This window comes from Paenibacillus thiaminolyticus (assembly GCF_007066085.1).
GTDB classification, from domain to species: domain Bacteria; phylum Bacillota; class Bacilli; order Paenibacillales; family Paenibacillaceae; genus Paenibacillus_B; species Paenibacillus_B thiaminolyticus.
Window position 1 is genome coordinate 3,825,904 of record NZ_CP041405.1, and the last position, 57,671, is coordinate 3,883,574.

At 55.6% G+C, this 57,671-nt stretch carries 59 protein-coding genes and 2 riboswitches (1 of these 61 running past the window's edge); of the genes, 56 read left to right on the forward strand and 3 right to left on the reverse strand.

The window, feature by feature from the left end:
• Positions 1-96: 96 nt before the first annotated feature.
• Positions 97-618 (reverse strand): hypothetical protein, encoded by a 522-nt coding sequence (locus FLT43_RS16985; protein ID WP_087443247.1) that lies wholly within the window; start codon positions 616-618, stop codon positions 97-99.
• Between the two features lie 252 nt (positions 619-870).
• On the opposite strand from FLT43_RS16985, the gene FLT43_RS16990 reads away from it, so the two are divergent.
• The 10 genes from FLT43_RS16990 to rsmI all read left to right on the forward strand — a co-directional run bounded on the left by FLT43_RS16990 (position 871) and on the right by rsmI (position 8,391).
• Positions 871-1,053 (forward strand): sigma factor G inhibitor Gin, encoded by a 183-nt coding sequence (locus tag FLT43_RS16990; protein WP_087443248.1) that lies wholly within the window; start codon positions 871-873, stop codon positions 1,051-1,053.
• A gap of 109 nt (positions 1,054-1,162) precedes the next feature.
• Entirely contained in the window at positions 1,163-2,794 is a 1,632-nt protein-coding gene (locus FLT43_RS16995) for an aminotransferase class I/II-fold pyridoxal phosphate-dependent enzyme (RefSeq protein ID WP_373994931.1), read from the forward strand.
• A complete protein-coding gene (gene tmk, locus FLT43_RS17000; RefSeq protein ID WP_087443250.1) occupies positions 2,787-3,452 on the forward strand; it encodes a dTMP kinase in 666 nt (221 codons plus the stop codon). Before FLT43_RS16995 ends, tmk begins: the two co-directional genes overlap by 8 nt.
• Before the next feature lie 61 nt (positions 3,453-3,513).
• Positions 3,514-3,843 carry a cyclic-di-AMP receptor gene (locus FLT43_RS17005; protein ID WP_087443251.1) on the forward strand — a complete coding sequence of 110 codons (330 nt, stop codon included), beginning with the start codon at positions 3,514-3,516 and terminating at the stop codon, positions 3,841-3,843.
• 68 nt (positions 3,844-3,911) lie between these two features.
• Entirely contained in the window at positions 3,912-4,355 is a 444-nt protein-coding gene (locus FLT43_RS17010) for a YaaR family protein (protein WP_087443252.1), read from the forward strand.
• A 32-nt stretch (positions 4,356-4,387) separates the two neighbouring features.
• Positions 4,388-5,368, forward strand: coding sequence for a DNA polymerase III subunit delta' (gene holB, locus FLT43_RS17015; RefSeq protein WP_087443253.1), 981 nt, complete (start codon positions 4,388-4,390; stop codon positions 5,366-5,368).
• Complete coding sequence (locus FLT43_RS17020) at positions 5,369-6,169, forward strand: PSP1 domain-containing protein (RefSeq protein WP_087443254.1); 801 nt, start codon at positions 5,369-5,371, stop codon at positions 6,167-6,169.
• A gap of 33 nt (positions 6,170-6,202) precedes the next feature.
• Positions 6,203-6,592 (forward strand): DNA replication initiation control protein YabA, encoded by a 390-nt coding sequence (gene yabA, locus FLT43_RS17025; RefSeq protein ID WP_087443255.1) that lies wholly within the window; start codon positions 6,203-6,205, stop codon positions 6,590-6,592.
• Between the two features lie 112 nt (positions 6,593-6,704).
• A complete protein-coding gene (locus FLT43_RS17030) occupies positions 6,705-7,496 on the forward strand; it encodes a tRNA1(Val) (adenine(37)-N6)-methyltransferase (protein WP_087443256.1) in 792 nt (263 codons plus the stop codon).
• Positions 7,483-8,391 (forward strand): 16S rRNA (cytidine(1402)-2'-O)-methyltransferase, encoded by a 909-nt coding sequence (gene rsmI / locus FLT43_RS17035; RefSeq protein ID WP_087443257.1) that lies wholly within the window; start codon positions 7,483-7,485, stop codon positions 8,389-8,391. Before FLT43_RS17030 ends, rsmI begins: the two co-directional genes overlap by 14 nt.
• Positions 8,392-8,632: 241 nt before the next feature.
• On the opposite strand, the gene FLT43_RS17040 is transcribed toward rsmI, so the two are convergent.
• Positions 8,633-8,887 (reverse strand): AbrB/MazE/SpoVT family DNA-binding domain-containing protein, encoded by a 255-nt coding sequence (locus FLT43_RS17040; protein ID WP_005545514.1) that lies wholly within the window; start codon positions 8,885-8,887, stop codon positions 8,633-8,635.
• A 373-nt stretch (positions 8,888-9,260) separates the two neighbouring features.
• On the opposite strand from FLT43_RS17040, the gene FLT43_RS17045 reads away from it, so the two are divergent.
• The 32 genes from FLT43_RS17045 to FLT43_RS17200 all read left to right on the forward strand — a co-directional run bounded on the left by FLT43_RS17045 (position 9,261) and on the right by FLT43_RS17200 (position 38,164).
• Positions 9,261-10,547: an HD domain-containing protein gene (locus FLT43_RS17045; protein ID WP_087443302.1), complete on the forward strand. Its 1,287-nt coding sequence runs from the start codon at positions 9,261-9,263 to the stop codon at positions 10,545-10,547.
• Positions 10,548-10,660: 113 nt separating this feature from the next.
• Positions 10,661-11,428: a TatD family hydrolase gene (locus FLT43_RS17050; protein ID WP_087443259.1), complete on the forward strand. Its 768-nt coding sequence runs from the start codon at positions 10,661-10,663 to the stop codon at positions 11,426-11,428.
• Positions 11,429-11,624: 196 nt separating this feature from the next.
• Positions 11,625-11,830, forward strand: a riboswitch (cyclic di-AMP (ydaO/yuaA leader).
• 281 nt (positions 11,831-12,111) lie between these two features.
• Positions 12,112-13,224, forward strand: a complete 1,113-nt coding sequence (locus FLT43_RS17055; RefSeq protein WP_087443260.1) for a resuscitation-promoting factor — start codon at positions 12,112-12,114, stop codon at positions 13,222-13,224.
• Between the two features lie 120 nt (positions 13,225-13,344).
• The gene (rnmV, locus tag FLT43_RS17060) at positions 13,345-13,947 is read left to right on the forward strand and encodes a ribonuclease M5 (RefSeq protein ID WP_087443261.1); all 603 of its coding nucleotides are present in this window, start codon (positions 13,345-13,347) and stop codon (positions 13,945-13,947) included.
• Positions 13,928-14,842 (forward strand): 16S rRNA (adenine(1518)-N(6)/adenine(1519)-N(6))-dimethyltransferase RsmA, encoded by a 915-nt coding sequence (rsmA, locus tag FLT43_RS17065; RefSeq protein ID WP_087443262.1) that lies wholly within the window; start codon positions 13,928-13,930, stop codon positions 14,840-14,842. Before rnmV ends, rsmA begins: the two co-directional genes overlap by 20 nt.
• 53 nt (positions 14,843-14,895) lie before the next feature.
• Positions 14,896-15,777, forward strand: a complete 882-nt coding sequence (gene yabG / locus FLT43_RS17070; RefSeq protein WP_087443263.1) for a sporulation peptidase YabG — start codon at positions 14,896-14,898, stop codon at positions 15,775-15,777.
• A 147-nt stretch (positions 15,778-15,924) separates the two neighbouring features.
• Positions 15,925-16,200: a biofilm formation stimulator Veg gene (gene veg, locus FLT43_RS17075; protein WP_006678203.1), complete on the forward strand. Its 276-nt coding sequence runs from the start codon at positions 15,925-15,927 to the stop codon at positions 16,198-16,200.
• Between the two features lie 178 nt (positions 16,201-16,378).
• Positions 16,379-16,561, forward strand: a complete 183-nt coding sequence (locus FLT43_RS17080) for an alpha/beta-type small acid-soluble spore protein (protein WP_006285897.1) — start codon at positions 16,379-16,381, stop codon at positions 16,559-16,561.
• Between the two features lie 148 nt (positions 16,562-16,709).
• Positions 16,710-17,579 (forward strand): 4-(cytidine 5'-diphospho)-2-C-methyl-D-erythritol kinase, encoded by an 870-nt coding sequence (gene ispE, locus FLT43_RS17085; RefSeq protein ID WP_087443264.1) that lies wholly within the window; start codon positions 16,710-16,712, stop codon positions 17,577-17,579.
• Between the two features lie 151 nt (positions 17,580-17,730).
• Positions 17,731-18,564 carry a pur operon repressor gene (purR, locus tag FLT43_RS17090; protein WP_087443265.1) on the forward strand — a complete coding sequence of 278 codons (834 nt, stop codon included), beginning with the start codon at positions 17,731-17,733 and terminating at the stop codon, positions 18,562-18,564.
• A gap of 37 nt (positions 18,565-18,601) precedes the next feature.
• On the forward strand, positions 18,602-18,985 hold the full coding sequence (locus FLT43_RS17095; RefSeq protein ID WP_087443266.1) for a RidA family protein: 384 nt from the start codon (positions 18,602-18,604) through the stop codon (positions 18,983-18,985).
• A 150-nt stretch (positions 18,986-19,135) separates the two neighbouring features.
• A complete protein-coding gene (gene spoVG / locus FLT43_RS17100) occupies positions 19,136-19,420 on the forward strand; it encodes a septation regulator SpoVG (protein ID WP_006678208.1) in 285 nt (94 codons plus the stop codon).
• A gap of 123 nt (positions 19,421-19,543) precedes the next feature.
• Positions 19,544-20,938 carry a bifunctional UDP-N-acetylglucosamine diphosphorylase/glucosamine-1-phosphate N-acetyltransferase GlmU gene (gene glmU, locus FLT43_RS17105; RefSeq protein ID WP_087443303.1) on the forward strand — a complete coding sequence of 465 codons (1,395 nt, stop codon included), beginning with the start codon at positions 19,544-19,546 and terminating at the stop codon, positions 20,936-20,938.
• Between the two features lie 126 nt (positions 20,939-21,064).
• Positions 21,065-22,018 (forward strand): ribose-phosphate diphosphokinase, encoded by a 954-nt coding sequence (locus FLT43_RS17110; RefSeq protein WP_087443304.1) that lies wholly within the window; start codon positions 21,065-21,067, stop codon positions 22,016-22,018.
• 130 nt (positions 22,019-22,148) lie between these two features.
• Positions 22,149-22,709, forward strand: a complete 561-nt coding sequence (gene pth, locus FLT43_RS17115; protein WP_087443267.1) for an aminoacyl-tRNA hydrolase — start codon at positions 22,149-22,151, stop codon at positions 22,707-22,709.
• A 74-nt stretch (positions 22,710-22,783) separates the two neighbouring features.
• Positions 22,784-23,014, forward strand: a complete 231-nt coding sequence (locus FLT43_RS17120) for an anti-sigma-F factor Fin (RefSeq protein ID WP_006678212.1) — start codon at positions 22,784-22,786, stop codon at positions 23,012-23,014.
• Between the two features lie 119 nt (positions 23,015-23,133).
• Positions 23,134-26,664, forward strand: coding sequence for a transcription-repair coupling factor (mfd, locus tag FLT43_RS17125; RefSeq protein ID WP_087443268.1), 3,531 nt, complete (start codon positions 23,134-23,136; stop codon positions 26,662-26,664).
• Positions 26,651-27,775: a peptidylprolyl isomerase gene (locus FLT43_RS17130; RefSeq protein ID WP_087443269.1), complete on the forward strand. Its 1,125-nt coding sequence runs from the start codon at positions 26,651-26,653 to the stop codon at positions 27,773-27,775. The genes mfd and FLT43_RS17130 overlap by 14 nt, the downstream gene beginning before the upstream one ends.
• Positions 27,776-28,138: 363 nt before the next feature.
• A complete protein-coding gene (gene spoVT, locus FLT43_RS17135; protein WP_087443270.1) occupies positions 28,139-28,681 on the forward strand; it encodes a stage V sporulation protein T in 543 nt (180 codons plus the stop codon).
• A 211-nt stretch (positions 28,682-28,892) separates the two neighbouring features.
• On the forward strand, positions 28,893-30,569 hold the full coding sequence (locus tag FLT43_RS17140) for a polysaccharide biosynthesis protein (RefSeq protein WP_167386824.1): 1,677 nt from the start codon (positions 28,893-28,895) through the stop codon (positions 30,567-30,569).
• Between the two features lie 46 nt (positions 30,570-30,615).
• Entirely contained in the window at positions 30,616-32,121 is a 1,506-nt protein-coding gene (gene yabN, locus FLT43_RS17145) for a bifunctional methyltransferase/pyrophosphohydrolase YabN (RefSeq protein WP_087443271.1), read from the forward strand.
• Between the two features lie 197 nt (positions 32,122-32,318).
• Positions 32,319-32,591 carry an HU family DNA-binding protein gene (locus FLT43_RS17150; protein ID WP_006679526.1) on the forward strand — a complete coding sequence of 91 codons (273 nt, stop codon included), beginning with the start codon at positions 32,319-32,321 and terminating at the stop codon, positions 32,589-32,591.
• Positions 32,591-32,869: an RNA-binding S4 domain-containing protein gene (locus FLT43_RS17155; RefSeq protein WP_087443272.1), complete on the forward strand. Its 279-nt coding sequence runs from the start codon at positions 32,591-32,593 to the stop codon at positions 32,867-32,869. Before FLT43_RS17150 ends, FLT43_RS17155 begins: the two co-directional genes overlap by 1 nt.
• 265 nt (positions 32,870-33,134) lie before the next feature.
• Positions 33,135-33,178: riboswitch (PreQ1 riboswitch) on the forward strand.
• Positions 33,179-33,349: 171 nt separating this feature from the next.
• The gene (queC, locus tag FLT43_RS17160) at positions 33,350-34,075 is read left to right on the forward strand and encodes a 7-cyano-7-deazaguanine synthase QueC (protein WP_087443306.1); all 726 of its coding nucleotides are present in this window, start codon (positions 33,350-33,352) and stop codon (positions 34,073-34,075) included.
• Positions 34,072-34,563, forward strand: a complete 492-nt coding sequence (gene queD / locus FLT43_RS17165) for a 6-carboxytetrahydropterin synthase QueD (RefSeq protein WP_087443273.1) — start codon at positions 34,072-34,074, stop codon at positions 34,561-34,563. The genes queC and queD overlap by 4 nt, the downstream gene beginning before the upstream one ends.
• Positions 34,560-35,285, forward strand: coding sequence for a 7-carboxy-7-deazaguanine synthase QueE (queE, locus tag FLT43_RS17170; RefSeq protein ID WP_087443274.1), 726 nt, complete (start codon positions 34,560-34,562; stop codon positions 35,283-35,285). Before queD ends, queE begins: the two co-directional genes overlap by 4 nt.
• Before the next feature lie 199 nt (positions 35,286-35,484).
• Positions 35,485-35,976: a preQ(1) synthase gene (queF, locus tag FLT43_RS17175; protein WP_087443275.1), complete on the forward strand. Its 492-nt coding sequence runs from the start codon at positions 35,485-35,487 to the stop codon at positions 35,974-35,976.
• 116 nt (positions 35,977-36,092) lie between these two features.
• Positions 36,093-36,380, forward strand: a complete 288-nt coding sequence (gene yabP / locus FLT43_RS17180) for a sporulation protein YabP (protein ID WP_006679532.1) — start codon at positions 36,093-36,095, stop codon at positions 36,378-36,380.
• The gene (gene yabQ / locus FLT43_RS17185) at positions 36,377-37,021 is read left to right on the forward strand and encodes a spore cortex biosynthesis protein YabQ (RefSeq protein WP_087443276.1); all 645 of its coding nucleotides are present in this window, start codon (positions 36,377-36,379) and stop codon (positions 37,019-37,021) included. The genes yabP and yabQ overlap by 4 nt, the downstream gene beginning before the upstream one ends.
• A gap of 45 nt (positions 37,022-37,066) precedes the next feature.
• A complete protein-coding gene (locus tag FLT43_RS17190; RefSeq protein ID WP_240927613.1) occupies positions 37,067-37,387 on the forward strand; it encodes an FtsB family cell division protein in 321 nt (106 codons plus the stop codon).
• Between the two features lie 126 nt (positions 37,388-37,513).
• The gene (locus FLT43_RS17195) at positions 37,514-37,978 is read left to right on the forward strand and encodes a S1 domain-containing RNA-binding protein (RefSeq protein WP_006285932.1); all 465 of its coding nucleotides are present in this window, start codon (positions 37,514-37,516) and stop codon (positions 37,976-37,978) included.
• Positions 37,979-37,981: 3 nt separating this feature from the next.
• On the forward strand, positions 37,982-38,164 hold the full coding sequence (locus tag FLT43_RS17200; protein WP_087443278.1) for a hypothetical protein: 183 nt from the start codon (positions 37,982-37,984) through the stop codon (positions 38,162-38,164).
• Positions 38,165-38,931: 767 nt separating this feature from the next.
• On the opposite strand, the gene FLT43_RS30540 is transcribed toward FLT43_RS17200, so the two are convergent.
• Positions 38,932-39,063 carry a hypothetical protein gene (locus FLT43_RS30540; RefSeq protein ID WP_255321613.1) on the reverse strand — a complete coding sequence of 44 codons (132 nt, stop codon included), beginning with the start codon at positions 39,061-39,063 and terminating at the stop codon, positions 38,932-38,934.
• A gap of 310 nt (positions 39,064-39,373) precedes the next feature.
• Between FLT43_RS30540 and spoIIE the strand changes: the two genes are divergently transcribed.
• The 14 genes from spoIIE to FLT43_RS17270 all read left to right on the forward strand — a co-directional run.
• Positions 39,374-41,878 carry a stage II sporulation protein E gene (gene spoIIE, locus FLT43_RS17205; protein WP_087443280.1) on the forward strand — a complete coding sequence of 835 codons (2,505 nt, stop codon included), beginning with the start codon at positions 39,374-39,376 and terminating at the stop codon, positions 41,876-41,878.
• 293 nt (positions 41,879-42,171) lie between these two features.
• Entirely contained in the window at positions 42,172-42,936 is a 765-nt protein-coding gene (locus FLT43_RS17210) for a vWA domain-containing protein (RefSeq protein ID WP_087443281.1), read from the forward strand.
• Position 42,937: 1 nt separating this feature from the next.
• Positions 42,938-43,939 (forward strand): protein kinase domain-containing protein, encoded by a 1,002-nt coding sequence (locus tag FLT43_RS17215; protein ID WP_087443282.1) that lies wholly within the window; start codon positions 42,938-42,940, stop codon positions 43,937-43,939.
• 148 nt (positions 43,940-44,087) lie between these two features.
• Positions 44,088-45,704, forward strand: coding sequence for a tRNA lysidine(34) synthetase TilS (gene tilS, locus FLT43_RS17220; RefSeq protein ID WP_087443283.1), 1,617 nt, complete (start codon positions 44,088-44,090; stop codon positions 45,702-45,704).
• 47 nt (positions 45,705-45,751) lie between these two features.
• Positions 45,752-46,300, forward strand: a complete 549-nt coding sequence (gene hpt, locus FLT43_RS17225) for a hypoxanthine phosphoribosyltransferase (RefSeq protein WP_087443284.1) — start codon at positions 45,752-45,754, stop codon at positions 46,298-46,300.
• An 89-nt stretch (positions 46,301-46,389) separates the two neighbouring features.
• Positions 46,390-48,513, forward strand: a complete 2,124-nt coding sequence (gene ftsH, locus FLT43_RS17230; RefSeq protein WP_087443285.1) for an ATP-dependent zinc metalloprotease FtsH — start codon at positions 46,390-46,392, stop codon at positions 48,511-48,513.
• A 159-nt stretch (positions 48,514-48,672) separates the two neighbouring features.
• Entirely contained in the window at positions 48,673-49,611 is a 939-nt protein-coding gene (nadA, locus tag FLT43_RS17235; RefSeq protein WP_087443307.1) for a quinolinate synthase NadA, read from the forward strand.
• A gap of 69 nt (positions 49,612-49,680) precedes the next feature.
• A complete protein-coding gene (gene nadB, locus FLT43_RS17240) occupies positions 49,681-51,294 on the forward strand; it encodes an L-aspartate oxidase (protein ID WP_087443286.1) in 1,614 nt (537 codons plus the stop codon).
• 3 nt (positions 51,295-51,297) lie between these two features.
• A complete protein-coding gene (nadC, locus tag FLT43_RS17245; RefSeq protein WP_087443287.1) occupies positions 51,298-52,161 on the forward strand; it encodes a carboxylating nicotinate-nucleotide diphosphorylase in 864 nt (287 codons plus the stop codon).
• Between the two features lie 3 nt (positions 52,162-52,164).
• Positions 52,165-52,938 (forward strand): type III pantothenate kinase, encoded by a 774-nt coding sequence (locus tag FLT43_RS17250; RefSeq protein ID WP_087443288.1) that lies wholly within the window; start codon positions 52,165-52,167, stop codon positions 52,936-52,938.
• A gap of 51 nt (positions 52,939-52,989) precedes the next feature.
• Entirely contained in the window at positions 52,990-53,910 is a 921-nt protein-coding gene (hslO, locus tag FLT43_RS17255) for an Hsp33 family molecular chaperone HslO (protein WP_087443289.1), read from the forward strand.
• A 160-nt stretch (positions 53,911-54,070) separates the two neighbouring features.
• The gene (locus FLT43_RS17260; RefSeq protein ID WP_087443290.1) at positions 54,071-55,015 is read left to right on the forward strand and encodes a SurA N-terminal domain-containing protein; all 945 of its coding nucleotides are present in this window, start codon (positions 54,071-54,073) and stop codon (positions 55,013-55,015) included.
• Positions 55,016-55,271: 256 nt separating this feature from the next.
• Positions 55,272-56,210 carry a cysteine synthase A gene (gene cysK / locus FLT43_RS17265; RefSeq protein ID WP_087443291.1) on the forward strand — a complete coding sequence of 313 codons (939 nt, stop codon included), beginning with the start codon at positions 55,272-55,274 and terminating at the stop codon, positions 56,208-56,210.
• Between the two features lie 202 nt (positions 56,211-56,412).
• Positions 56,413-57,671, forward strand: partial view of an anthranilate synthase component I family protein gene (locus tag FLT43_RS17270; protein WP_087443292.1) — the 5' portion only. The gene runs 385 nt beyond the window's last position; the window shows 1,259 of its 1,644 coding nt (coding positions 1-1,259); its start codon is at positions 56,413-56,415; its stop codon lies beyond the right edge, outside the window.

Below are 57,671 nucleotides of genomic sequence, written 5' to 3' on the forward strand. Positions count from 1 at the left end.
ACCCTTATCAAGGTAGCGGAAGCGGAAGCTGTTTTCATCTTTTCCCGACACCTGACGCAAAGAAAAAACACCCTAAAAACGGGTGTTTTTCGTCTATTATGCTTTATATACGGACATCTCTCCGGCCGGCAGCTTGATGAGTCCATCCTTGCTTGCCGATTGGGCGACGAAGGTGGCGTATAGGCGCGGCGCTATCATCCACAGGTGCCAGAAGAACAGCTGCAGAGTTAAGCCGAGCGGCAGCCAGAGCATTATCATCAGCAGGACAAGCAAAGAGACGAGCGTTGTGTGCCATAGTATTTTTCTCCAGTAACGGAGACTGATGAACTGTTGATCCTGTGGCAGGAAGCCGATCCAGGGGAGATTGAATCTCCATATCCACCTCTTTTTGAATGTATACCGATCCATCACGAAGATAGAACGCGCGATTACATAATGAATCCAGACGATAACGATCCACGAAGCGCCAATATAGGCGACTCCCCATAGACCGCTCATTCCTATCGAGGCCGCCAGCGCGGCCGCGCCGAACAGCAAGTACATGTACATAAACACCCGATGGAACCGAATCCGCTTTAGGAGCTGATAATTGTAAAAGGTGCGCTCAACACTGCTCAAGGAAGCTCCTCCTTTTGATTGCGTCACGAATTGAGGAATACGATATATATCGGAATTTGATCTATGAAAATGTAGAAGGGAGTGGAGATCGGGGGCAGAATTGAATCGGCAAAAGAGGTACAGACCGTACATACACCAAATGCGGCCCTTCCTCATACGTATATATAAATATGTGAAATGAACTATGAAACTGGTATATCTTTATAGAGTTCAGGGCATAATAACGATAAAATTATAGAAGGTGGGATGGCCATGGAACATCAGGAGACCCACTGCATTATTTGCGGTGAAGCAACAGAGGACGGCATCGTGGTTGTCAATCAATTCATTTGCACCTCCTGCGAACAGGAGATGGTGAGGACCGACGTGCAGGACCGGAAATATCCTTTTTTCATTCATCGGTTAAAACGGTTGTGGGTGCATATGAATGTATAAGGTAGCAGACAAAGGAGCCTGACCTTTTTGGGCTCTTTTTTGTCGTTTCCTTGCAGGAATGATGAAGCGCTGCCCGATTTGCGATACAATGAAGGAATAAGAATAAGGAATGAGTGTTCAAAAAGGGCTGGTTTTCAGCACCGAACAACCTCTAGAAGGGGCAGACTTCATGGTGTATTACGGAGAAAGTACCTTTTCACGTCACATTCATCAGCATGCGCCATTGCTTGGGGCGATGCTTGACTATATGGAGCGCCGTTCGGCCTCCTTCCATGTTCCGGGGCATAAGGATGGCGAGCTGTACCGCCGGATGGCGGACGAATGGCCGTACCCGGGCAAGGAACTGTTGCGCAGCATGGCCTCGCTGCTCGCCATGGATACGACCGAAGTCGAGGGAACGGACGATCTGCATCACCCGGCCGGTCCGATCGCGGAAGCCCAACGTCTGGCGGCACACTGCTTCGGGGCCGAGGAGACGCATTTTCTGGTAGGCGGAAGCACGGTGGGCAATATAGCGCTTCTCTTGAGCAGCTGTACCCGTCCAGGCGATCTCATCATTGTGCAGCGCAATGTCCATAAATCGATTGTGCATGGCCTGATGCTGGCGGGCGCGACCGCGGTGTTCTTAACGCCGCAGACCGACCCGGGGAGCGGACTGGCGATTGTGCCGGATGCGGAGATGGTAAGCGAGGCGCTGGACCGCTATCCGCAGGCCAAGGCGGTCATGATCACGAACCCTAATTATTATGGAATGGGTGCCGATATAAGGGAGATGGCCCGCCTTACCCATGACCACGGCATTCCTTTGCTCGTGGATGAGGCGCATGGGGCACATTTCGGATTTCATCCGGCCGTCCCTCCTTCCTCCCTCTCGATGGGGGCGGATGGGGTCGTCCAGTCGACGCATAAGATGCTGGGCGGGATGACGATGAGCGCCATGCTGCATGTTCAGGGGCCTCGTCTCGATCGGGACAGGCTGAAGCAGGTGTTAACGATGGTGCAGAGCTCGAGCCCTTCGTATCCGTTGATGGCTTCGCTCGATTTGAGCCGTTACTGGCTGGACCGGCATGGAGCAGCCGCCTTGGAGCCCGGGCTGGAGGCTGCGCGCTGGCTGCGCGAACGAATCCAGGCGATGCCGGCGTTCGAGATGGTACCGGGACCGGCCGCCTCGACGGTTTATCATTATCAAGATCCTTTTAAAATTGTCCTTCGGGATCGGTATGACCGTCTCAGCGGCTACGAGCTGCTGGATGAGCTGTCCGCCCACGGCTGCATAGCCGAGATGGCTGACCCCCGGTACATGGTGGCGGCGCTCAGCTTGAGCACGTCGATGGCCGATGCGGAACGGCTGGTCCAAGCTCTGGAAGCGGTGGCGGTGACCATTGGCGATGCGCCTACATATAATACGATGCGGGCGAATGACATGGTCGGGAATGCTGCCGGAGCGAGCTGCTCCGAACCAGTGCCGTTCACGCTCTACGATGCGCCTGAGGCGACGACGATGCGGGTACCGATAAGGGACGCGGTCGGTGGGGTTGCGGCCGAGACGGTAACCCCCTATCCGCCTGGGATACCGCTGCTATACCGCGGCGAGCGCGTGACTGAGGCGGTTGTCCGGCAGCTTGAGCGGCTGGCAGAAGCCGGGGCGAAATGTCACGGGGCCGGGGATGCGACGCTCCGGACGCTACAAATATTTGCGAACGAGATTAACGGCACGGAAGAGGAGACGCAGTATGAATAGAAGCAAATGGCCAGGCTGGTTCATCACGATGGAAGGAGGGGAAGGAGCCGGGAAGACGACGGCAATGCGCAAGCTTGCGCAACGTCTGGAGGAACGCGGGCTTGACGTGGTCATGACGCGGGAACCGGGCGGCATCGCGATCTCCGAACAGATTCGCAGCCTGATCCTCGATCCAGCGCATGTCGAGATGGATCCGCGAACGGAGGCGCTGCTCTATGCGGCGGCCCGCCGTCAGCATCTGGTGGAGCGAGTGGAGCCTGCGCTCCAGCGGGGAGCCATCGTGCTGTGCGACCGGTTCGTCGACAGCAGTCTTGCTTACCAGGGCTATGCACGGGGTATAGGAATGGAAGAGGTATGGGATATCAACCGCTTCGCCGTGCATCACACGATGCCGGATATTACGCTCTGGTTCGACATTGATCCGGAAGAAGGACTGGAGCGCATCCGAGCGAACCGCTCTCGCGAAGTGAACCGGCTGGACACGGAGCAGCTGGCATTTCATCAAGCGGTCCGGCAGGGCTATGAACGGCTCGCCGCGCAATATCCCGATCGAATCGTGCGCGTGGACGCCTCGCAGCCGGAAATGGTGATTCAGGAGCAAATAATCGACATTTTATCCGAGCGAACGCAGGATTTCGGGCCCCGCATGTGTAAATAAATAACCATATTCTCATTCTAGGGTAAAATGAGTTCAACCAATCACAAGGAGGATGATAGGCATGAAGATGATTGTGGCCATTGTTCAGGACAAAGACAGCAACCGGTTGTCCAGCGCGTTAGTGAAAGCGAATTTCCGTGCCACCAAGCTGGCGAGCACGGGAGGATTTCTGCGGGCAGGCAATACGACCTTTATGATCGGTGTCAATGATGATCAAGTCAGCGCGGTTCTGAACGTCATCCGTAACAATTGCAAGGTGCGTGACCAATTGGTGACGCCGGTTACCCCGCTTAGCGGAACGACGGATTCCTATATGCCGCTTCCGGTGGAAGTGCAAGTTGGCGGTGCGACAGTTTTTGTAATGCCTGTTGATCGGTTTGAACAATTTTAAAGAGATCGTGTACCAAGTCCGCTTTGAATACGCAATTTAGAGCATGATAGAATGCAGGTGGATAACAAGTGAAGATTAATCCAGGGTTCCGGCCCCTTGGCCAAGACGTGCGCATAGGGGATACGGTAGCGAAGCCCATTCAGCAGAAATCATTTGCGGATATAATGCAGCAGCAGGACGGCCAAGCGAGCAGAGATGAATTGCAGCAGCGCCTGCAGGATATTTATCGTCAAGGAGAACGACTGGCGAAGTCGATGACCGTCAGGGAACTCCGGCAATACCGGAATCTGGTGAAGCGGTTCCTGGAGGATACGGTCCGCCGGGGCATCACGCTGCGCGACTCGCGTGGATGGGATCGCCGAGGGCGCAATAAGCGCTACAAGCTGGTCGAGGAGATCGATGCGGCGTTGATTGCTCTGGCGGAGGAACTGCTGGAGACGGAACAAGGCAAAATCGAATTGCTGCAAAAGGTCGGAGAGATTCGCGGCATGCTGATCAATTTGAGCTTTTGACAGCCGTTCAGGAATGGAAGGACTTACAAACGATGTCGTTTCAACAAATAATCGGACAGGAACGGGCGAAGACCTTATTGCAGAACGGTCTGCGTTCGGGTAAAGTCTCGCATGCGTATTTGTTCAGCGGGCCGAAGGGAACCGGGCGGCTGCAGACGGCAATCACCTTCACGAAGGCGCTGTTCTGCGAGAACGCAACGGATGATGCCTGCGGAGAATGCTTGTCATGCCGCAAGATCGAGCATGGCAACCACCCGGATGTGCATGTGATTTCACCCGAAGGACAGAGCATCAAAATCGATCAGGTGCGGGAGCTCCAGCGGGAGTTTGCGTACCGCACGCAGGCGGAAGGCCGCAAAGTGTATATCATGGAGCAGGCGGAGACGATGACCGTGCAGGCGGCCAACAGCCTGCTCAAATTTTTGGAAGAGCCGATGAGCCCGATCGTCGCGATCCTGATTACGGACAATGGACAAGCGATGCTGCCCACAATTCAATCGCGTTCGCAATGGGTGCCTTTTACCCCGCCGGATCCCCAGATCATCTACAATGCATTGATTGAGGAGGGCTGCTCTGCCTTGCTGGCCCGGGCGGCGGTTCATCTCGTCAACGGAATAGGGGAAGGCAGGGAACTGTGCCAACAGAATTGGTTTGCAGAACTGAGAAACGTAATGTTACAATTAGGAAAGGAGTGTGGGGCACGATTGTCATCCGCACTTCTTATGGCACAACAGAAGGTGTTCAAGACCGAGCTTGGAGAGCATACGGACATGTTGTTCCGTCTGTTCCACCTCTGGTTTCGTGATATGCTGAATTATCAATTCAACCGACAGGAGAACCTCGTCTTTTGCGATCAGCTGGATGCAATAGGCAGAATAGCCTGGTCGAAATCGGCGCAGGGATGGATCCGATGCATGGCCGCGGCAGCAGAAGCGCAGAAGCGGGTACGCGCCAATGTCAGTCCGCAGCTTGCATTTGAACAGTTTCTGGTTGGAGTGCAAGGAGGTACATGATTGTATAACGTGGTCGGCGTCCGCTTCAAGAGAGCGGGCAAAATATATTACTTCGATCCGGTGGAATGGCCGGTTCAGCGGGATGAGCACGTTATCGTCGAGACGGCGCGGGGAATCGAATATGGCAAAGTCGTCATCGGCCCGAAGACGGTCGGCGAGAATGATGTCGTACTTCCCTTGAAGAAGGTTATCCGCATTGCCAACGAGGCCGACGCTACGCTGGTGGATTCGAACCGGCAGGCGGCGAAGGATGCCTTCACGACTTGCATGGACAAGATACGGGCTCATCAGTTAAAGATGAAGCTGGTTGATGTCGAGTATACATTTGATCGGAACAAAATTATTTTCTATTTTACGGCCGAAGGACGCGTCGATTTCCGCGAGCTGGTCAAAGACCTGGCAAGCGTATTCCGGACCCGGATCGAGCTGCGCCAGATTGGGGTGCGGGATGAAGCCAAGATGCTCGGCGGTATCGGCCCGTGCGGCCGGGTCTTATGCTGTTCGTCCTGGCTCGGCGACTTCGAGCCGGTCTCGATTAAGATGGCCAAAGATCAGAATTTATCGTTGAATCCTACCAAAATCTCCGGCTTATGCGGCCGGCTCATGTGCTGCTTGAAATACGAGCATGATAATTATGAGAGCGTCAAGGAAGAGCTTCCGGCGGTAGGGAAATGGGTTGTTACGTCGATCGGCGAAGGCAAGGTCGTCGGCCTGAATGCCGGTGAACGGAAGGTTCACGTTCAATTGACGGATATAAGCAAAGTGAAGGAGTTTCCTTTTGACGACGTCGTAGTGAAATAATGAAGCGTACTTTTCACGCTCTGGGGTGGGAACTTGGAGAAGAAAGACATTTTTGCGCAAATTCATGATATGGAAACGCATATGGGAGACCTTCATCAAGAGCTGGGTGCGCTGAAATACGTCGTCAAGGAGCTGCTGGAAGAGAATCAACGCCTTCGCATGGAGAACCAGCGGCTGCGCCAATTGCTCCATCAGGAGCATCAGGATCAGCAGCCGGAATCGCCCGACGATGCGGAAGGAGCATCGGCACCCGCAGCGGATGCCTGGAACGCCGAAGGGGAAGAGCAGGAGAATGTGGTTGGCGAAGGATACGACAACTTAGCGCGGCTGTATCATGAAGGCTTTCATATTTGCAACGTCTATTATGGGCATTTACGAACGGAAGGCGACTGCTTGTTCTGTCTATCCTTCCTAAATAAATAACGAGGGCCGTAGGTGATGGGGAATCGGATTCCTGCCTACGGCTTTTCTTCATATCCAGGCTGCATTGGACAGGGAATAATCACAAGAAACAGGAAGGAGTTACCGATATAGAATGAAGGAACACGGTAAGGAGAGCGTCATCCTGCAGGCTTCGGAACGGCTTGATGATCTGCTGACCCACGAGCTTCGCATCATCCAGAGCCCGGAGGTGTTCAGCTTCTCGATGGATGCCGTTCTGTTGGCGCGCTTCGCCACGGTGCCTGCCAAGGGCCGGATCATGGATCTGTGCACCGGCAACGGGGTCATTCCGCTGTTGCTGTCGACGCGGACCAGAGCCGCGATCGAAGGTCTGGAGATTCAGCCGCGCTTGGCGGACATGGCTCGCCGCAGTATTGCCCTCAATGGGCTGGAGGAGCGGATCCGGATTCACGAAGGGGATCTGAAGCAGTTCGAACCAGATGCGGACCGTCCGTTCTATGAGATGATTACGGTGAATCCGCCATATATGCCGCTGACGGCGGGAGAACCGAAGCTGAGCGAGCATCAGGCGATTGCCCGCCACGAACTGGCATGCACGCTGGAGGATGTGATTGCGCAGTCCGCGCGCTGGCTGCGAACGGGCGGCAAGCTCGCGATGGTGCATCGCGCCTCCCGGCTGGGCGATATCATTGCCTTGATGCGGGCATACCGGATCGAGCCGAAGCGTATTCGCCTCGTGCATCCGCGTATCGGAACGGAAGCGAATATGGTTCTAATTGAAGCCGTGCGGGACGCCAAGCCGGACGTGCGTATTCTCCCGCCGTTAATCGTTTATAATGAAGGAAATACGTATTGCCAGGAACTAATGGATATTTATTACGGCGAATCGCCGCAGTTGAAGGATGGATCACATGAAGATCAATGAGCAATTCAGCTATGAGGAGAAGGATGAAGGCGGCCGGCTGTATCTCGTCGGCACCCCGATTGGCAATCTGGAGGATATGACGTACCGGGCTGTGCGGATGCTTCGGGAAGCGGATATCATCGCGGCAGAGGATACGCGCGAGACGCGCAAGCTGCTCAGCCACTTCGAGATTCAAGGCAAAACATTATATAGCTATCATGAGCATAATAAGCAGGCCAGCGGTCCGGAACTGATTCGGTTGATGCAGGAAGGAAAGCGTATCGCCCTTGTGAGCGACGCCGGCCTTCCGGCCATATCCGACCCGGGCGCCGATCTGGCGGCGATGGCGATCGAAGCGGAGCTCCCGGTCATTCCGATCCCCGGCCCGAATGCGGCGTTGTCCGCGCTTATCGCTTCCGGGCTGCCGACGGATCGGTTCACCTTCGTCGGGTTCTTGCCCCGGGAGAAGAAGCGGGCTGCGGACATGTTGGCTTTCTTGCCGGCGGAAGCGGGCACATTGCTTTTTTATGAATCGCCGCATCGGGTGGAGAAGACGCTGGAACGGATGGCCGAAGTATTCGGGTCCGGGCGGCGTGTGGCGCTCGCGCGGGAACTGACGAAGCGGTACGAGCATTACGTGCGCGGGACGATTGCGGACTGCCTGGCCTTTCTTAAGGAGAAGCCTCCGCTTGGAGAGTATTGCCTCGTCGTGGAAGGCGGCGTAAGCACCACGGGGGCCGGAGCGGACGCCGTCTGGTGGAGCGAACTGAGCGAGCAGGAGCATGTGGCGCATTATGAGGAGCAGGGGATAGCCCGCAAAGAGGCGATGAAGCAGGCAGCCAAGGATAGAGGCGTCTCGAAGCGGGACATCTATGAAGCGCTGCTGCAGGAGAAGCGGGAAGAAGATGATAAATGATAATTCCGGCTCATTCATATGGGCCGGCCGGAGGGTCCGGAAGCCAGGGCCATAAGGCATGGCTTCCTCCGGCTGTGGTCATTCACCAAAGCTGGAAACCAGGCCCGCAGGCCTTGGGAACACCCTCTATGAAGGCAAAAAAAGACCTTCATGGTCGGGTTCTAAACCATGAAGGCACCAAGGAAGATATGAAAAAGGTTAGAATTAACAAGTTGATTAGTGCTATTATAACCTATTTTTTTTATTTTGTCACAGGTTGAGGGATTTCTGATATACATTCGTGGCAAACAATTTTTCCTTTGAAGTATGTAACGTTCTCTGCATTGCCGCAGAAGATGCAGGCAGGCTCATATTTTTTGAGCATGATGCGCTCTCCATCCACGTAAATCTCCAGCGCATCTTTTTCACCAATGCCCAAGGTGCGGCGAAGCTCGATTGGAATAACGACACGACCCAGTTCATCAACTTTGCGAACGATACCAGTGGACTTCATCATATTCAACGCTCTCCTCTTAATTACATAATGTGTCATGATTCGACAAATTTCTGATTGACTGTTTATTATCGTACCAACCATTCCCATATTAGTCAACCTATAAAATGGATAATTTTTATGCTAATTTATGGTTTTTATTAATTTTTTATCTGATTTTTAACTGATTTTAACGTATCTATTCCCGTTATTACGCTTTGATGGTATTATATGTTATCGGTTTTCCGCCAAGGGCTATATATCCGCCGAATTTCGACAACGCGGCCAAAAGTGAAAACGATGTCGAAATGGAACGGATGTCATTTTATAGTCGATTGCTCTGTCCGAAGGGTGTACCACGCTGCATCTGTCACATGAAACCAAGGAGGGAAACATGATGCTGCAAGAAGAAAAAGTGTTCAAGGATCCGGTTCATAATTATGTGCATGTCCAAGATCGGACCATATGGGATCTGATCAATACGAGCGAATTTCAACGGCTGCGTCGGATCCGCCAGTTGGGGACTTCCTATTTCACGTTCCATGGGGCGGAGCATAGCCGCTTCTCCCATTCCCTCGGCGTATATGAGATTACGCGAAGGATCATTTCCCAATTCGAACGGAACGGGTATGTGGATTGGCCGGAAGAAGAAGGGCTGCTCACCCTGTGCGCCGCCCTGCTGCATGATGTGGGACACGGCCCGTTCTCCCATTCGATTGAAGAGGCCTTCGGCATGTTCCACGAGGATTGGACCTGCCGTATTATATTGGAAGATACTGAGATCCACCGCGTATTGGCCAGGATCGATCCCGGGTTCCCCGAGAAGGTGGCGTCCGTCATTCGCAAATCGTACGCATCCCCGATTGTCGTTAACCTCGTATCCGGACCGCTCGATGCCGATCGGATGGATTATTTGCTGCGGGATGCTTATTTCACCGGCGTTAATTATGGCACCTTCGACCTCGATCGTATCTTGAGGCTTCTGCGTCCGCATAAGGATCGCATCGTTGTGAAGGAGAGTGGAATGCATGCGGTGGAGCATTACTTGCTCTCCCGTTATGAGATGTACTGGCAGGTCTACTTCCATCCGGTGACCCGCAGCTCGGAGATGCTGCTGCGCCATATTTTCAAGAGGGCGGGGGAGCTATACCGGGAAGGGTTTGCCTTTCAGTTCTTTTTGCCGCCGCTTACCTCGCTGTTCGAGGGGACGATTGGGACCTCGGATTATTTGAAGCTGGATGAAGCCCTGGTCCAGACGACGTTCATGCAGTGGCGCCTGGAGAAGGATGAGCGGTTGGCCGACTTGTGCGAGCGGTTCATGGAGCGTAAACTATACAAATATATTGAGACGGATCAGCTGGACAAAGCGACGGAGCGACGGCTGTCCCAAATATGGACGGAAGCGGGACTGGATCCGGAGTACGATTTGATGTTCGATTCGCCTTCGGACAATCCGTACGATGTGTATCGGGTGGGAGATGAGCCGACGCAGCAGCATATTTTGCTGCTTGATCCGTATGGCCGCGTGATGGAGCTGTCGAAGAAATCGGATATTGTCCGATCAATCAGCGGCATCCGGAGAGGGAAGCATTATATTTACTTCCCGAAGGACAAGCTGGAAGCGGTCCAGTATGCACTGCCTGCCGATGTGCGGCAGCTGTTCCTTCCCGGAGAGATCGGATAACTGCCACGGCCTGTCCCTTCATCTATGGAGGGCCGGAGGCGTTCCCGAACGGCAGCAAGCCGGACGCTTATTTGGGAAGACAAGCATACCATCATCATGAAGGAGAGACTTCGATGTTATTTGATACGCATACCCATTTAGATAATGAAGCTTTTGACGCCGACCGGGAGGAGATCATCGCCCGCGCCTTCGAGCAGGGAGTTACGAGAATGGTGAATGTCGGGTTCAACCGGGAGACGATCCCGACGACGATGGCCTTGGCGGAGAAATACGAATTTATTTACGCCGCCGTGGGATGGCATCCAACCGATGCCATCACGATGAAGCCGGAGGATATGCAATGGATTGCGGAGCTGACACAGCATGACAAGGTTGTTGCCATCGGGGAGATCGGGCTGGACTACCATTGGGACACGTCTCCCAAGGATGTGCAGCAACGCGTGTTCCGGGAGCAGATCGGGCTGGCGCGCGAGTTGAAGCTGCCAATAATTATTCATAACCGCGATGCCCATGAGGATGTAGTCCGCATTTTGCGCGAAGAGAAGGCTAGCGAGGTGGGCGGCATCATGCACTCTTTCTCCGGAAGCTGGGAAACGGCTAAAATGTGCCTTGATATGGGATTCTATATTTCATTTGGCGGGCCGATTACGTTCAAGAACGCGAAGCAGCCGAAAGAAGTGCTCGTCCGCATACCGAATGACCGGTTGCTGGTCGAGACGGACTCCCCATATTTAACGCCACATCCATTTCGAGGAAAACGAAATGAGTCTGCTTATGTTCGTCTCGTTGCCGAAGCGGCAGCTGAATTGAAAAGAATGGAATTTGAAGAAATTTGCAGAATAACGACTGAAAATGCTTTGACATGTTTTGACATACGATGAAAATCGATGAAAAACCGATGAAATAAAGATGTAGGCCACCAAATAAGTGGATTCTATTGAGAAAATGCGAAAATGTTACTTTTTTTTAACCCTTTTTCGCTTAAAACGGAATTGATACTGTCTTTACAAGGTGATTACAAACACGATATGATTTCTCACAGATGTTCGAAACCGAAAACTTGAATATTGTTCCAACCAACCAGTATCGCTTAATCTCCTTCAGTGGAGAGCGGGGGAACCAAACGGCGTGTTGGCGGTGCATCTATTGCATGGCTGAACGCGTGGATTGATTCCTTGGGGTGAATTCGGTGCAGCCGAGCCATGAGCCGGTTCGCAGCGACAGGGCGACTCTCACAGCCCGAACCCGACAGCTAACCTCGTCAGCGTACGGAGAGAGGGGTCCTCGCGCGTCCTGAACTGATGACGTTTGGGTTTCAATGAGAAGCCATGATCAAGAGTCGCCTCTTACACTAGGCTTCTTTTGTTTTTCTTGAAATCTTCTTTTTTTGAATAAAGAAAAGAAAGACGTCATAGGTGTAAGGAACAGGAGGTGAGGAACAACCGTTACTGGTGTTGGTGCGAAGGAACCGCAGGGTTGCTTCGTAAACATTCTTCAAATAGTCGCGTCAGCCAGAAATCATGCGTAACACTCGACGGCGGGACTATGTAAGGAGGACCGAGAAGTGGGACAGCTCGTTCAAGACGAAACCCATGAACCCCGATCATCCAGCATGTCGCTCGCAATGCGATGGAAGCATGAAAATGTTCGTATCGTATCTCTCATCATCGTTATGGCGGTTGTAATTACCTTGATGGCCGTATTATTTCAATACAGCGCGTCCAAGAAGACGCTGTCCGTCTATGTGGATGGACGAGAAGAAGCTTTGATAACCCGGGAATCGATGCTGCGCGATGTTTTGGATGAGCACGCGATAGCCGTTGGGGCCTATGATGTGGTATCGAAGCCGTTGGATTCCGAAATCGCCGATGGTGATCGGGTCATCATCGAGCGCGCCATGCCGGTGAATATCGTGATGGGCGGTAAGAAAGAGACGCACTACACGACGAAGAAATCGGTTAACGAAGCATTGCTCGCTTTGAATATACCCGTCAAGCCGGAGGATAAGGTCATCCCTGAAAAAGAGACCGCCGTATCGCAGAATATGGATATCCGGATTATCGACGTCCGCAAAAATGTGGAGGAGCGAAAAGTAACAGTCCCGTTCCGGACGGTCAAAAAAGCCGATCCGGCCTTAGCGAAAGGCAAGACCAAGACCGTGCAAAAAGGCCAGGAGGGGCTGGTCATTCAGAAAATCGAGAAGGTTTATGAGGATGGCAAGCTCGTGTACTCCAAAATGGTGGACAAAAAGGTGAAAACGAAGCAAGTGAACCAAGTCGTGGCGTACGGCACCAAAAAAGAGCCGGAAGTCGCCGTGCTGTCCGTCAGCGGGGGTAGCAATTCTGGCGGAAGCGTTGATTTCAACTATAAAAAAGTGCTTAAAAATGTGGAATTGACCGCCTATACCGAACAGGAGGGCTCTGCAGGGTCGAAGACCGCATCTGGCGCCATCGTATCCGAAGGCCGCACCATCGCCGTCGATCCGGACGTGATTCCGCTTGGTTGGTGGGTGTACATTGAAGGCATTGGATTCCGCCGCGCTGAAGATACCGGCGGGGCAGTCAAGGGCAATATCATTGACGTCTACTTCGACAGCAGCAGCACCGTCCGCAAATTCGGCCGCAAACACGGATTTACTGTCTATGTTATCGGTCCGGTGAAGCCCGAATTGAATTAAGGCGGCATTATAACATATAGTAAGATATAACGTTTTATGTCATTCTAAGAAGAGGGAATTCCCTCTTCTTTTGTGTTTCTACATAGAGGCGCCAGCGGGGACCGGAGAGGAGCAGTCATTGTGATTCGAGAAGTGATCGTCGTGGAAGGGAAAGATGATACCGTAGCCATTCAGCGGGCCGTGGAGGCCGATACAATCGAGACGGGAGGCTCGGCCGTCAGCGAGATGACGATACGGCGCATTGCCTTGGCCCAGGAGCGCCGGGGCGTAATTATATTTACCGATCCGGATCATGCAGGGGAACGGATTCGAAAGATGATCGCGGAGCGGGTGCCTGGCTGCAAGCACGCCTTCCTGGCGCGGCATGAGGCGATAGCCAAGGGAGACCTCGGCGTGGAGAACGCATCGCCGGAGGCGATTCGCGCGGCGCTGGGCCAAGTCAGGACCGAGATGCCGTTGGCCGAAGCGGAGCTGGTCTGGGCGGATCTGGCGGAAGCGGGTCTGACGATCCAGATCGGCGCAGCTGAACGCCGGAACCGTCTGGGGGAGATCCTCGGCATCGGATATTGCAATGCGAAGCAGCTGCTGAAGCGATGCCGCATGTTCCAGATCAGCCGAGAGGAGTTCAAGGCTGCGCTGGTCAAGCTGGACGAGCTGGAGGCTTCTGCACATATCGTAACGGGTACGGAAGGAGAACGACAGAATGAACAAGCCTTCGATTGATATCGCAACGCCATCGAGGACGAAGGAAATTGTGCGCAAGCACGGATTTGCGTTTAAGAAAAGCCTTGGCCAAAACTTTTTGGTCGATATGAATATTATGCGGCGCATCGTCGACGCAGCCGAGCTGGACGGCATGACAGGCGCGTTGGAGATCGGACCGGGGATCGGGGCCCTGACGGAGCAGCTGGCGCAGCAGGCGGGGCAAGTGGCGGCTGTGGAGATCGATCAGCGCCTCATCCCGATTCTGGGCGAAGTGCTGGAGCCGTACCCGAATGTGCGGGTTGTCCACGGGGATGTGCTGAAGGTCGATCTGGGCGAGCTGTTCCGGGAACAGTTCCAGACCATGAACAAGGTCAGTGTCGTGGCCAATCTGCCTTATTACGTAACGACCCCGATTCTGATGCGGCTGCTGGAGGAACGGCTCCCGCTCAAAAACATCGTCGTCATGATTCAGAAGGAAGTGGCCGAACGGATGGCGGCCCAACCCGGAACGAAGGAGTACGGCAGCTTGAGCGCGGCGGTTCAATATTTCAGCGAGCCGCAGTTGGTATGCACCGTGCCTCCTTCCGTATTTATTCCCCAGCCGAATGTGGAGTCGGCCGTCATCAAGCTGCGCATTCGAGAGCAGCCGCCAGTGGAGGCGAAGGACGAAGCGCTCCTGTTCGAGGTTATCCAGGGGTCTTTTGCCCAACGTAGAAAGACCTTGTGGAACAATATGAAGGCCAAATACGGAACGGCATGGGGAACGGAGCTGCTTAGTCAGGCGTTCGCGGAGGCGAATATCGATCCGAACCGCCGGGGAGAGACGCTGTCGCTTGAAGAATTCGCCCGGTTCAGCAATGTGCTTCATGAGCGGTTCAAGGGCGGGAAGGATGCAACATCGGCAAATCAATGAGCACCAAATGATGCATCTGCCCATAGGATGGTCGAAGAGAGGTGATCGATCCTATGAAGCTAGGAGATTTGGTCGTACGCAAGTCCTACGGCGGCGATATTACGTTCCGTGTGGAGACGGTCCAGCAAGACGAGGCTATCATCAAAGGCACGGATTACCGCCTGATCGCCGACTCGCCGCTTCACGATCTGGTGAGAGTGCCTGAGTCGACCATCAAGCGGCGCACACGCCAAGCGCACATCAAGATGCTGCAGTCGGTAGAGGCGCTCGAAGAGAAGAACAAACGGCAGCAGGCCGAAATTTCAATGGCTGATCCAGTCAATTCATCGGCTTATTTCGAAATGCCCGGCAAGGTGTTACACTTGGACGGAGATCCGAATTATTTACAGAAAAGCTTGGCGATCTACCGGCAGCTGCGCGTCCCTGCGGAAGGCCATTATGTGTCCGAGGCAAACATGGCAGACGCGTTGTACCGGCTGCTCCCGGTGGTCCAGCCCGACATTGTGGTGCTGACAGGTCATGACGGCGTACTCAAGCAGCGGAAGCATCGTGATCTGTACAATTTGCAAAGCTATAAAAATTCCCAGAACTTCGTCAATGCCGTTCACATTGCCAGACAGTTCGAACGCCACCTCGATCTGATGACGATTGTGGCGGGTGCATGCCAGTCCCATTTTGAAGCGCTGCTCCAGGCGGGGGCCAACTTCGCCAGTTCTCCGGCGCGGATTATGATTCACGCGCTTGATCCGGTCTATGTGGCGGTCAGGGCGTCCTACACCTCGGTCAAAGATACGGTGAAGATCGGGGAAATCTCGCCGCATACCATGTCGGGAATCGATGGGGTCGGCGGAATTGAGACAAGAGGAAGCTACCGGATCGGCATGCCGAAATGGAAAGATTTATCGACTTTAAAAGTCACACCGTCCGTTATTTGAATAAAAAACGAATTTTTATCATATGTTATACACTTTGGGCAAAAAAACACATTGACATCAATTTAAACTTGTTGTTATAATTATTTGTTGATTTGACAAAACCTCTGGAATTGTTTATAATGGACAAGGAAAGAGGTGGTGGCTGAAATGGCGAGAAACGCGCTGTTTGAAATTCGACGCTGTCTTGAAGCTCATGTAGGGCAGAAGATTATGCTTCGTGCGAATGGAGGCCGTCGTAAGACAATCGAACGCACGGGCGTGTTAGAAGAGACCTACCCTTCTGTATTTATTGTCAAGTTGGACCAGGATCAGAACGCATTTAAGCGTGTATCCTACAGCTATGCAGATATATTAACAGATACGGTCGAAGTAACCGTATGCGCCGAGAACGGCGAGATGAAGATTGAATATGTTCGCGGCTGAGCGAACTGGATGGCAGTCCTTCGGGGCTGCCTTTTTGTTATTCCATATTTCGGATCAGCTCCGGACGAATAACTGTCCGGCGAATAATCCACATTATAGACATACCGCGTGCACGGGAGCATGCGGCGAATTGCACAAACCCATGAATCCGGAAGGGTTCTTGCGAGGAGGTATGGCGATGGGCCGGAGAAGACGCAGCGGCTTCATGTCCGAGGAGTTGAAGACGGAGCTGGCCAAAGATCTGGGCTTCTATGACACCGTTCAGGAGTACGGGTGGGGTGCCATTCGTGCCAAAGACGCCGGGGATATGGTCAAGCGTGCTATTCAACTTGCCGAGCAAGCGGCAGCCAAGAAATCATGATCCTTCCTCTTCATTCCGAGCGAGCAGGCGTAATTCACCTGCTCGTTTTTTTGTTGCGGCGCACGCTCCGGCTGGCGCGAATGACTTGGCCAGTAGAGTCTGTTATAATAACCTAAGCGATCCGTAGGATAAAGAAGGGTGAACGTGAGTGAAGGTATACGAGAAAGCGCCGGCCAAAATCAATTTGCTGCTGGACGTGTTGAGAAAGCGCAGCGACGGTTATCACGAAGTAGAGATGGTCATGACCATGGTCGATTTAGCGGATCGTCTCGAGATGGAGGAGCTGCCGCGCGACACCATTATCATTTCCAGCCAGGCGGGCTTCATTCCGCTGGATGAGAAGAACCTGGCGTTCCAGGCGGCGAAGCTGATTAAGGAACGGTACGAAGTGAAGCAGGGCGTATATATTCACCTGGACAAAAAAATTCCCGTTGCCGCCGGACTGGCGGGCGGCAGCAGCGACGCAGCGGCGGCGCTGAGGGGGCTGAACCGGCTGTGGCGGCTCGGCATCCCGGATGAGGAGCTGCAAGCGCTCGGGGCGGAGCTGGGCTCGGACGTGCCCTTCTGCGTCACCGGAGGAACGGCCATCGCGAGCGGAAGAGGAGAGCGGCTCCAGCCGATAGCGAACCCGCCGCAGTGCTGGGTTATTCTGGCCAAGCCGCCGATCAATGTATCCACCGCGGATATTTACGGACGTTTGCGCGCGGATAGAATTACCGAACATCCCTCATTGGCCGATATGGTACAGGCCATCGACGGGCATGACTTCTATGGGGTGTGCCGCTCGCTTGGCAATGTGCTCGAAGACGTGACGCTGCCTCTGTATCCTGAGGTGCAGCAGCTGAAGGATGCGATGATGAAGCTAGGCGCCGACGGCGTCCTGATGTCCGGCAGCGGGCCAACCGTATTCGGTCTCGTGTCGAGGGAGTCGAAGATAGCGAGGATTTATAACGGACTGAGAGGCTTCTGTAAGGAAGTCTATGCGGTACGCCTGCTCGGTTCACGGCAGGGGAGCTGACGCCGCGGAGCGGGGTGCGCTTGCTCGAGCGGGCGCCTTCGTCTCGGCGTGTGGCCCGCTGCCTTGACATATTGATAAATTGTTGATAATGGACGTACATTCATGTAATATTTACATTATAATATTCGGTTTTTGTGAGCGAGGAGTCACGATGAAAAAAATGAAGCGCAGCGCCCGCTTGGTTGAAATGACGCAATACCTGATGACGAAGCCCCATACGCTCATTCCACTCACGACCTTTGCAGAACGCTATGGTGCGGCCAAATCGTCCATCAGCGAAGATCTCGCGATTATCAAGGAAGTGTTCGAAGAGGAAGGAACGGGGGATTTGCTTACCCTTGCCGGAGCGGCGGGGGGCGTGAAGTTCATGCCTAAATGCGGTCCGGACAAGGCTCTTCCGGTCATCGAGGAATTATGCACCGTCATGGAGCAGCCTGATCGCGTACTGCCCGGCGGTTATTTCTACATTACGGATATACTTGGCCAACCGGCGCTCATGAATGATATCGGGCGCATGTTCGCTTCCGCGTTCGCAGGGCGCGAGATTGACGTTGTCATGACCGTAGAGACGAAGGGCATCCCGATCGCCTACGCGACGGCCGCGCATCTCAACCTGCCGGTGGTTCTGGTGCGCCGGGACCACGTCGTCACGGAAGGATCAGCCGTCAGCATTAATTATGTATCCGGCTCGCATAAGAGCATTCATACGATGACACTGGCCCGGCGGGCGTTGAAGGAGCGTTCGCGTGTCCTGATCGTGGACGATTTCATGCGCGCGGGCGGAACGGTTCACGGCATGATCGAGCTGCTGCATGAGTTCAATGCGATGGTAGCCGGTGTCGGCGTCCTGGTCGAATCCGAAGACGTCCCGAAGGAAGAGCGGCTGCTTCACGACTATGTCTCCCTCGTCCGGGTTGGAACGAAGGACCCAAGCGGCCGGCAGCTTGTTGTTCAGCCCGGCAATTATTTCGATGAAATAAAGTAAGGAATCAGAAGATTCAGGATGAAAAGGAGGATACGCCATGTCTGAGAAAATAGTTCCTGTAGCGACGAAAGAAGCTCCTGCGGCGATTGGTCCCTATTCGCAAGCGGTGCAATGGGGCAATCTCGTATTTACCTCCGGTCAAATACCGCTGACTGCGGAAGGCCAGCTTGTAGAGGGCGGCATCGAGGAGCAGACCCATCAAGTATTCCGCAATTTGAAGGCCGTGCTGGAGGAAGCAGGAACCTCTTTGGACAAAGTACTCAAGGCGACCGTGTTCCTCAAGGATATGAATCAATTCACTCAAATCAACGCCATCTATGAAGCTTATTTCGGCTCGCATAAGCCGGCTCGCTCCACCGTGGAAGTGGCGCGGCTGCCCAAAGATGTGCTTGTCGAAATCGAACTAATCGCTGCGATTTAAATCGAAGCATGTCGAAACGGCTAAAGAGCGTTAAAAATTTCAAAAAAAAGCGCTTTTTGTGGCAAAATTAAGAAGGATTTTTGTTGCGCGTGTGGAATTAGCGTGTGGAATTATACACCAAGTCTTGATGGAAAAAGGTGGTGAACACACGTGCAAATTACTGATGTAAGACTCCGCCGCGTCAACACAGAGGGGAGAATGAAAGCAATCGCTTCCATTACGATTGATAATGAGTTTGTCGTTCACGACATCCGCGTTATCGATGGTAACAACGGCATGTTCGTTGCCATGCCAAGCAAACGGACGCCGGACGGCGAATTCCGCGATATTGCGCATCCGATTTCATCTGCAACACGCGAGAAAATTCAAGCTGCGGTACTGTCTGAATACGAGCGTGCGGCAACGGAAGAGGAAGTTATTGAAGAAGGCGCATAAGCGTCTGGGTAATTATGGGGTTGCAAAGAAAGAGAGCCAATCATAGGGGGCTCTCTTTTCTTTTTGTTCATAATGAGATATATTCTTCTATGGAATCAAAGGGAGAGCAGGAGGTTGGACACTTTGAAAAGAATAGCCATTGTGCTTGCCGCCGGACAAGGCAAACGCATGAAGTCTAAGCTCTATAAAGTGCTTCATCCGGTGTGCGGCCAACCGATGGTGGGCCATGTACTCGATGCGGTGGAGCAGGTGCGCTGCGAACGCACCGTTGTCATTGTGGGGCATGGCGCCGAAGCGGTTCAAAGCTATCTGGGCGAACGGGCAGAGTTCGCGCTTCAAGCCGAGCAGCTTGGCACAGGACATGCCGTGAAGCAAGCCAAGGCGCTTCTGGACGGGGAGAAGGGAACGACTCTCGTCATTTGTGGTGACACTCCGCTAGTCACTTCCGAGACGCTGGCGAAGCTGATGGAGCTTCATGAAGGCGCACAAGCGTCGGCAACGATTTTGACGGCTGAACTGGATCAGCCGGCCGGATACGGCCGCGTGGTCCGCGGAGCAGACGGTTCGGTCATGAAAATTGTTGAGCAGAAGGACTGCACGCCGGAAGAACAGCGCATCCGGGAGATTAATACGGGCACGTATTGCTTCGACAATGAGAAGCTGTTCGCTGCTTTGGAGCAGATTACGAACCAGAATGCTCAGCAGGAATATTATTTGACCGACGTTATCGGTATTTTGAAATCGCAAGGAGAGATTGTGCAGGCGTACTGTACGGCGGACGAAGCCGAGTCGATTGGCGTCAACGATCGGTGTGCCCTCGCCGAGGCCGAACGGCTGATGCGGGAGCGGATCAACAAGCGTCATATGGTGAATGGCGTGACGATTACGGATCCGGCGCAGACCTATATCGAAGCGATCGTTCGGATTGGCGCGGATACCGTCATTGAACCCGGCACGACGCTGCGGGGCAGCACGGTCATCGGGGAAGATTGCGTGATCGGTCCGAACAGCGATGTGACCGATTCGGTTATCGGTGATCGCGTGCACATCAAGCAATCGGTCCTGCAGGAGGCGGCCGTCGGCAGCGGCAGCAGTATCGGGCCATTTGCTTACTTGCGTCCTGGCGCCAAGCTGGGAGAGCAAGTGAAGGTTGGCGATTTCGTAGAGATTAAGAATGCTTCTCTGGACGATCATGCCAAAGTATCGCATTTAAGCTATATAGGGGATGCGAAGGTAGGGAAGAATGTCAATATCGGTTGCGGCGCGATAACCGTCAACTATGACGGACATAATAAATCCGTTACCGAGATCGGAGACGACGCGTTCATTGGCAGCAATGTCAATCTGATCGCCCCGATTAAGGTCGGGGACGGAGCATATGTCGTCGCCGGTTCGACCGTTACGCATGATATCCCTGCCGGCGATCTCGCCATTGCCCGTGAGCGGCAGACGAACAAGCCGGGGTACGCGGACAAGATTCGCGCTCGTGCAAAGGCAAAAAAAGAGCGGAACTCCTAATGATAACAGTTGCAATAAGCTCCCGTAAGGGGTAGCATTAAGTTGATAGACTTGAACGCGCATTGCCATTAAGGGAAATGTAGAACTTCAATGAACAAGAACCTGCACGGAGGGTTATTCAAAATCATGACGTATTGTGATTCCAAGTTGAAAATATTCACTTGCAACTCCAATCCACAATTGGCGCATCAAATCGCCGAGTACATCGGCATTCCTATGGGAGATGCCGTAACGACAAGCTTCAGCGACGGTGAGATTCAGATCAAGCTCTCCGAGAGCGTTCGCGGCTGCGACGTCTATGTCGTACAGTCGACATGCGATCCGGTGAACGACAGCCTCATGGAGCTGCTCGTCATGGTCGACGCGCTCAAGCGAGCGTCCGCCAAGAGCATTAACGTCGTCATTCCTTATTATGGCTATGCAAGACAGGACCGCAAGGCCCGTTCCCGCGATCCGATTACAGCGAAGCTGGTAGCCAATCTGATTGAGACGGCAGGCGCGCACCGCGTCATTACGATGGATTTGCACGCAACACAGATTCAAGGATTTTTCGATATCCCGGTAGACCATTTGCTGGGAGTGCCTATTCTGGCCCAATACTTCCGCTCGAAGCAATTGGAAAATATTGTAGTCGTATCGCCGGATCATGGCGGCGTCGTTCGCGCGCGCAAGCTGGCAGACTTCCTGAATGCCCCGCTGGCGATTATCGACAAGCGCCGTCCGGAGCCGAACGTGAGCGAGGTCATGAACATTATCGGTGATATCAAAGGCAAGACCGCGATCATCATCGATGACATCATTGATACCGCGGGCACGATCGTGCTCGGCGCCAACGCGTTGGTGAAGGCGGGCGTGAAGGATGTGTATGCTTGCTGCACGCACCCGGTTCTGTCCGGTCCAGCGATGGAACGATTGGAGAATTCACCATTCAAAGAAGTGATTGTGACGGATACGATTCCAATCAAGCATGAGAATCCTTCCAGCAAATTGAAAGTGCTGTCGGTTGCTCCGTTAATGGGTGAAGCCATTATTCGCGTTCATGAAGAATTGTCCATCAGCAAGCTGTTCGAGATTGAATAAGAACAGCGTTCGCGTATGTCGCAACGTTACTTGGGGACATAATCACAAGTAGTCTGAATAGTAAGGGTTACGTCTTTGACCACGGGTCAGAGAAGTAACCCTTATCGGCATTGATAAAGGAGGAGCCGTCTTGAAATGGATTGTAGGGCTCGGGAATCCGGGCATGCAGTACGCGTCCACTCGCCACAATATCGGCTTCATGGCGATAGACAGGCTGGCGGAGCGCAATCAGATTCAGGTGCGCGACAGCAAATGCAAGGCCCTGATTGGCGAAGGGCGCGTCGGCACGGAGAAAATCGTGCTGATTAAGCCGATGACCTATATGAATCTATCAGGCGAAGCGGTCCGAGCCTATATGGATTATTACAAGGCCGATCCGGCAGACCTGATCGTATTGTATGATGATATGGATACCGAGCTGGGCAAGGTCCGCCTGCGGTATCAAGGAAGCTCCGGCGGGCACAACGGCATCAAGTCGATCATTCAGCACTTGGGCACGCAGTCGTTCAACCGGGTGCGCATGGGCATCTCCCGTCCACAGCCGGGACGCGAGATCGTGGATTATGTCCTGTCGCCCTTCGCCAAGGCCGAGCGGGACAAGCTGGAGGAAGCCATTGACAAAACCTGCGATGCAGTCGAATTCGCGCTGATCCATCCGTTTGATCAGACCATGGCCAAATTTAACGGATAATCCGGCTAAACTCGCCCTATACGGGACATACTGAGTAACTGAATCGGTATAATCTCGCGATAGGGGGCATATACATGTCTGTGAATTATGTCTGCAAACATTGTCATACGTTAATCGGGCGCGTCGAAGGGAGCGAGATCGACGAGACGAGACTCGGCTTTCATCTGCTGACTGAGGCAGAGCGCCATGAATATATTAAGGTTCATACCAATGGAGACGTAACGGTGCGAATGACTTGCGATTTTTGTACAGAAGCGATCCAGATGCACCCCGAATTGTCCTTGCTGTCATCGCCTTTGCAATGACAGCTTGTTGCATGCGGAGATACGTCAGCCTTGGCTTGCCGCCGAGGCTTATTTTGGATGGACCGAATACTATAACCCTAAAAATATGATTACGCGGGTAAGAAAGAGAGGCCTGTCCTTTGTTAAACGCACTCATGAAAGCATTATCTGGAGAGCGGGATATCGACTCCATCGTCGAAGGTATTCGCAGCGGAATGAAGGAGCAATTGGTATCCGGCCTGGCTGGCTCGACGCGGCAGGTCATGATGGCTGCTCTGCATCATCAGTTGGAGCGGCCCCTGCTGGTCGTAACGCACAATATGTTCTCTGCGCAGAAGGTGGCGGAGGATCTGCAAGAATGCTTGTCTGCGGACCAAGTATTGCTGTACCCGGCGAATGAGCTGGTCGCTGCGGAAGCGGCCATATCCAGTCCGGAAGTGATTGCACAGCGGATCGAGGCACTGACTGGCATCGTCCGCGGATTTCGCGGCATCGTCGTAACTCCGTATGCGGGGCTGCGGCGGTTTTTGCCTGCCCGGGAGACGATGGCATCCTCTCAATTGTCCATCGCCGTGGGCGACGAGGTGAAGCTAGATTCTTTCCTCGAGTCCTTGGTCTCTCTCGGCTATGAGCGGACCGAACGGGTGGAAGCGGCCGGAGAATTCAGTGTCCGGGGCGGCATCGTCGACCTTTACCCGCTGACATCACCTTATCCGTACCGGATCGAGTGGTTCGACGATGAGATCGATTCGATCCGTTCCTTCGATGCGACCGATCAGCGATCGGTGGAGAAGCTGAAGCAGTTGAATATCCCGCCGGCCAAGGAATGGATTGCCGACAGAACACGCTTCGCCCAGGCGGCCGAAGCGGCTTCCGCACGTCTCGAGGAGCAGCTGGCGCGAATGACCGACCGCCAGGTGAAGGAGAAGCTGCAGCAGGAGATTGGTCATGATATCGAGCGGCTGCGGGGCGCTTCCTATTTCAGTGAAATGTATAAGTACGTATCGCTGCTCTACCCGGAGCGGCATACGCTCTATGACTACATGCCGCAGGACACGCTGCTAGTGATAGACGAGCCGGCCCGAGTCATGGAGACGGCCAAGCAGCTGGAACGCGATGAAGCGGAGTGGAGCACGCATCTGCTGCAGAACGGCAAATCGCTGCCGTCGCTGGAGCTGGGCCTTACCGCTGACACGGCCATGGGCAAGCGCCCGTTCCAGACGCTGTTCATGGCGCTGTTCCTGCGCCAGGTGCCTCACACCCAGCCGCAGAACATCGTCAATGTGATGTGCCGGACGATGCAGAACTTCCATGGGCAGATGAATGTGCTCAAGGCCGAGATGGAACGGTGGAAAAAAGCGGGGGCGAATGTCATCATTCTGGCCAACGGAGCCGAGCGGGTAGACCGCGTGCGCCGGGTGCTGCAGGACTACCAGATTCCGGAGCCGACGATTATGACCGGCCATCTGCAGTCGGGCTTCGAGCTGCCTTCGATCCATCTCGTGGTTATCACCGAAGGCGAGATGTTCTCCCAGAAGCAGCGCAAGACGCGTCGCGCCGACGCAAGCATGAAGATGGATAATGCGGAGCGAATCCGCAACTACACCGAACTGAAAATCGGAGATTACGTGGTACATCAGAATCATGGAATCGGCAAATATATCGGCATCGGCACGTTGGAGATCAACGGCATTCATAAAGACTATCTGCATATTATGTATGCTGGCGGCGACAAGCTATCCGTACCGGTCGAACAGCTCCATCTCATTCAGCGTTATGTCAGTTCGGAGGAGAAGGAGCCGAAAATATACAAGCTAGGCGGCACGGAATGGACTAAGGTCAAAAACAAGGTCCGTTCATCGGTCAAGGACATTGCGGACGATCTAATTAAGCTGTACGCCGCTAGACAAGCCTCGTCCGGCTATGCCTTCGACAAGGATACGCCAGAGCAGCAAGAATTTGAAGATCTGTTCCCGTATGAAGAGACACGGGATCAACTGCGGGCGATCACCGAGATTAAGAAGGACATGGAGGTGCCGCGGCCGATGGATCGGCTGTTGTGCGGCGATGTCGGCTACGGCAAGACGGAAGTCGCAGTCCGAGCCGCTTTCAAAGCGGCCATCGAGGGCAAGCAGGTGGCGATTCTGGTGCCAACGACCATCCTGGCACAGCAGCATTACGAGACATTCCGCGAGCGCTTCGCAGACTATCCGTTCAATATTCAAGTAATGAGCCGCTTCCGATCGCGCAAAGATCAGAATGAGACGATCAAGGGACTGAAGACGGGGGTCGTCGATGTGGTCATCGGGACGCACCGCCTCCTCTCTCAAGATGTCGTGTTCAAGGAACTCGGATTGCTGATCGTGGATGAAGAGCAGCGCTTCGGCGTCACGCACAAGGAGAAGCTGAAGAAGCTGAAGACGAATGTGGACGTGCTGACGCTGACCGCTACGCCGATACCGCGCACGCTTCATATGTCGATGCTCGGCGTGCGGGACTTGTCTGTCATCGAGACGCCGCCGGAGAACCGCTTCCCGGTTCAGACGTATGTGCTGGAATACAGCGATTCGCTCGTAAGAGAAGCGATAGAACGCGAGCTGTCCCGCAACGGTCAAGTGTACTTCCTGTTCAACCGGGTGCAGGGCATCCATCAGATGGCGGATCATATCAAGATGCTGGTGCCCGAAGCGAAGGTGGCGGTGAGCCACGGGCAGATGTCGGAGACGGAGCTGGAGAAGACGATTCTCGACTTCCTCGACGGGGAATACGACGTGCTGGTCAGCACGAGCATTATCGAGACCGGAGTGGACATCCCCAATGTCAATACGCTCATCGTGCATGACGCGGACAAGATGGGCCTGTCCCAACTGTATCAGCTGCGCGGGCGCGTTGGCCGTTCGAACCGGATTGCCTATGCGTACTTCACGTACCAGCGCGACAAAGTATTGAATGAGGTCGCGGAGAAGCGTCTCCAAGCGATCAAGGAGTTCACGGAGCTCGGCTCCGGCTTCAAGATTGCGATGCGCGACCTGTCGATTCGGGGCGCAGGCAATCTGCTGGGCGCGGAGCAGCATGGATTCATCGCGTCGGTCGGCTTCGATCTGTACTCGCAGATGCTGGCAGATGAGATCAACAAGCGCAAGGCCGAGCTGGACGGGGTCGCGATTCACGACCAGCAGGAGCTGTCGACGCTCATCGATCTCAATATCGACGCCTATTTGCCGCCGAATTATATTTATGATAGTATTCAGAAGATCGAGATCTACAAAAAAGTTGCCGGTCTCGTCTCATTGGAGGAAGTCGAAGAATTGCGCGATGAACTCATCGATCGCTTTGGTGAACCGCCGCTTGCCGTCTTGCAGCTGCTTGCCGTCGCACGGCTGAAGCTGCATGCGAAGCAGTATGGATTGGAATCCATCGTGCAGCGCGGGGATACGGTCACCATGAAGGTCCACCCTTCGGCTGAACCATGGCTTGACCGTAAGAAGCTGGCAACGATTGCGGCCCGAATCGATCGGCGCATCGCCGTCGATCGCGAAGCGCATGGCACCGTGAAAATCAATGCGCGCGGGTTGGATGGAATGCAGCTGCTGATGCAATTGGAGCAGTTCATGCTTGATGCTACAGACGCGATCAAAGCGAAGGGAGAATTACAACATGTTGCAAAATAAACAGATGCGCTCCAAAAAGTGGCTGCTGCTCGCGCTGTCTGCCGTGTTGACGCTGTCCGTCCTGGCGGGATGCGGCAAGAAAGATACGGCGGCGGCACCCAAGGATGGAAGCAAAGTCGTAGCTACCTATGAAGGCGGAGAAGTTACCGAGGATCAATTCAAGAAGGAAATGGCCACCATGCTCGTGTTCTATCCCGAGTATGAGCAAATTATCGGCATGGATCAGTTCCAGGAATATTTCTTGAAGCAGCAGATCGCTTACTTGTACCTGGAGGGCAAAGCGTCCGACAAGGCGAAGAAGACGGGCGGAGAGAAGGCCAAGGAACAGCTGGATTTGATGAAAGCCCAGGCGGGCGATGACGAGTTCAAGAAGATTCTGGATGCCCAAAAGCTGACCGAAGCCGATGTCACGGCATATATGACCCGGATTTTGACGGTCGTTCAAGAGTACAATGATAAAGTTACCGATGAGCAGCTGAAGGCTGAATTCGAGAAGAACAAGAAGGATATGACCGTAGCGACCGTTCGCCACGTGCTGATTGGCTTCGAGGACAAGAACGGCAAAGAGCGTAAAAAAGAAGATGCGCTCAAGCTGGCCAAAGATATCGAAGCCCGTCTGAAGAAGGGCGAGGACTTCGCGAAGGTAGCCAAGGAACATTCGGATGACACCGGATCGGCGGACAACGGCGGCCTGTACGAGGATAAGGCAGTAGGCGGTTGGGTGCCTCAATTCAAGGAGGCGGCCTTGACGCTGCCAATCAACGAGATCAGCGAGCCGGTCGAGACCGAATACGGCTATCATGTGATGAGGGTCGAAGCCCGAGCGGAGAAGACATTCGACAAGCTGACCGACAACGAGAAGACGTCGCTGCGGACCAGTGCCGCCTCAGAATTGATGAACGACTTCATGGAGAAAGACCTAGAGAAGCTCATCAAGAAGATCGATCTGCCGAAGACTGAGGAACAGCCGGACGCATCCAAGGAAGAGGAGCCGGCTGACTCGACAGGCGAGAATAAGGATACGAAGCAGGACGACAAGCAAACCGAGACGCCACAAGACAACAACGCGGCAACAGACAAGAAAGAGGACAAGGCGGAAGGCACGAAATAAAGTGATTCATCAGCTGCGGCTGTCCCCGGTGTCGGGGACGGCCCTTTTTTTGCGCCTGACTAGGGATAAAGGCCTAGGACAAGTTTGGATTCGACAAAAACAGAGTTTTAGGATAAAATTATCCAGTGATAACGACAAATAAATGAGAAAAATTTGAGAAAAGTGGAGAAAACATGTCGTTAAATGTCGAAAAATGTGAAGTGTTTTGCAGTCAACCGGGCATGAACGGAGTATCATGAAATGTATAAGAAGCTGGGAGCAGATGAATACTATGGTCAGAGTTTGAAACTATACCGCATCTCTCCTAAAAACAATAATCCAGTTGACCTTTAAAACTAATCTTGGAAAGCGGGGCAACCTTTAATGAAAGCTACTGGTATTGTTCGTCGTATTGATGATCTCGGACGCGTGGTCATTCCCAAAGAAATTCGTCGCACGCTGCGTATTCGCGAAGGAGATCCACTTGAAATTTTTGTTGATCGCGACGGTGAAGTTATCCTCAAAAAATATTCGCCAATCGGGGAATTGGGCGATTTCGCCAAGGAATATGCGGAGTCTCTGTACGAAAGCACAGGCCATATTACGATGATTTCCGATCGCGACACCATCATCGCGCTGGCTGGAGGCTCGAAGAAGGAGTTCTTGGACAAGCAGATCGGCATGCTGCTGGAAAACTGCATGGACAACCGCAAGTCGGTGCTGGAGACGAATTCCGGCAATTATGAGATCGTGAAGGATCATCAGGAGACGTTGTCTTCCTTTGTCGCTGCGCCGATTGTATCGGGCGGGGATCCGATTGGAACAGTCGTGCTGTTGAATCGGGATGACAGCATCAAGATGGGTCAGATGGAAGTGAAAATGGCAGAAACGGCTGCCGGCTTCCTCGGAAAACAAATGGAACAATAATCCGCTCCGGCGGTGCATCGCTCCTGCTCGTGAAGGGCCGCCCCCATGGCGCGCGCACCTTCTGAAGCGGGAGTTTTTTGTTCCGGACGCTCCGGCCGGCCAAGCTCTGTCCGCCGCAGCGGTCTATGATATAATACGTGTACATTACAACGCGCGTAAGAAATCATGGACGCAGCGGCAACCTTTGGATTCGGATGGGCGGGAGACGAGCATGGAGCGTACAACAGGAAGGCAGGTCGTATCCGGCGCTTTGATGCTGGGCGCGGCGGCGGTGTTGTCGAAGATTATCGGCACGCTGCAGAAAATTCCGCTGCAGAACATCGGGGGCGACGGTGTCTTCGGCATCTACAACGCCGTGTATCCCTTCTATGTGCTGCTGGTGGTCGTCGCTTCGGCCGGCATCCCTGTCGCCGTCGCCCGTCTCGTCGCCGAGTGCGAAGCGGCGGGGGATGAGCAGGGATCGTCCCGCGTGCTGTACGCCTCCTGCCTCTTGATGAGCTTCACCGGCCTCATCGGCTTCCTCGCCTTGACCTGGGGAGCCGAGACCGTAGCTTCCTGGATCGGGAACCGTCATACCGTGCCAGCGATACGCAGCTCGGCTTACGCGCTGCTCGTCATGCCGTTGGCCGCCGCCCTGCGGGGCTATGACCAGGGACGGGGACGGATGGAATCGACGGCCGTCTCGCAGGTGGCGGAGCAGACCGGCCGGGTGGCGGTCATGATCGCGCTCCTGCTCTATTACGTGAGCCGGGAGGCGCCGGAGGAGACGATTGCGGCCGGCGCCACCTTCGGCTCGTTCGCGGGCGGCGTATGCGGCTTGGCGGCGATGGCTTGCTTCCGGTGGAGGGAGCGGCGTTCCGCTGCTGCGGCAACACGTGCCGTGCCTGATGTCATCGGCCCGGGGAGGGCGGACCCGTCCGGCTCGGCGCGGGGGGGCCTGTCTGGCCCGGCAGCTTCGCCGACAATCGGCGCCTGGATGCGGCGGCTGGCCTGGACGGCCCTGCCGATCTGTCTCGGCGCGATCGTGATGCCGGCCGTGAACGTTGTCGATGTGTTCACCGTACCGCGTCTGCTGGTGCAACGCGGGCTCGGCGAGGCCGGAGCGCTGGCGGAGTTCGGCGTCTACAGCCGCGCCTTCCCGCTGGTCCAGCTCGTGACGCTGGTCGCCAGCTCGCTCGCGGTCGGCCTCGTGCCGGCCGTGGCCGCTGCCGCGCGCCGCGATGCGGCTCAACTGCGGGAGCTGCTGGCGTCAGCGCTGCGCTGGACGTGGCTGATCGGCTGGGCCGCGGCGGCAGGGCTGATCGCCCTGGCCGAGCCGATCAATGTGGCGCTCTACACGGATGCCGCCGGGATGGCGGCCTTCGTGTGGATCGCGTCCACGGCGGTCAGCGGCATGCTGCAGGCCGTGACCGCCGCGCTGCTGCAGGGCATGGGGGCCGTGCGCGCCCCCGCCCTGATTCTGCTGTTCGCCGCCGGCGTGAAGGCGGCGCTTAATCTGTGGCTGGTCCCGGCTTATGGCATCGCCGGGGCCGCCATGAGCGCGGCCGCTTCGCTCGCGCTCGCTGCGGCGCTGAATGCGGCCGCGCTGAGCCGCGCTAGCGGCGTGTACTTCGCCGCCTGGGGCGCCCGGAGCGCGCGGCTGGCGCTGGCGCTCGCCGCCATGGCCGCGGCGGCACGCCTGGCCGCGCTCGCCCCGGCGGCGCTCGGCCTTGGCGGCCGCACAGGCGCCCTGCTGGCGGTCGCCGGCGGCGTACCGCTCGGCGCGCTTATCTTCGCCGGGCTGGCGCTGCGGCTCGGCCTTGTGCGGCCGCAGGAGCTGGCGGATCTGCCGCGCATCGGCCCGGCGCTGGCCCGGATCGCGGCCAAGATCGCGCCGCGGAACAGGTAATGGACGGTTCTCCCGGGGAGAACCTTGACACGAAGGAGGCAATCCCATGTCAGGAACAATCACGGTCGTCGGACTCGGCTCCGGCGACGCCGGACAGCTAACGCTGGACGTATGGAACCGGCTCCGCCGGGCGGAACGGCTGTATGTGCGCACGGAGCGCCATCCGGTGATGTCGCTGTTGGAGGAGGAAGGGACGGCATACCGTTCCTTCGACGAGGTATATGAAGCGCAGGACGATTTCCCGACGGTATACGAGGAGATTACCCGTGTGTTAATCGCGGCGGCGCAGGACGGCGGTTCGCTCGTCTACGCGGTGCCGGGCCATCCGATGGTGGCGGAGGCCACCGTGAAGCTGCTGGCCGAGCGCTGTCCGGCCGAAGGCATCCGGCTGGAGATCCGGGGCGGGGAGAGCTTCCTCGATCAGGCCTTCATCCGGCTCGGCTTCGATCCGATCGAAGGGTTCCAGCTGCTGGACGCGAGCGGACTGAGGCGATCCATGATCAATCCCCGGTTGCACACCGTTATCGGACAAGTGTATGATACGTTTACAGCTTCTGAAGTGAAGCTGGGCTTGATGGAAGTATATCCGGACGATTACGAGGTCACAGCCGCTCATGCGCTTGGCGTCGAGGGGCAGGAGGAGATCCATCGCGTGCCGCTGTACGAACTCGATCGGTTGGAGGGCTACGGCAACCTGTCGCTCATCTACGTGCCGCGTTCGGAGGCGGACGAGGTGCTGAACGGCACGTTCGACAAGCTGCACGAGATTGTGGCGACGCTGCGCAGTCCCGAAGGCTGTCCGTGGGATCGGGAGCAGACACATCAATCGATTCGCAAAAACTTCATCGAAGAGACCTATGAGGTGCTGGAAACGATCGACGATGACGATCCCGTGGGCATGCAGGAGGAGCTGGGCGACGTGCTGCTCCAGATTATGCTGCATGCCCAGATGGAGGAAGAGACGGGGGCCTTCTCGGCTTATGATGTCATTCGGGGCCTGAACGAGAAGCTCATTTTCCGCCATCCTCACGTGTTCGGGGACAAGGCGGCCGCCGACTCCGAAGCGGCACTCCGCAATTGGGAGCAGATGAAGGCCGAGGAGAAGCGGCGCAAGGGGCGAGACGCGGAACGCAAGTCCGTATTGGACGGGGTGCCGCGGGATTTGCCGGCGCTGATGAAGGCCCGCGAATTGCAGAACAAAGCGGCCAAAGTCGGCTTCGACTGGGATCGTATTGAGGATGTACTTGACAAACTGGCCGAAGAATTGCAAGAATTGCGAGAGGCGATCAGCTTGGCAGAGACGGCGAAGGGCGAGGACAACCACCGCGCACATGCCGTAGAGGAGCTGGGAGACGTGCTGTTCGCGGCAGTAAATGCGGCAAGATTTCTGGGAGCCGACCCGGAAGAAGCGTTGACGGGGACGAACCGCAAATTTATTCGCCGTTTTCAATATATTGAGGAACAGCTTCGTATAAACGGCAAATCTTTTGACCAAACTGATTTACTAGAAATGGAGAAGTGGTGGCAGGAAGCGAAGCAGCTGAAGCCTTGACCGGAGCGGTCAGCGGCCTGATATCCCCTATTTTCGTCAAAATATGAAAAAGTGCCGTAACCGGGGAGGATTTTACTCGCAAAGCAAGAATACATACATTCGAGAATACAACACGGATTGTATTTTGCGACTCCGGCATCAGCTCGCGAGCCAACACACTCTATTGAATGACTAATAGGATTGGGAGGCCAATAAACATGAACAAAACAGATTTGATCAACAACATCTCGGAGAAAAGCGGATTGACCAAAAAAGACGTAGAAGCGGTATTGAACGGCTTCTTCGGCGAAGTTACTGACGCACTGTCCAAAGGCGACAAAGTGCAACTGATTGGATTCGGCACATTCGAGACTCGCAAGCGCGCAGGCCGCACGGGCCGCAACCCGCAAACGGGCAACACGATCGAAATTCCGGAATCGACAGTTCCGGCGTTCAAAGCGGGCAACAAGCTTAAAGAAGCTGTAAAATAATGCGTCTCGACAAGTTCCTGAAAGTTTCGCGGCTCATTAAGCGGCGCACCGTAGCCAAAGATGTGTCCGAACAGGGACGCGTCATATTGAACGGCCGCGAGGCGAAGCCGAGTACGGCCGTCAAGGTGGGAGACGAGATTACGGTCCAGTTCGGGCAGAAGCTCGTCACGGTCCGCATCGAGCGTCTCCAGGAGACGACGAAGAAGGAAGAAGCAGCCGGCATGTATACGCTGCTGAAGGAAGAGCCTATTCCACGATCGAAGGATCTGGAATGGTAATCGCCATGAATCCATCAAGAACGGCCCTTTCCCGATAACGGGGGAGGGCCTTTCTTGTGCTTGCATTGAGGCGCGAAGGGAAGCGGCTTTCGCTGGCTTTCTATCTATGGCTGAGCCACGAGCCACGGACGCCCAGGAGGAGACACTCCGGGTAAGGCGGAACAGGCGGTCGAAGGAACGGCAGCAGGGAAAATAAGCCTTTGAATCTCTTTCCCCAGTTCCCTATAATAGACGTATAACCAAATACATTCCGCCGGCATTCCCGGCGGGAGAGGTTCGCAATCTCCCTCTATAAAAAACTAAGGCTGACAGCATCCGCAATGGGTATGGCTTTCCCTTGGTGTTGTCTTTTTTTGTGCTTATGGAGGCGGGGGAAGCGGCGCTTGCCGGATCTTCCCCTGCTTCGAATGGACCGATGCACATGCCTTCGTCTTGTTCTGTAGAGGAATAAGAAGGGATGGACACAGGATGAATGATGCAATGAACCGTAAGGAAGCAGCCGCCGAACGGGCGGGAGACAGAGCCGTTCAGGGCAAGCCGCAGGAGAAGGCAGTCGTCGTCTTCAGCGGCGGGCAGGACAGCACGACATGCCTGTTCTGGGCAATGGAGCGCTTCGATGCCGTCGAGACGGTAACGTTCGACTATGGACAGCGCCACCGCAGCGAGCTGGAGCATGCGAAGCGGATTGCAGCCAAGCTGCAGGTGCCGAACCGCGTGCTCGACATGACGCTGCTCAATCAACTGGCGCCGAACGCGCTCACCCGGGCCGATATTGACATCGCCCAGGAGGAGGGCGAATTGCCGAATACGTTCGTTGAGGGGCGCAACCTGCTCTTCTTCTCGTTCGCCGCAATCTATGCGAAGCAGATCGGCGCGCGGCATATCGTGACGGGCGTCTGCGAGACCGACTTCAGCGGCTATCCCGATTGCCGGGACGTATTCGTCAAATCGTTGAATGTGACGCTCAATCTGGCGATGGACTACGGCTTCGTCCTTCATACGCCGCTCATGTGGCTGAACAAGGCCGAGACCTGGCGTCTGGCGGACGAACTAGGGGCGTTCGACTTCGTGCGCACGGAGACGGTAACCTGCTATAACGGGCTGCCGGGCGACGGATGCGGCGAATGCCCGTCCTGCAAGCTGCGGCGCGCCGGAATGGAGAGCTATCTCGCGGAGAGAGCGCAGAAGTCGGGGGCCGGGGCATGAACAGACCGGGCCCGTTCCGCATCGTAGAGAAGCTGCAGCAATACGGTACCGATATATCCCGCGAGTCACTGCGATACCACATGCGCCGCGTACTCGTCAGCAAGGAGTTCACTTTCGACGCGGCGCATCATCTGCACGCCTACGAAGGCAAATGCAAGAATCTTCATGGCCATACGTATAAGGTCGTGTTCGGCCTGAGCGGCTATACGAACGACATTGGCATCGCCCTTGATTTCGGAGATATCAAGGAGATTTGGAAGGAGCGGATCGAGCCGTATCTCGATCACCGTTATTTGAACGAGACGCTTCCCCCGATGAACACGACGGCGGAGAACATGGTCGTCTGGCTGTATGAGCAGATGAGTGCCGCGCTGGCGGAAGAGGAGCCGTACCGCACCCGCTGCGAAGGCGGGCGGGTGGAGTTCGTCCGCCTTTACGAGACGCCGACCAGCTACGCCGAGGCCAGACGGGAGTGGATGGAGCCATGACGATACCCGTACTGGAACTATTCGGGCCGACCGTACAGGGGGAAGGCCTGCTTGTCGGCCGGAAGACGATGTTCGTGCGCACGGCAGGCTGCGATTACCGCTGCTCCTGGTGCGATTCCGCCTTCACATGGGACGGCTCGGCGAAGGAGGAGATTCGCAGCCTCACGGCGGAAGATATTCTGCGGCAGCTGAACGCGCTTGCCGCCGGCCGCTTCGATCATGTCACGATCTCGGGCGGCAATCCCGCTCTGCTCCCCGGCATCGGCGACCTTGTGCGTCTGCTCGGAGAGCACTGCATTTGCACCGCGGTGGAGACGCAAGGCTCGCGGTGGCAGGACTGGCTGCTGGACACCGATGACGTCACGCTGTCGCCGAAGCCGCCCAGCTCCGGCATGAACACCGATGAAGCGCGGCTTGATCAGATCGTGAGCCGGCTGTGGGATCGCCCGGATCGGAAGGGGCTGTGCCTCAAGATCGTCGTCTTCGACGAACGGGATCTCGCGTATGCCATCCGTATGCATGAACGTTACCCGGACATTCCGTTCGTCCTGCAGACGGGGAATGACGATGTGCGGAGCGCGGATGATAACGAGTTGATCCGGAAGCTGCTCGGCCGGTATGAATGGCTGATTGAGCAGGTCGCCGCCGATCCGCGCTTGAACCAGGTGCGGGTGCTGCCGCAGCTGCACACGCTCGTATGGGGCAACAAGCGCGGCGTATGACGGCCGGGCAAGCCTGTCTATGGTGGAACAAGTGCGGCGTATGACGGCCGGGCAAGCCTGTCTATGGTGGAACAAGTGCGGCGTATGACGAGTGGGCAAGCATGTCGTTAGGCTGAGCACGAGAGTCACACGGCCCCGGTGCGGCCGGAACGCTTATGATTTCGACACAAATAACCGATATAGAAGGGGAGGCAATCGCATGGCAGGCAGGAACGAAGCCGAATTGCAGCTGAAGCATCTTGGAGGGAAGACGGAATACGCAACAGACTACGCGCCTGATGTGCTGGAGGCATTCGACAATAAGCATCCGAACCGTGATTATTTCGTCAAATTCAACTGTCCGGAGTTCACCAGTCTCTGTCCGATGACGGGGCAGCCGGACTTCGCGACGATGTATATCAGCTACATTCCGGACCGGAAGTGCGTCGAGAGCAAGTCGCTGAAGCTCTATATGTTCAGCTTCCGCAATCATGGCGACTTCCACGAGGATTGCGTCAATATCATTATGAATGATCTGATCGAGCTGCTCGATCCGAAATATATCGAAGTATGGGGCAAGTTCACGCCGCGCGGCGGCATTTCTATCGATCCGTACTGCAATTATGGCCGTCCCGGTACGAAGTACGAGGAGATGGCGGCTTATCGTCTGATGAATCATGATTTGTATCCGGAAACGGTCGACAACCGATAATTTAGATAAGCGTGAATCCACGCATCACTAGGAGAGAAATATTGGAAGAGTGGCTGCGTTGAAGTTCTATTCTGGCATTCCCTTCATAAGCTAGTGTTGAGAAGGAGGTACATGCCATGATGGAATTGAACAAGCCAACGGCCAAGCGCCAGGAGATTAAGATGGTCAACCGCAAGCTGCTCGAGATTAGCGGGGTAAGCAAAGTGGAGAGCTTCGACAGCGAGGAGTTCCTGCTTGATACCGAATGTGGATTTCTGACCATACGCGGCCACAATCTGCATATCAAAAACTTGAGCCTTGAACAAGGACAAGTCGCCATTGAAGGCACGGTCAACTCCCTGACCTATCTGGATGCGAGTTCACACGATAAATCCAAAGGCTTCTTCGGGAAGTTATTCAAGTGAGTCTGTACGTACAATGGACGACCGTGCTGCTCATGATGCTGAGCGGATTAACGCTAGGCATCGTATTTGACGGCTACCGCGTCGTAGCGGGACAATTCCGTTTCCCTCGGTGGACGGTTCCGCTGCTGGATTTGATGTATTGGCTGGCTGCGACGCTGTTCGTGTTTCAGATGCTCGTGAAGGGCAATCAGGGAGAGCTTCGATTTTACGTCTTTCTTGGCCTGGCCGCCGGGGCATGGTTGTATGTTATCCTTCTCAGCAAGGTCACGGTCGTGATCGTGACGTGGCTCGTGCGAGCCGTATTGGCAATCTACCGATTCATCCGGCGATGCCTGTATGTTCTGCTCGTGCTGCCGCTCAAGGGCTTATGGATCTTTACAAAAGGTCTAGGTTCATTTTTGCTGTCGGCGGCTATTTTCATCGGAAAAATTGTGCTACAATGTGTTAAGCCGCTATGGTGGCTGGTCCGATGGATGTTCCGCCCGCTCATTCTTCCAATCTGGGAGAGGCTGGGTATGACGGAACGGCTCCAGCGGATCAAAGAGAAGGTATTTTCTGGTATACGTCGAATGAATCAATGGGTGGCATCGGGAAGAGCGAAGGTGGCTCGTCTGCTGCGCCTGTTTCATCATAGGAAGTAACAGGTGATTTCTTTAACTGACTTTATCGAAAATGGGGGTGTGCGTATGTCTGCGTCCCGGACACCGGACCGTACTCGTGAGAACAAAATGGCAGGAGCCAAGCGAAGATTGCGATTGTGGATGGGGTTTATGGTGGTGTTTGCGGGGTGGGGCTTGTATACGTACATTGACCAGGCTGCTACTATTGAGGGGCTCAAAGCCGATTATCAGGTGCAGGAGAAGAAGAAGAATGCTGCCAAAGAGACGCGGAACGAGGTTCAACAGGAAGTCGATCGCCTGAATACGACTGAATATATTCTTCAGATTGCGAGAAGCAAAGGGATGCTGCTTCCGGACGAAGTCCTTATCCGCAAGCATGAGGAATAGGCGCCATTTTGGGACAACCGTCGGTTGACCACTTGGTGCGGTTACAGTATAATCACGACATAAGCATTGCTTTCGATAACGAAGCGGTGTGCCGTTTAACATTTTAAGGGAGGAACATTTTATTCTATGACAATCGAAGTGGGCACCAAGTTACAAGGCAAGGTGACAGGCATTACGCATTTTGGGGCGTTCGTTGATCTGTCGGGAGGTGTCACGGGACTGGTTCACATCTCTGAAATTGCCGATAACTATGTCAAGGACGTGAATGACCATTTGAAGATTGACGATATCGTCACGGTCAAAGTAATTAACGTCGACAAGGACGGCAAGATTGGCTTGTCTATCAAGCAGACAGTGGATAAGCCAGCATCGGAGCAGAGACCGCCAAGAGGACCTCGTCAAGACCGTCCGAACCGAGACGGGGGAGGAAGAGGCGGCTTTGGTAACCGCGACCGGGGTGGGCGCAAGCCTAATTTCGCTTCTTTTGAGGATAAAATGTCGCGCTTCCTTAAAGACAGTGAAGAGCGCATCTCGTCTTTGAAAAAGAACACGGAATCCAAGCGCGGAGGCCGTGGCGCACGCCGCATGTAATAGATGAACAAGGAACGAAGCCGCAGACCGGGCACCCGGTGTTGCGGCTTTTTTGCTGTGATCGTGGCCGTATTCGTGGCAGTGATCGTGGCCGTGTTCGTGACGTGGCCGATGCCGGTGCTGGAATCGGTGCCGTGGCCAGTGCTGGAGTCGGTGCTGGTGTCGGTGTCGGTACTGGAGCTGTAGTCGGTGCCGTGGCCGGTGCTGGAGATGGTGTCGGTACCGTGGCCGGTGCTGGTACGGGGACCGGGACGTTTTTGATCGGGCCAAGCCTGCAAATCTGCAGCATTTTTCCTCGTTTCATGGCCTGTGAGCTAGAATTGCTGCAAAATTACATCTTTTTGCCCCTCTGGCCGGGATTGAGGCTGAAACGGCAGGAAATTGATGCCTTATTGCAGGATTCCACCTTTCCACAACTGCCTCTGATCGAATTCCTGCAAATCTGCAGCAATCAGGAGAGGACGAACAGGAAACGGCTTCTTTCCAGACCAGTCATCCAGTCCGCAAGGCTCTTTCGCTGGCTAACACCTGCTGCATCCTTCGCCACCTGTTCCAGCATTCCTGGCAACTGGCCCAGGCCTGTACCGGTGCAGAGAAGGAATGATAACGCCTCTGGCCCCCCAACTCCCGCAAGGCATCTTCCACCTGACCGATTACCACCCAAGTGCCCACAATGGGATCTTCCACCCGACCGATTACCACCCAAGCTCTCACAATGACATCTTCCACCCGACTGATTACCACCCAAGTGCCCACAATGGGATCTTCCACCCGACCGATTACCACCCAAGCTCACACAATGACATCTTCCACCTGACCGATTACCACCCAATCGGCCACAATGGGATCTTCCACCCACCTGAGCTCCACGCAAGTCTCTCACACTGGGATCTGCCAACCACCCAAGCTCCACGCCTTCCACCCAATGGGATCTGCCTCTGCCCACTCAATCCCTACGCCAGCTTCCACAACGGATTCTGGCCTCCCGCTTGTGCCTCCGTCGCCTTCATAGCGGCTTCCGCTCTTCCATCCGCTCCCCCAGCAGTCTCCACATTGTGACGGAATGGCAGATTCATCGCATTCATTTTTCCACCGCCACTATTTTTGTCACCCGACCGGATGGTTACGACAGGTTCTTACGCTATTCCGTATCCTTTCCCCTTATTTCCGAGCGGCGCCAAGTTCAGAGCTGCAAAAAAATGACATACGTGGGCTCGCCCTCATGCCGTCTTACAATGGGCGAACCCTTGTCCGAACAGGCTTGTCCGTTTTCTCGCGCTGGACTCAACTGATGTCGGAAAGTTTTTTGGACGGGGCTCCTTTTTCTGACAAACTATTTCCAGCTCCTTCTCTATAATGAGAGGCACACATTTCAGAGAATAGGTGGTGCTTGGCATGAGTAAGACAAAGGTGATTCCGTTTCCGAAGAAGGGTTGGCAGAGCGGGGGGCAAGGAGAGAGCGAATGGGGCCTCCCTCATAACAGATGGCGGCTGGAACGATTCAAGCGGGTGCTTGGTACGCGGAAATGGACCTTCATGTTTGTGCTTATCGGGTTTTTGCTGGGACGGGCCATGATCTTGAACGAGCTGTTTCCGTTCGCCGCCGCGTTTTTTGCGGTCGTCTATTTTACGCGCCGCGAGCTGGCAACCTGGGTAGGGACGGCACTGCTGGCCGGAAGCTTATTCGCGCCGGAGCAGATCTCGCTCATGATGGGCATGCAGCTGCTGCTTATCGTACTGATGCACCGCGGCCTGAAAGCGTATGAACGGACCGATATGAACATGGCGCCGATTATCGTGTTCGCCGCCACACTGCTCGTTAAGCTGTTCGTGACATTTATGTCGACGGACCTGACCTGGTACGCTCTCGTGATGGATATGACGGATGCTGTGCTCGGTCTCGTCCTCACCCTTGTGTTTATACAAGCATTGCCCGTTCTGACGATGAGTAAACGCAACTATACACTGCGGGTGGAGGAAATGATCTGCCTGATGATTCTTCTGGCGTCGATTATGACCGGCGCCGTAGGCTGGACCGTCCAGTCGCTGCAGCTCGATCACATCATATCACGTTATTTCGTGCTGCTGTTCGCCCTGGTCGGCGGGGCCCCGCTTGGCGCCTCGGTCGGCGTCGTGCTCGGCTTGATTCTCGGCTTGGCGGAGCCGAATTCGCTGACGCAGATGAGCGTGCTGGCGTTTGCCGGCTTGTTGGCCGGACTGCTGAAGGACGGCAAGCGCTGGGTGGTTGCCTTCGGCATGCTGCTCGGGACGGCGATTCTGTCCGTCTATCTCGGGCCTCCTTCGGAGGTGATGGCATCGACCTGGGAGACGATCGCCGCCGCGGCGCTATTCTTGCTTACTCCTAAATCGATATGCGCCACCTTGGCCAAATATGTGCCGGGAACGAACGAGCATACGAAATCGCAGCATGAATATGCGAAGAGGATGCGCGACCTGACGGCGGAACGGGTTACCCAGTTCTCGGAGGTGTTCCGCCAACTGTCGAGCAGCTTCAAGCAGACCGCCCATACCGGCGATCCTCCGACGGTGGGAGAGGAGCGCAATCGGATGATTGAATCCGTGACCGCCGCTACCTGTCTCGGCTGCCCACGGCAGCAGGCCTGTTGGAACCATAAGTCGGTCCAGACGATGACGATGATGAATCAGATGATGAGCAAGGTCGAACAGGATACCGAGATCGTCTCTTACAAGGAGAAGCAACTGCCTCAGACGTGGAGGAGCCACTGCATGAAGGCGCCGAAGGTGCTTGCGCTGATGAGGGAGCATACGATTCGGCGGGCGCTGGACGAGCATTGGCAGAAGCAGATTTTGGACAGCCGCCATTTCGTTGCCGATCAGCTGGCGGGCGTCTCACAGGTTATGGATGATCTGGCCCAGGAGATTCGGCGCGAAGGACGGGAGCTGTTCATGCAGGAGGAGCAGATTCGGCAGGCCATGGAGGAGCTCGGGCTGTCCGTGCACCGCGTCGATATTTTATCGCTCGATGCCGGACGGATCGAGATCGAGATGATTCATTCCTTCACCGACGGCTATGACGAGTGCCGCAAACTCATCGCGCCGTTGCTGTCGGATATATTGGGCGAGCATATCGCCGTCAGAGAGGAGAGGTTAACCGGAACGGAAGGGCATGGTATGGTCACCTTCGTCTCGGCGAAGGCATTCGAGGTGGAGACCGGCATGGCCGGGGCCGCCAAAGGAGGGGATATGCTGTCGGGAGACAGCTTCAGTACGCTGGAGCTCGGCAGCGGGAAGTATGCAGTCGCCTTGAGCGACGGAATGGGCAACGGCGAGCGGGCCCGCATGGAGAGCAGCACCGCCTTGAAGCTGCTGTCCCAATTTCTGCAATCGGGCATCGACGAGAAGCTGGCGATCCAATCCGTCAATCAGGTGCTGACGCTGCGGTCGCCGGACGAGATCTACGCGACGGTCGATATGGCGATCATCGATCTGTATTCGGCCAAGACGACGTTCATGAAGAGCGGTTCCACGCCCAGCTTCATCAAGAGCGGAAAGGACGTGCGCTTAGTATCGGGCAGCAACTTGCCGATAGGTATTATACAGGATATTGATTTTGAGTTGATTGATTCGGCTTTGCAGCCGGGAGATATTTTGATTATGATGACGGACGGAATCTTCGATGCTCCCGGGCCGGCAGCCAACAAGGAGATATGGATGAAGCGGCTTATTAGCGAGCTGGAAACGGATGATCCGCAGGAGATTGCCGATCTTCTCCTAGAGACCGTCATCCGTCATGCCAGCGGTCATATCGATGACGACATGACCGTCGTCGTGACGCGCGTAGCCCGCCATCAGCCGCAATGGGCGACACTGCACTGGAATGGGCATGACCGTAGGGAGCGGCCGCTGACGGTCAGTTAATCTCTCGGCCGCGGCTTCCTGCTTTCCGCCCTCCGTATGGCCAGCGGGGTGTAAACTCTCTTTTCATTGGAAATACTAGAATGAGGTAGTTCAAAAAGCCACTTTTGATCACGAAGAGAATCGGGAAGTAACTCGGCATCGAATTGCGCTGCTTCTTACCAAGTTTTGCGGAGCAAAACTCGCATCGGAAGCATAAGCTTCGAGTTCTTGCATCCTTCTCGGTGCTGACAACCGGTCTTTTTGAACTCGCACTCGTACTAGATTCGGTGAAGAGAGGATGTGCGGATATCGCCATGAAGCAAATTCTATTGATAACCGACGGCTGCTCCAATGTGGGCGTTCAGCCTGCCGTTGCTGCTGCAGAAGCGCGGGAGCGGGGCATCTCGGTTAATGTTGTCGGCATTGTGGATTACGGAACGATAGGTGAGCTTGGAGCGCGGGAGATTGACGAGATTGCCCGTGCCGGAGGAGGGATAAGCCGCATCGTCCAGTCGCACCAGCTGTCGCAGACGGTGCAGATGATGACGCGCAAGACGGTTGTGCAGACGATTCATCAGGCCGTGAACAAGGAGCTGCGTCAAATTTTCGGAGCCGAGCAGAACGTCGAATTCGAGACCCTTCCGCCGGAGCAGCGTTCGGAAGTGGTGCGCGTCATGGACGAGCTGAGCGAGAACTCGCCGCTGCGCGTCGCCCTGCTCATCGATGCGAGCGCGAGCATGAAGCCGAAGCTCCCGGCTGTAGAGGAGGCGATACGGGATCTGATGCTAAGCCTGCAGGCCAGAACGGGCAAAAGCGAGTTGAGCGTGTTCCATTTCCCGGGGCCTTACGGGGGAGAAGAGGCCGTTATGGACATGGAATGGACCGACGATATCAGCCGCGCGAAGCGCTTGTTCCAGCGGTTGAACATGCGGGGAACGACACCGACGGGACCTGCGCTCTTGAAAGTGATCGACTATTATCAATATGATGGAGGCAAGGCGAATCAGGAATGCGACCTGGCGTCGTACGCCTCAGATGGAACAGGAACGGATGGGATGTGGAGTGACTACATCGTGTAACATGGAGAACGAACAGCATCATGCGCAGGCAGCGGCGCTTCGCGTCGAGGCGGGAACCGTGCTGCAGGGAGTGTGGAACGGGCGTGTCTACCGAATTGAGCGACGGCTTGGCCGCGGGGCCAACGGAGTCGTGTATTTGGTGACCCATTTTCCGACTGCAGCGCAGGCGCGCGGAGGACGGATCGCTGCCTATGCACTTAAGATGGGAATGAACTCCGTCGATCTCCAGTCCGAAATTAACGCGCTGCGGACATGGGAGAAGGGAAGGCAAGCGGAGGCGGGGCGCACGGGCCGTCACCATGCGCGGCCATTTCTCGTCGATAACGATGATTGTGATCTGCACGGCAAGCGCATCCCCTTCTATGTGATGAGATATGTTCCGGGGGTGAGTCTCCGCAAGTTCATATATAAGCATGGGCCGGATTGGTATGGCGTCGTGGGAGGACGCTTGCTGGAAAAGCTCAGGCAGCTGCACCGGCAGGGGCTTGTCTTCGGCGATCTGAAGGCGGAGAACGTGCTGGTGAACGATAACGGAGAGGTGGAGTTGATCGATTACGGGGGTCTGACCTCTACCGGGAAAAGCGTAAAACAATTCACGGAATTGTATGACCGGGGGTATTGGCACGCCGGATCGCGCACAGCCGACTTCCGGTATGATCTGTTCTCGTTCGCGGTCATGACGGTTCAGATGATGGCCGAACGGGAGCTTCGGGAACGGATCAAGACAACGCTCCCGCAGACGCGCGACATCAAGGATCTAATCGATATCGCCCGGAATCATCCCCGGGTGCGACCGTATGAGCCCTGGCTGGCACCGGCCTTGCGCGGGGAATTCGCTTCCCCGGAGGAGGCATGCCGTCTGTGGCATGAACAGACACGGAAGCGGCATCGCTCCGGCAAACCGCTCAACCGCCCCACGCCGTTGTGGCTGAAGTGGTTTTTTGCCGTGTCCGTGCTGCTGTTGGCCGTGAGCGTCGCTTTTTGGGCATGGGGTTTCGATTAATAGGACATATTGTGTTATATTGAATTTATACATAGTACTTACGTTTATCACGCAGGTCTTCTTCATACATAAGGAATCAGAGTCTTGGACATGGCATGTCCGGGGAAGAGGAGTCTGCGGCAGCAGGACATAATGGAAGGAATCGGGGATGGACATGACGGAACCGGGCAGGCATGCGGGCAATGACAGCGAATATGCGTGGCGGCAATGGACGGAGAAGCTGCGGGACACCGTAGAGCGGCATCGGCTATGGAACGATGGCGACCGCATCGTGATCGCGGTATCGGGCGGACCGGATTCCATGCTGCTGCTGCATGCCATCGCAGCCCTGACCGGACATCTTCCGGGAAGCGGACGGATGATCATCGCCCACGTGCATCACGGCTTCCGCCTGGAGGAGTCGGACGAAGAAGCGCGGTTCGTCGAGCGGGAAGCGGAGCGGCTCGGGATCAGACTCGCGATGAAGCGCGTGGACGCTCCGGGCTGGGCGGCGGAGCATAAGATGAATGCCCAAGCGGCCGCGCGGCAGCTCCGCTATGACTTCCTGAAGGAAGTCGCCGCTCGCGAGCAGGCGCAGGTAATCGCATTGGCGCATCATGCCGATGATCAGGCAGAGACCGTGCTGATGCGGCTGCTGCGCGGAACCGGCAGCACGGGGCTGTCGGGGATGGCCTGGAAGCGGGAGGCGGACGGCTTCTCCTTCGTCCGGCCCCTGCTGGGTGTCCGCAAGGCGGAATTGCTGGAGTGGTGCCGCTTGCGAGGCATTGCCTACGTGACGGACAGCAGCAATGCGAAGACCGATTACTTGCGCAACCGGGTCCGGCTGGACGTTATGCCGCGGCTTGAGCAGGAGAATCCGGGCCTGGTCGCTTCCCTGTGCCGCACGGCCGATGTGTTGCGGGAAGAGAATGATTGGATGGAGGAACAGGCGCGGCAGTTGTTTCAACGCGTGGTGAAGACCGTACAGGATGGAGAAGACGCTCCAATGGAATCACCGCCGCCGGACGGCGTCGTTCTTGATCGATGGGCGCTTCTTCAAGCACATGTCGCTTTACAACGCAGGTTGATTAAACTAATATTAAACTATCTCACGCGGGAAGCGGAACAAGCTGATTTCGACACGGTTGAGGCGCTGCGGAATGCGGCGATCCGGGAACAGCCATCCACATGGAAGACGGATGCGGCCCCCGGCGTCGAATTCCGGAGAGAATACGACCGCTTGCTATGGCTGCGCCAACCCATCGTTCAGGCGAAGAACGGGCCGGATATGCTGGATCTGACGATAGATCGTACATATGAATCGGGAAGTCTCCCGATACCGTCGAATAGCAGTACGCTGAATTGGGTTATAGAGTGCGATAGCCGCTCTTCCGTCACGCAGGAAGCGGCGCATCAAGCCGCATCCGGAAGAACGCGGGTCCCCTCGGGACAGGTGGAAGCGCTGTTCGATGCGGAGCAATTGTGCTGGCCGCTGCGTGTCCGATACCGCCGCGACGGCGATCGAATGCGTATTTTAGGGTTAAATGGCAGCAAAAAGGTGCAAGATATGTTCGTCGATGCCAAAATTGCGCCCTCGCTTCGCGGCACCGTCCCCATCGTGACGGATGCCAACGGGCAGATCTTGTGGGTTCCGGGCGTGCGGCGTTCGGATGCCGCGCTGGTCGGGCCCTCTACAGACCGTGTCCTGCGGCTGGAGCTGGAAGGCGGTACGCATATTCCGGCGCAGCAGCGATCATGCTCTGCCCAACCTAACCGCATGATGTAATCACGTTCATGTAAGTTTTCAGTATTCACTCTAGGAGGGGCCCATCATTGTATAACGACATTGAAAAGGTAATTATCAGCGAGGAGCAAATTCAGGCGAAGGTCCAGGAACTGGGTGCTCAGATCAGCCGCGAGTATGAAGGGAAATGCCCGCTGGTCATCTGTGTCCTCAAAGGCGCATTCGTCTTCATGGCCGATCTGGTCAAGCAAATTACCGTACCGTTGGAATTGGACTTCATGGCGGTATCCAGCTATGGAGCTTCCACGAAGTCTTCCGGTGTCGTCCGGATTATGAAAGATTTGGATGTATCCGTGGAAGGCCGGGATGTGCTCATTGTTGAAGACATTATAGATACCGGCTTGACGCTCAGCTACCTGATTGAAGTGCTTCAAGGACGCAAGGCGAATTCCATTCGCCTCGTGACGCTGTTCGATAAGCCGGCGCGCCGCACCGTTAATCTGGAAGCGGACTACAAAGGATTCGTGCTTCCTGACGAATTCATCGTCGGCTACGGCTTGGATTATGCCGAACGTTACCGCAACCTTCCATATATAGGCGTGTTGAAGCCAACGATTTACTCGAATGAAGCTAAGTAAGACACCCGCCTTACACGCTTGCTGGTCAAGTTGTGATGGCATTACGTGCTATGATACAATAATTTCGTGTCCTTGAGAGGAGGTTGGGGATGAATCGGTTCATCAAGAATTCTGGTTTTTATCTGATTCTTTTTTTGGTCGTGGTAGGATTTGTCCAGTTCATCGGCAACGGCAATGAAGCCACGGACACTCCGAGATATGACCAGTTCCGCAAAGAGCTTTCGGCTAACAATATAGAAGAAATGACGGTTCAATATGAAGGTCGGGCTTATTTGGTCATCGGGAAATATAGAAAGATTCCAGAAGGGGCGAAATCCCAGCAGTTCGTAACGTATATTCCGGATAGTAATCCGGCCGTCGAAGAGTTAATGAACGCAGGGGATAATCAGCAAGAACTGAAGATTAATTGGAAAAAGATGGAGGAACAAAGCCTCTGGCTGACGTTTCTGACGTCGATTATTCCATTTATCATCATGTTCATCCTGTTCTTCTTCTTCTTTAATCAAGCGCAGGGCGGCGGCGGCAAGGTAATGAACTTCGGCAAGAGCCGTGCACGCTTGTATAATGAAGAGAAGAAGCGCGTTACCTTTGAAGACGTCGCAGGTGCGGATGAAGAGAAGCAAGAGCTGGTGGAGGTTGTCGAGTTCCTGAAGGATCCGCGCAAGTTCGCAGCCCTTGGCGCGCGCATTCCGAAGGGCGTGCTGCTGAACGGCCCTCCGGGTACCGGTAAGACGTTGCTGGCCCGTGCCGTTGCAGGGGAAGCTGGTGTTCCGTTCTTCAGCATCTCCGGTTCCGACTTCGTTGAAATGTTCGTCGGTGTCGGGGCATCCCGGGTCCGCGACCTGTTCGAGAATGCGAAGAAGAATGCGCCATGTATTATTTTCATTGACGAGATCGATGCGGTCGGCCGTCAACGGGGCGCCGGTCTGGGCGGCGGCCATGACGAACGGGAGCAGACGCTCAACCAGTTGCTGGTCGAGATGGATGGCTTCGGCGCCAACGAAGGCATCATCATTATCGCAGCGACGAACCGTCCGGATATTCTGGACCCGGCATTGCTCCGTCCTGGACGCTTTGACCGTCAGATTACGGTCGATCGCCCGGATCTGAAGGGCCGCGAGGCGGTGCTGAAGGTACACGCCCGCAATAAGCCGTTGAACAAGAACGTTAACCTCGATACGATCGCCAAGCGGACGACCGGCTTCACCGGCGCCGACCTGGAGAACTTGCTGAATGAAGCGGCGCTTCTGGCAGCCCGCAAGAACCACAAAGACATTACGATGACGGACGTTGACGAGGCGATTGACCGCGTCATCGTCGGAACGGAGAAGCGCAGCCGCATGATCAGCGATCGCGAGAAACGGATTGTTGCTTTCCATGAAGCCGGACATACGATTATCGGCTACTTCCTGGAGCATGCCGATATGGTCCATAAGGTGACCATCATTCCGCGCGGCCGTGCCGGCGGTTACGTCATCATGATGCCGAAGGAAGACCGCATGCTGGTAACGAAGCAGGAATTGCTGGACAAAGTCACAGGATTGCTCGGGGGACGTGTCGCCGAAGAACTGTTCATCGGCGAGATTGGCACCGGCGCATATAGCGACTTCCAGCAGGCGACCCGCATCGTGCGCAGCATGATTATGGAATACGGCATGAGCGAGAAGCTTGGACCGATGCAGTTCGGCAATCGTCAAGGAGAAGTGTTCCTGGGCCGCGACCTCGGTCACGAGCAGAACTACTCCGATGCCATTGCTTATGAGATCGACCAAGAGATGCAGCGCATCATGAATGATTGTTATGAGCGCGCGAAGAAGCTCTTGACGGAGCGTTCCCGCGAGGTAAGCTTGATTGCGAATACGCTTCTCGAGGTCGAGACCTTGGAGCTGGAGCAGATCAAGCAGCTTATCGAGGAAGGCAAGCTGAGCGAAGTAACACCTCCATCGACAGATGCGCCTGAAGCCGGCACACCGGTTATCGAGACGACGGGCGATGTGAAGGTGAATCTGGTAGGCAAGCCGGAGAAGCTTGGACCGACCCAATGGGATGGTTCTCCATCCGGCCCGCCTGCAGGCGATATTCCGAATGGCTCTTCGCCTGCTGACATTCACGGCGACTCCACCGAGCAGCCGAAGGCGGAACCGACATCCGAGGAGCCGTCGGCGCCTGCGGACAAGGATAAGTCTTCAAATGACAAGAAAGACGAACAATAACCGCAATAATATGGGCCGCCCTCCGGGCGTTTGCAAGAGCGTACCTTCCGGTACGCTCTTTTTTACGGTAATTGGACCCGAATTCCGAATTGACACAGCGGGTCGGGGTGTGTAAATTATAGGTTAACGACAAGGCCAAGGAGTGGAGTGAGGGTGACATTGGAAGCACTGGCGTTGGCACGGAAGGAAGAGCAGAAGCAGGAGCTCCGTGAACGGTTGATGCAGTTGAAGAAAGAGCGTAACGCCATCATATTAGCTCATTATTATCAGCGGGATGAGATTCAGGAAGTTGCCGATTTCAGGGGAGATTCCTTCTTGCTAGCGCAGAAGGCCGCTGAGACAGATGCAGACGTTATCGTCTTTTGCGGTGTCCACTTCATGGGGGAGAGCGCCAAAATCTTGGCTCCGAACAAAACGGTCATCATCCCCGATGAGCGGGCTGGCTGCCCGATGGCCGATATGGTCAATGTCGACGGGCTGCGGAAGCTGAAGGCGGAGCATCCGAATGCCAAAGTCGTTACCTATATCAATTCCTCTGCGGAGATTAAGGCAGAGACCGATATTTGCTGCACTTCCTCCAATGCGGTGAAGGTCATCGCTTCGCTGGATGCGGAAGAGATCATCTGGGTTCCCGACAAGAATCTGGGCCATTATGTAGAGCAGCAGACTGGCCGGCCTTTAATCAAATGGGAAGGCTACTGCAATACACACGACATGCTGACGGTGAAGGATGTGATGGAGATGAAGGCGAAGTACCCGGGCGCGCCGTTCGTCGTACATCCGGAATGCCGCCCGGAAGTCGTGGCCATGGGCGACTTCGTCGGCAGCACGACTGCCATTATCGATTATTGCAGACGGTCGAATGCGACCGATATTATTGTAGGGACAGAAGACGGCACCGGGTACCAGCTGCGGAACGATAGTCCGGAGAAGCGATTCCACTTCGCCACGAAGTATCTCGTCTGTCCGAATATGAAGGTAAATAATCTCAAAAAACTCGTGAAATGCCTCGAAACGATGCAGCCGCAGATTTATGTGCCGCCGCAGGTTGCCGAGAAAGCACGGTTATCCTTGGAGCGCATGTTACAAGTCAAGTAGAGTAGCATGCGCTACTCTTCTGTTCAAATAGAACCAAGCATAAGAATCCATCATGAGGTTGTGAAGACAATGGCGAATCAGATTCCCCGATACTTGATAGACTTTGCACTCGAAGATCTCGAGCAAGTTCATACTGACGTCATTGTGATTGGCGCCGGTATTGCCGGTCTCTATACCGCTATCCAGGCAAGCCGGGACCAGCGGGTGTTGATGATAACGAAGAAGTCGCTGTTCGATAGTAATACGCGCTATGCGCAGGGCGGAATTGCGGCTGTGTTCGCAGACGATGATTCCCCGGCCTACCACCGTCAGGATACATTGATTGCCGGAGCAGGCCTGTGCGACGCTGAGGCGGTCAATGTGCTTGTCCACGAAGGTCCGGCCGGCGTCCAGGAGCTGATACGGATGGGCGCCTCCTTCGATGAAGAGAACGGCGCTATTGCCTTGACGCGGGAAGGGGCGCACAGCCATCGCCGTATTCTGCACGCGAATGGCGACGCCACCGGCTATGAGATTGTGCGCGCCTTGGCGGATCGTATCCAGCAGCTGGAGCAGGTGACAATCTGGGATGATCATTTCGTTATCGATCTCGTTACCGAGGAAGGCGAATGCTGCGGCGCGATTGTCCAGCGGGCCGACGGCAAGCGCGTATTCGTCAGCGGTAAGGCTACGGTCATCTGCTCCGGCGGAACCGGGCAGTTGTACCGCTATACGACGAATCCGGAGGTCGCCACGGGTGACGGCATCGCCATGGCGTATCGCGCGGGAGCTTATATTCAGGATATGGAGTTCATTCAATTCCATCCGACTGTGCTCAGCTATCCCGGGGCGCCGCGCTTCCTCATCTCGGAGGCGGTGCGGGGAGAAGGCGCCTGCCTGCGCAATATCCGGGGAGAGCGCTTCATGGAGAAATATCATCCCCAACTGGAGCTTGCGCCCCGCGACGTAGTAGCCCGGGCGATCCTCAGCGAGATGGAAGCGACCAAGTCGACCTTTGTCTACCTGGATATTACTCATGAGACGGAGGCGATGGTTAAGCATCGCTTCCCGACGATATACGAGACCTGCCTGCAGTACGGTCTTGATCTGACCAGCGACTGGATCCCGGTGTCGCCGGCTGCCCACTACATGATGGGCGGCATCAAGACGGACTTGTGGGGAGAGACCAATATTCGCCGCCTGTTCGCCTGCGGCGAAGTGTCTTCGACCGGCGTACACGGGGCAAATCGGCTAGCCAGCAACTCCTTATCGGAAGCGATCGTGTACGGCAAGCGGATCGTCGAACGGATTGCCGGGCTTGAACCGCGGGCGGAGGCCTGCCCGCATGCCGCGCATCAGCGCGATCACCATGAGCCATGCATCCAGCCGATGGTGGAGCGCCGGCTGAAGCTGCAGAAGGTAATGGTCCGTTATGTCGGGCTGCGCCGTCACGCGGAAGGTCTGATGAAGGGCTTAGGCGAGTTGAAGCGCCAGGCGGCCGTATTCGATATGCGGCTGGCGAAGCGGGAGGAGTATGAATTCGCCAATATGCTGGTCTGCGCCATGTTGGTCGCCGAGTCCGCCTTGTGGCGGGAAGAGAGCCGTGGAGCACATGCGCGGGAAGATTTCCCTGAGCGGCATGACGAGACATGGTGCAAGCATACCCTGCTGCATCGTGAATATGGAATTACAAGGAGCGAGTGAGCATTGTATAGCTTGGAACGATTGGCACTGCGCCGACAGTTGGAAGCGTGGCTGCAAGAAGATATAGGAACGGGCGACGTCACGACAGCCTACACCATTCCGGCCGGACACCAATCACGCGGCATCATTCATGCGAAGGAAGACGGCATGATCGCAGGACTGCCGGTAGCCGAAGCCGTATTCGAAGTCGTGGATCCCTCTCTGCGGTTCGCGGCTCAGGTCGAAGACGGAGCCGTTATTGCCCGCGGCACTGTTCTGGCTGAAGTGGAAGGCAGCACGCACAGTATTTTGAGCGGGGAACGGCTCGCCTTGAACCTGCTCCAGCGTCTGTCCGGGATTGCGACGAAGACGAACAAGTTCGTGCAAGCCATTGACGGGCTGAATACGAAGCTGGTCGATACCCGCAAGACGACCCCTGGCCACCGCGCCCTCGAAAAATATGCGGTTCGGGTCGGCGGGGGGAGCAATCACCGCTTCGGCCTGTACGATACCGTCATGATCAAGGACAACCACATCAAGGGGGCAGGCGGGATCGAAGCGGCGGTAAGCCGGGCACGGGCCAACATTCCGTACACGATGAACATTGAGGTCGAAGCTGAATCGATCGAGCAAGTGAAGGAAGCGCTGCAGGCGGGAGCGGACATTATTATGTTGGACAATATGGATACGGTACGGATGCGCGAGGCGGTCGCCCTCATCCGGGAAGCCGCGCCGCATGTCCTCATCGAAGCATCGGGAGGCGTCACCCTCGATACGATTCGGGACAAGGCGCTGACTGGCGTCGACGTCGTGTCTGTCGGCGCGTTGACCTACTCCTTTCACGCCCTGGACATCAGCCTGGACTTGAATGAGAAGAAAGAAGGTTAGGCCGTGATACTCGTAATCGATATAGGGAACACCAACATTGTCCTGGGGGTATACGAGGAAGACAAGCTGCTTCATAATTGGCGTTTGTCGACCAGCCGCCAGTCGACGACCGATGAATATGGCGTCATGATCTATAATCTGTTCACGATGACCAAGCTGTCGGTTAAGGATATTGAAGGTGTCATTCTTTCCTCCGTCGTCCCGCCGATTATGCATACGATGGAGATGCTGTGCAAGAAATATTTGAACAAGGCGCCGCTCATTGTTGGACCCGGCGTCAAGACCGGACTCAATATTCGTATCGAGAACCCGCGCGAGGTGGGGGCGGACCGGATCGTCAATGCGGTGGCGGCAATCGAATTGTATGGCGGGCTGAAGCCGCTGGTCGTCGTTGACTTCGGGACGGCGACGACATTCGATGTCATCGACGTCAAGGGCAATTATATTGGCGGCGCAATCGTGCCGGGCATCGGCATATCTACCGAAGCGCTCTATCAGCGGGCCGCGAAGCTGCCGCGGATCGAATTGACGAAGCCCAAGTCGGTGATTGGGCGGAATACGGTTCATTCCATGCAGGCCGGCATTATTTTCGGCTACGCCGGCCAGGTGGACGGCATTGTGGACCGTATAACCAACGAGCTTGGAGCCGAACCTACCGTTATCGCCACCGGCGGCATGGCGGAGCTCATCGCGAGCGAATCGCGGACGATTGATACGACGAACCCGTTATTAACGCTGGAAGGCTTGCGCCTTATTTATAATCGGAACAAATTGTAACCCTTTGACGGCCTATCCCGTCGTAGAATAAGAACAGTACAGGAGGCTCCCATGAACGATATGTTAGGACAGCAACCCGAAGAGAGGGAGAATATGCAGGACATGCTGGTTCGCGGCACTGGACTGGGCGGCAAGGTCCGCATCTTCGCGGTACGCACGACCGGGCTGGTCAATGAATTACAGCGGCGCCACGGTGCTTACCCGACGGCGACGGCTGCGCTCGGACGCACGGTTACCGCCGCCGCCATGATGGGCGCCATGCTCAAAGGCGATGAGAAATTAACCGTTCAGGTTAAGGGCGACGGACCTATCGGACAGATTGTCGCTGATGCGAACGCTCATGGCGAGGTGCGCGGCTATGTTACACATCCGCAGGTGCATCTGGCCAGCAATTCCCAAGGCAAGCTGGATGTGGCAGGCGCGGTCGGACGCAGCGGCTTCATCCATGTCATCAAGGATCTTGGCTTGAAGGAGCCGTATCGCGGCAGTTCCCCGATCATCTCGGGAGAATTGGCCGAGGACTTCACGTATTACTTCGCCACCTCCGAGCAGACCCCGTCTGCCGTAGGCCTCGGGGTACTGGTGGATGTCGACAATTCCGTCCTGCATGCGGGAGGCTTCATTGTACAGTTGCTGCCTGGACTGACCGAGGAACAAATCGATCAGATCGAGTATTCCCTCAGTGTGCTCCCTCCCGTTACCGCTCTGCTGGATCAAGGCATGGAGCTGGATGAGCTGGTCACTTGGATTATCAGTGACGCGAACGTTATGGAACAGATGCCGATCCGCTTCCAATGCCAATGCTCCCGGGAACGGGTGGAGCGGACATTGATTAGTGTAGGCAAGGGCGAATTGACGGCGATGATTGAAGAGGATGGCCAGGCGGAGGTCGTCTGTCATTTTTGCAACGAGAAGTATTCATTTGGAAGAGAAGAGCTGGAACAACTGCGTGATCAGGCGCAGCAAGCCTAGCCGGACAAGTCGCAATGGATGAGCACGGGCCGGAGGCGAGCCCCGCAGCGAACGATGGGACCCCGATCATGGTCCCGCATCCGAATCGGTCGATAGGGCGGGGCAAGCCGGAGGTAGGAACGGCTAACACGGAAATAACGGGATAAGGGAAGCAAGCGATATGACGAAAGAAGTCAAAAGCTTATGGGGCTGCATCCTCATTCTTTGCGTCTGTATCTTGGTGCTCGCCGGCATGCTCATCTTCAAGCATGATCGCCCTACCGCGGGGCCGGATGCGAATGCTTCCCCTGATTCCTCAACGGTTGTGGCAACCGTCGGCGGGGAGAAGGTGACGCGCAAGGAATGGCAAGAGGAACTGGAGCGGCAGTATGGCGCGCAGGTTATGGAACAGATGCTAACGGCCAGGGCGGCAACGAAGGAAGCGGAAGCGTTAGGAATTAACGTAAGCCAGACAGAAGTGGAGCAAGAGATTGCGAGGCAGATGCAAGGGTATGAAAGCGCTGAGGCTTATTTTCAGGCAATGACGGAACAGTTGGGTATGAGCCCGGAGCAGATTCGGCAGGACATCCGTTACCGGCTGCTGCTGGAGAAGATTGCGACTCATAACGTGGATGTGTCGGAGGAGGAGCTTGACCAGTATTTGCAGGACCATCGGGATGCTTACGAGTCTGTTAATGTATATCAGCTCGCCCATATTGTTGTGCCGACCCGCGAGGAAGCGGAAGACGTGCTGGCGAAGCTGAAGGATGGAGAGACCTTCGCCTCCTTGGCTGGGAGATTGTCGGTCGATGAATTCTCCTCCTACCAGGAAGGTCGTCTCGGATGGATTGATGCTAACGATCCGTTCTTCTCCCCCACAGAGCTGGAAGCGGCGCGTGAGATGGAGGTAGGCGACATCTCGGCTCCGATTGAAGTGAGCGGCGGATTCGCCATTCTGACCTTAACCGGCAAGCGCGAAGCGCAGCCGGAGGGGGAAGCTGCGATCAAGGAGCAGGCCCGCCGGGATATGGCGCTGTCCAAATCGCCCCCGCTGAAGGAGTGGGAAGAGGCCCTTCGCAAAAAGTATAATGCCGTCGTTCTCACGGCAGCGTCCGTGAACGGGTAAATAAAAGGGGTAACCGCAAGAGCGAGTGGATTCGTCCGCCCTTGCGATTATCCCTTTTTGTCATGCAGAGTCACTGGTTGTTATCGCATGGAGCGGGCTTCAATTTTTTGGCATAACCTTCGCTCGCTCTATTGACAACCTAAAGCTGGATTGGTAAGATTGAATAAAACCTAGTGCTTTAGTCGGAAATTAGTGGATAATACGGATATACACCCGGCAAGACTCAGATATTGAATAATGGCAGGAGGGCATCGTTATGGCAAGAATCGTCAATAATGTAACCGAATTGATTGGAGATACTCCACTGGTACGCTTGAACCGCATCGTGCCGGAAGGCAGTGCCGAGATTTACGTCAAGCTCGAATATCAGAATCCGGGAGCCAGCGTGAAGGACCGGATCGCAATCAGCATGATTGAAGTGGCAGAGCAGGAAGGCTTGCTGAAGCCTGGCGATACGATCGTTGAGCCGACGAGCGGTAACACCGGGATCGGCCTCGCTATGGTCGCGGCGGCCAAAGGTTACAAGGCGATTCTCGTTATGCCGGAGACGATGAGCATCGAACGGCGCAATCTGCTGCGTGCCTACGGCGCGGATCTCGTGCTTACCCCGGGGGCGGAAGGAATGAACGGGGCCGTGCGGAAGGCAGAAGAGCTTGTTCAGGAGAATCCTTCTTACTTCATGCCGCAGCAGTTCAAGAATAAGGCGAACGTCAAGGTGCATCGCGAGACGACAGGACCGGAGATTGTCGAAGCGATTCGTTCGCTGGACGGCCAGCTGGATGCGTTCGTGGCCGGAATCGGCACCGGCGGAACGATCTCGGGAACCGGCGAAGTGCTGAAGGAGAATTTCCCGGGCATCCGCGTGGTCGCGGTCGAACCGTCTGCTTCTCCGCTGTTGTCGGGGGGCAAGCCGGGACCGCATAAGATTCAAGGCATCGGGGCGAACTTCATTCCGGACATTCTGAATCGGAACGTCTACGATCAGATCATTGCGGTGGATAATGAAGATGCGTTCGAGGTGGCCCGCCAGGTCGCGAAGTCGGAAGGCATTCTGTGCGGCATCTCATCGGGAGCGGCTATTCACGCAGCTCTGCAGGTCGCTCGCGAGCTGGGCGAAGGGAAACGCGTCATTGCCGTCGTTCCAAGCAATGGCGAGCGCTACTTGAGCACGCCGCTGTTCAGCTTCGAGAATTAATCGCTTTATCGATATCCCCTCCCATCAGGAGCACGCGGGCAAATCATTGCCCTGGGCGCTTTCTGGCGGCGAGGGGTTTTTTGGATATGCTGAGGGAGCCTTTCCTTCCCGGGGCTCTTTGTTTATACTTACGGTAACGATTCCGGTGATTCATGTCACAGATATGCGATCACGGGTAAGGCGAGGTGGAGAAGTGGAGCAGATGTCCCTGCGTGAAGCAGCGATCATTACAGCCGGTCATTGGAGCTGGTGGGTACAGGAAGGGTACACCGTGCTTCCTTATATAGTGGAATATGGATGGGGGCATGAGGCCTTGGCTTCATGGCTTCCGGTATGGGAGGATGCGGGCAGCCATGCGGCCGTGCTCGAGAGCGGCAAGGACGGCCGGTACACGTATTTGGCCTGCAAGCCCGTGTCCGTCATTACCGGCAAGGATCGGGAGGCGTTCATTCAGGAAGGGGACAAGCCGTCCCGCCGGGAGGAAGGGGAGCCGCTCCAGCTGTTGAAGCGGTGGATGTCCCCTTACCGCGCGCCGAAGGTGGATGGGATGCCCAAGTTCATCGGCGGCTGCATCGGGTATTTGAGCTATGACGTTGCCCGTTCCCTTGAACGGCTTCCCGAGTCTGCGGCAGATGATCTGGAGCTGCCGGATTACGTATTTGTGCAAATGGATGAGCTGTGGATTGTGGACAAGCAGAAACGGCGGCTATACTGCGCGGTGATGACGCGTTGGCCGGACGGGAATTCCGGGCAGGAAGCGGCTGGCGCTGCCCTTGCCGTGAAGTATGAGGTAGCGGCGTCGCGGGCGCAGGCGATGAAGGCCCAGTGGGACGAATGGCAGGAACGGGGCTCCGCGAGCTTCGGCCCGGGCCAAGCGGCAAGCTCCTTGTCCGTTCACGGCGACGATCTGCAGACGATGGATATTGAGGCGTTCGAAGGGGTCGCCTCGGCATTTCCGAAGGAGGAGTTCAAGGATGCGGTGCGCCGCATTCAGCACTATATCGGGCAAGGGGATGTGTTCCAGGTGAACTTGTCCATGCGCCAGTCCCGCCGCCTGCGGGAGACGCCGGAACGGCTGTATGAATGGCTGCGCGCATTGAACCCCTCTCCGTATATGGGCTTGCTTCGATTCCCCGAGTTCCAACTCGTGTCCTGCTCCCCGGAGCTGCTGGTCCGGTTGGAGCAGGGCAGCGTCAGCACGCGTCCGATAGCCGGGACGAGACGCCGCGGCCGTACGCCGGAAGAGGATGCCCGCTTGGCGGAGGAGCTCCGGACCAACGAGAAGGAGTGCGCAGAGCATATTATGCTCGTCGATCTGGAGCGCAACGATCTTGGCCGCATCTCGGCTTATGGCTCGGTGCGGGTGGATGAGCTGATGGTCATCGAGACGTACTCCCATGTCATGCATCTCGTCTCGGAGGTGCGCGGTACGCTTGCGGAGGGCAAGGATGCCTTCGATGT

Excerpts from the sequence above, each read along its gene's own strand:
- FLT43_RS16990 (WP_087443248.1), top strand. The coding sequence starts at position 871 with ATGGAACATCAGGAGACCCACTGCATTATTTGCGGTGAAGCAACAGAG.
- FLT43_RS16995 (WP_373994931.1), top strand. The coding sequence starts at position 1,163 with ATGAGTGTTCAAAAAGGGCTGGTTTTCAGCACCGAACAACCTCTAGAA.
- tmk (WP_087443250.1), top strand. The coding sequence starts at position 2,787 with ATGAATAGAAGCAAATGGCCAGGCTGGTTCATCACGATGGAAGGAGGG.
- FLT43_RS17005 (WP_087443251.1), top strand. The coding sequence starts at position 3,514 with ATGAAGATGATTGTGGCCATTGTTCAGGACAAAGACAGCAACCGGTTG.
- holB (WP_087443253.1), top strand. The coding sequence starts at position 4,388 with ATGTCGTTTCAACAAATAATCGGACAGGAACGGGCGAAGACCTTATTG.
- FLT43_RS17030 (WP_087443256.1), top strand. The coding sequence starts at position 6,705 with ATGAAGGAACACGGTAAGGAGAGCGTCATCCTGCAGGCTTCGGAACGG.
- rsmI (WP_087443257.1), top strand. The coding sequence starts at position 7,483 with ATGAAGATCAATGAGCAATTCAGCTATGAGGAGAAGGATGAAGGCGGC.
- FLT43_RS17040 (WP_005545514.1), bottom strand. The coding sequence starts at position 8,887 with ATGATGAAGTCCACTGGTATCGTTCGCAAAGTTGATGAACTGGGTCGT.
- FLT43_RS17045 (WP_087443302.1), top strand. The coding sequence starts at position 9,261 with ATGCTGCAAGAAGAAAAAGTGTTCAAGGATCCGGTTCATAATTATGTG.
- FLT43_RS17050 (WP_087443259.1), top strand. The coding sequence starts at position 10,661 with ATGTTATTTGATACGCATACCCATTTAGATAATGAAGCTTTTGACGCC.
- rsmA (WP_087443262.1), top strand. The coding sequence starts at position 13,928 with ATGAACAAGCCTTCGATTGATATCGCAACGCCATCGAGGACGAAGGAA.
- yabG (WP_087443263.1), top strand. The coding sequence starts at position 14,896 with ATGAAGCTAGGAGATTTGGTCGTACGCAAGTCCTACGGCGGCGATATT.
- veg (WP_006678203.1), top strand. The coding sequence starts at position 15,925 with ATGGCGAGAAACGCGCTGTTTGAAATTCGACGCTGTCTTGAAGCTCAT.
- FLT43_RS17080 (WP_006285897.1), top strand. The coding sequence starts at position 16,379 with ATGGGCCGGAGAAGACGCAGCGGCTTCATGTCCGAGGAGTTGAAGACG.
- purR (WP_087443265.1), top strand. The coding sequence starts at position 17,731 with ATGAAAAAAATGAAGCGCAGCGCCCGCTTGGTTGAAATGACGCAATAC.
- FLT43_RS17095 (WP_087443266.1), top strand. The coding sequence starts at position 18,602 with ATGTCTGAGAAAATAGTTCCTGTAGCGACGAAAGAAGCTCCTGCGGCG.
- FLT43_RS17110 (WP_087443304.1), top strand. The coding sequence starts at position 21,065 with ATGACGTATTGTGATTCCAAGTTGAAAATATTCACTTGCAACTCCAAT.
- FLT43_RS17120 (WP_006678212.1), top strand. The coding sequence starts at position 22,784 with ATGTCTGTGAATTATGTCTGCAAACATTGTCATACGTTAATCGGGCGC.
- FLT43_RS17130 (WP_087443269.1), top strand. The coding sequence starts at position 26,651 with ATGTTGCAAAATAAACAGATGCGCTCCAAAAAGTGGCTGCTGCTCGCG.
- spoVT (WP_087443270.1), top strand. The coding sequence starts at position 28,139 with ATGAAAGCTACTGGTATTGTTCGTCGTATTGATGATCTCGGACGCGTG.
- FLT43_RS17140 (WP_167386824.1), top strand. The coding sequence starts at position 28,893 with ATGGAGCGTACAACAGGAAGGCAGGTCGTATCCGGCGCTTTGATGCTG.
- yabN (WP_087443271.1), top strand. The coding sequence starts at position 30,616 with ATGTCAGGAACAATCACGGTCGTCGGACTCGGCTCCGGCGACGCCGGA.
- FLT43_RS17150 (WP_006679526.1), top strand. The coding sequence starts at position 32,319 with ATGAACAAAACAGATTTGATCAACAACATCTCGGAGAAAAGCGGATTG.
- FLT43_RS17155 (WP_087443272.1), top strand. The coding sequence starts at position 32,591 with ATGCGTCTCGACAAGTTCCTGAAAGTTTCGCGGCTCATTAAGCGGCGC.
- queC (WP_087443306.1), top strand. The coding sequence starts at position 33,350 with ATGAACCGTAAGGAAGCAGCCGCCGAACGGGCGGGAGACAGAGCCGTT.
- queD (WP_087443273.1), top strand. The coding sequence starts at position 34,072 with ATGAACAGACCGGGCCCGTTCCGCATCGTAGAGAAGCTGCAGCAATAC.
- queE (WP_087443274.1), top strand. The coding sequence starts at position 34,560 with ATGACGATACCCGTACTGGAACTATTCGGGCCGACCGTACAGGGGGAA.
- queF (WP_087443275.1), top strand. The coding sequence starts at position 35,485 with ATGGCAGGCAGGAACGAAGCCGAATTGCAGCTGAAGCATCTTGGAGGG.
- yabP (WP_006679532.1), top strand. The coding sequence starts at position 36,093 with ATGATGGAATTGAACAAGCCAACGGCCAAGCGCCAGGAGATTAAGATG.
- FLT43_RS17190 (WP_240927613.1), top strand. The coding sequence starts at position 37,067 with ATGTCTGCGTCCCGGACACCGGACCGTACTCGTGAGAACAAAATGGCA.
- FLT43_RS17195 (WP_006285932.1), top strand. The coding sequence starts at position 37,514 with ATGACAATCGAAGTGGGCACCAAGTTACAAGGCAAGGTGACAGGCATT.
- FLT43_RS17200 (WP_087443278.1), top strand. The coding sequence starts at position 37,982 with ATGAACAAGGAACGAAGCCGCAGACCGGGCACCCGGTGTTGCGGCTTT.
- FLT43_RS30540 (WP_255321613.1), bottom strand. The coding sequence starts at position 39,063 with ATGAATGCGATGAATCTGCCATTCCGTCACAATGTGGAGACTGCTGGG.
- spoIIE (WP_087443280.1), top strand. The coding sequence starts at position 39,374 with ATGAGTAAGACAAAGGTGATTCCGTTTCCGAAGAAGGGTTGGCAGAGC.
- FLT43_RS17210 (WP_087443281.1), top strand. The coding sequence starts at position 42,172 with ATGAAGCAAATTCTATTGATAACCGACGGCTGCTCCAATGTGGGCGTT.
- FLT43_RS17215 (WP_087443282.1), top strand. The coding sequence starts at position 42,938 with ATGGAGAACGAACAGCATCATGCGCAGGCAGCGGCGCTTCGCGTCGAG.
- tilS (WP_087443283.1), top strand. The coding sequence starts at position 44,088 with ATGGACATGACGGAACCGGGCAGGCATGCGGGCAATGACAGCGAATAT.
- ftsH (WP_087443285.1), top strand. The coding sequence starts at position 46,390 with ATGAATCGGTTCATCAAGAATTCTGGTTTTTATCTGATTCTTTTTTTG.
- nadB (WP_087443286.1), top strand. The coding sequence starts at position 49,681 with ATGGCGAATCAGATTCCCCGATACTTGATAGACTTTGCACTCGAAGAT.
- hslO (WP_087443289.1), top strand. The coding sequence starts at position 52,990 with ATGAACGATATGTTAGGACAGCAACCCGAAGAGAGGGAGAATATGCAG.
- FLT43_RS17260 (WP_087443290.1), top strand. The coding sequence starts at position 54,071 with ATGACGAAAGAAGTCAAAAGCTTATGGGGCTGCATCCTCATTCTTTGC.
- cysK (WP_087443291.1), top strand. The coding sequence starts at position 55,272 with ATGGCAAGAATCGTCAATAATGTAACCGAATTGATTGGAGATACTCCA.